Below are 57044 nucleotides of genomic sequence, written 5' to 3'. Positions count from 1 at the left end.
CGTACGGCGACATCACGACGACCCACACCTACGCCGATCGCGTCGCCACCGTGCGCAAGGCGCACGCGGCCGGGCTGTCCGCCTGCTCCGGTCTGATCGCGGGCATGGGCGAGAGCGACGAGGATCTGGTCGACGTCGTCTTCTCGCTGCGCGCTCTCGACCCCGACTCGGTGCCGGTGAACTTCCTGATCCCGATGGAGGGCACCCCGCTCGCGCGGGAGTGGAACCTCACCCCGCGGCGGTGTCTGCGCATCCTCGCGATGGTGCGGTTCGTGTGCCCTGACGCCGAGGTCCGTATCGCGGGCGGCCGGGAGGTCCATCTGCGCTCGATGCAGCCCCTGGCCCTGAACATCGCCAACTCGATCTTCCTCGGCGACTACCTCACCAGCGAGGGACAGGCGGGCCGGGCCGACCTGGAGATGATCACGGACGCGGGCTTCGAGGTGGAGGCCCCGGGCGAGGACACACTGCCGGGACACCGGGACCGGACCACGGCGGACGACCGCGGGCCCCGCGAGAGCACGGGCACGGGATGCGGCGCGCACGAGAGCACGGGCACGGGATGCGGCGCGCACGAGAGCACCGGCACGGGATGCGGCGCGCAGGAGGGCGGGGTCTGCGGCTCCCAGGAGGGCGCGGGCGTCCGCGGTTCGGCTTCCGCGCCGCGGGCGGACGAGGTGCGCCGGGACCTGGTGGCCGTACGCCGTCGGGGTGCGGGAACGGATATCGTGCCCAATGCCTGACGCGACCTCACTGCCCCTCCCCCAGCTGCGGGAACTGGACCGGCGGCACGTCTGGCATCCCTACGGCCCGATGCCCGGCCGTGCGGAACCGCTCGTCGTCGCGTCGGCGAGCGGCGTACGGCTGCGCCTGGCGGACGGCTTGGGCGAGCTGATCGACGGGATGTCGTCCTGGTGGTCGGCGATCCACGGCTACAACCACCCCGTGCTCAACGAGGCCGCGCGCGAGCAGCTCGGCAGGATGAGTCATGTGATGTTCGGCGGGCTCACGCACGAGCCCGCCGTACGCCTGGCCAAGCTCCTTGCCGACGTGACTCCCGAGGGCCTGGAGCACGTCTTCCTCGCCGACTCCGGCTCGGTGTCGGTCGAGGTCGCCGTGAAGATGTGTCTTCAGTACTGGCGCTCACTCGGCCGCCCGGCGAAGCGGCGCCTGCTGACCTGGCGCGGCGGCTACCACGGCGACACCTGGCAGCCGATGTCGGTGTGCGACCCCGAGGGCGGGATGCACGAGCTGTGGTCGGGAGTGCTGCCGCGCCAGGTGTTCGCCGACGCTCCCCCCGCGGAGTACGAGGAGGGCTACGCCACGCGTCTGCGCGCGCTGATCGGGCGGCACGCGCACGAGCTGGCCGCGGTGATCGTGGAGCCGGTGGTGCAGGGCGCGGGCGGGATGCGGTTCCACTCCCCCGCGTATCTGCGGGTGCTGCGCGAGGCGTGCGACGCCCATGACGTGCTGCTGGTGTTCGACGAGATCGCCACCGGCTTCGGCCGCACGGGGGCGCTGTTCGCCGCGGACCACGCGCGGGTGACACCGGACGTGATGTGCGTGGGCAAGGCGCTGACCGGCGGCTACATGACGATGGCGGCGACACTGTGCACCCCGGGCGTCGCCGAGGGCATCTCGCGCGGCGAGGTGCCCGTCCTGGCCCACGGGCCGACCTTCATGGGCAACCCGCTGGCGGCGGCCGTGGCCTGCGCCTCGCTCGAACTGCTGCTGAGCCAGGACTGGCCGACGGAGGTCAAGCGCATCGAGGAGGGCCTGCGGGACGGCCTGGCCCGCGCGGCGGAGATCCCCGGCGTCCGGGACGTCCGCGTCCTCGGCGCCATCGGCGTGGTCCAGCTCGACCACGACATCGACATGAAGGCCGCCACGGACGCGGCCGTACGCGAGGGCGTGTGGCTGCGGCCGTTCCGCGACCTCATTTACACCATGCCGCCGTACGTCATCGGCAACGCCGACCTGGCGCGGATCACCCGCGCGGTGTGCGCGGCGGCGCGGGAGGGATGACATGACGGTACTGGTGATCACGGGCACGGGCACCGAGGTCGGCAAGACGCTCACCACGGCGGCGGTCGCCGCCGCGGCACTCGCGGCCGGCAGCACGGTGGCCGTCCTCAAGCCCGCCCAGACGGGTCTGCGGCCGGACGAGCGCGGCGACGCCGACGAGGTCGCCCGGCTCGCCGGTGCCGTGACGGTGGCCGAACTCGCCAGGTACCCGGAGCCGCTGGCGCCCGGCACTGCGGCGCGCCGGGCCGGAAGGGCTCCGGTGCGTCCGCACGACGTGGCGGAAGCGGCACAGAAGCTGGCCACCGAGCACGACGTGGTACTGGTCGAGGGCGCGGGCGGGCTGCTCGTGCGGTTCGACGAGGAGGGCACCACCCTGGCGGACGCGGCCCGGCTGCTCGACGCCCCGGTCCTGGTCGTGACGTCGGCGGGCCTGGGCACGCTCAACATCACGGAACTGACGGCCCGTGAACTCCGTTCCCGGGGAATCGCCCTGCTGGGCATGGTGATCGGCAGCTGGCCCGCCGTCCCTGATCTGGCCTCGCGCTGCAACGTGGCCGACCTCCCTGAGGTGGCGGGAGCGCCCCTGCTCGGCGCGCTGCCGGAGGGCGCGGGGGCACTCGCACCTGCCGACTTCCGCGCTGCGGCGCCGAGTTGGCTGTCCGCACGACTGGAAGGGACGTGGGACGCACAGGCGTTCCGGAGCGGGGAGGCCCCGCCCTCCTGGGATGCCGACGCGGACAGGAGCCGTCCGCGCCCCTTGAGGTGAGCCGGGTGCGGCGGTGACGACGCCCCGAGGGGGTGGGGCCCGGCACCGAGGACCGGCCCGGGACCGCGGTGCCGCGTACCTCGCTCGTCAGGGGTGACGAGCGCGACGGGGAAGCCGCCGGGTCGCGTGTCCGCGCACGCGCCGAGGACGAGAACGCCCCGGCGGTCCGATCGGGGAGCGCGGTCCCCGGCTCAGCGGAACTGGAGCAGCGTTCTCGCCCACTCCTCCTCGTCCGCGGCGAGCAGCGCCCGCTGTCGTTCCGGCGGCAGCAGCGGGCCGTGGTCGGCCACGACCGCGAGGGCCGAAGCGGCCGTGAGGTGGCCGAGGCGCAGCGCCCGTACCGGGTCCCGCGTGGCCCCGGGCCCGAACCGCGCCGCGAGGAAACCGGCGGCGAAGGCGTCACCGGCTCCGACGGGTTCCTTCACGCGCACCCGCGGCGCGGGCACCACGCACCGCGTCTCCCCCTCGAAGAGCGTCGCGGCCACGGCGCCGTCCTTGACGACGAGCGTCGCGGGAGCGGGCAGGAGGTCGCGCACCGCGCTCGCGTCGGGAACGGCGCGGGGGCCGCCCCACAGGCCCTGCGCCTCGTCGAGGCCGACGAAGACGAGGTCGGCCCGGTCCGCGAGATCCCGCAGGACCCGCGCCGCCTCCTGGCGCCCCCGCCACAGGGCCGGACGGTGGTTGACGTCGAAGGAGACGAGCCGCCCCCTGTCGCGTCCCTGAGCGAGGGCTTCCTCCACGAGCGCCCGGCAACTCGGAGACAGGGCAGGCGTGATACCGCTCAGGTGAAGCAGCCGGGCCTCGCGCACGGGAGCCTCCGCGAGCAGTTCGGGGCCGAGCCCGGCCGCCGCCGAGGCGCTCCGGTAGTAGTGCACGCGGGTGGCGCCCTCCGCGCCGGGGTCCTTGGCCATGAGCCCCGTGGGCCGGCCGGCGACGGTCCGTACCCCCGAGACGTCCGCCCCCGCGGCGGCCACCCTGCGCAGCACCAGGCGGCCGAAGGGGTCGTCGCCGACGGCGGAGACCCAGCGCGCGGGCGTGCCGAGCGCGGCCAGGTACATCGCGACGTTCGACTCCGAGCCCGCGACCTCCAGGCGCAGCAGGTCAGCGGCGTCGAGCGGGCCCACAGGTTCGGGGGCGAGGGCCGCCATCGTCTCGCCGACGCACACCACGGCCGCGCCGCCCGGCCCCGTCGCGCTCATCGCCCGTCCTCCGCGTTCTCGGTCAACTCGCGGTAAACGCGGGCGCGTTCGCACAGCGCCGCCAGGTCGCCGCCCTCGTCGGCCGCGTCGCCGAGCAGCGGCGAGCCCACCCCGACCGCGAGCGCCCCGGCCGCGAGATGGTCGCGGGCCGCCTCCGTGTCCACGCCGCCCACCGGCACGAACGGCAGCGCGGGGAAGGGGCCGCGCAGCGCGCGCAGGTAGCCCGGCCCGCCCGCGTACGAGGCGGGGAAGACCTTGTAGGCGGTGGCGCCCCGGTCCCGGGCGGCCAGGATGTCCGTGGGGGTCATGACCCCGGCGAGCACGGGAAGACCGAGCGCGGCACCCGCTGCGACGGCCTCGCTCACGCCCGGGGTCACGAGGTAGCCGGCGCCCGCGTCGCGCGCCTCGCGGGCCTCGGCCGCGGTCAGGACCGTGCCCGCGCCGAGCGGGGCGCCGGGGCCGAGCACGGAACGGGCCCGCGCGAGGACGTCCAGGGCCCCGGCCCCCGAAAGGGACACCTCGATGAGCGGGACCCCCTCCCGCGCGAGCGCGAGGACGGCGGCGAGCGAGGCGTCCGGGTCGTTGCCGCGCACGATCGCCAGCAGGCGGTACCGGCGCAGGGCGTCCAGCAGGTCGGTGGGTGTCATGGCGTTGCTCCCAGGATCGATCAGCGAAGAGGGGTGCCCCGCGCGACCGCGCGGGGACGGTACGGGCAGCCGGAAGTGGGCGCGGCGGCGGTACGGGTGGGCGCGGCGACGCGGCACGGAAGCGGTACGGGTAGGCGCGGGGACGCGGTACGGAAGCGGCGCACCGCCCCCGTACCCCGTACCCCGTCCCCCGCGCCCCTACGGCTCGTCGGCCGCCGCCTCCACGGTCAGGCGCCAGCGCACCTCGCCCGACTCCGGTACGCGGGCGGACTCGTGGGCGCCGGCCGCGGCGAGGTCGAAGACCCGGCCGAGCATCGGCTCGACGCCCACGGAGCGGTACGGGGCCTCCTCGGGGAAGCCGCCGAGGTTGCGCCACAGGGCGACGGAGACGGGCTGCCCCTCGGCCTCGACGCGCAGGCGCAGCGCGTGCGGCCCGTCCCGTACCACCACATCGGGCACCTCGACGACGGCGCCGACCGCGGTCCCGTCGTCGGGCCCGAGCCGGTCGACGCGGTGTCCCTGGACGGTGGGCCACTCCCCCGGCAGCCAGCGGTCACCGCCGTCCGGGTACAGCCGCAGCGGCGCCCCGGCCGGAAGGACGATCCGCGCGTCGGCGGAGAGGTCGAGGAGGGCGTGCGCCGCCCACAGGAAGGAGTAGCCGGGCGCGGCCGTCAGGCGGTAGTGCGCCACGAGGACGCGCGGGTCCGGCCCGGGGGCGAGGCGCCGCGAGAGACGGAAGTCCGCCGTCGCGACGGATTCCTCGCCCGCGGATCGTCGCCAGGCCCTGCTCCACACGTCGCCGTGGTCGGGCAGGCCGCGGATCGTGGGCAGGCACTCCTCCAGGCCGCCCGCGTCGGCGAAGGCGTCCCCCGGCCGGACGCCCGCGCGACGGGGTTCCTCGCGGTGCCACAGCCACTCGCGGCCACCGGCCCGCAGCGAGGTCCACCGTCCGCCGTGCGCGGGGTCCGTCGTGGCCCGCGTGCGCGGCTCCTCCTCGCCCACCACCGGCGCCTCCCGCCGATCGCCGCCCTCCCCCTTCCCGCTCACCATTCCGCGAAGGCCCCGTCCTCGTGGCGCCACACGGGGTTGCGCCAGCGATGGCCGTCGCGGTCGGCCGCGCGCACCGCCGCCTCGTCGATCTCGACGCCGAGACCCGGTCGCGTCGTGCGCTCGGCGTGCCCGTCCACGAAGCGGAACGGCTCGGGGTCCAGCACCCAGGACAGCAGGTCGGCCGCCTTGTTGTAGTGGATGCCCCTGCTCTGTTCCTGGATCAGGAAGTTCGGTGTGGAGAAGGCGACCTGGAGGCTGGCCGCGAGTGCCACCGGGCCGAGCGGGCAGTGCGGGGCGAGCAGGGCGCCGTAGGTGTCGGCGAGCGAGGCGATACGGCGCACCTCGGAGATGCCGCCCGCGTGCGAGAGGTCGGGCTGGGCGACGGCGATGCCGGCGTTGAGGGCGGGCAGGAACTCGGTGCGCCCGTAGAGCCGTTCGCCGGTGGCGATGGGCACCGGGCCCGCCGCCGTGACGAGACCGGGGAGCAGGTGCCCCTGTTCCGGCAGCAGCGGTTCCTCCACGAAGAGGGGGTGCAGCGGCGCGATGGCGTGCAGCACGCGCCGCGCGGCCGCCGGGGCGAAGCGGCCGTGGAAGTCCACCGCCACGTCCCGGCCGCTCCCGAGGACCTCGCGCGCGGTGGTCACGCGGGCGACGACCTCGGCGGTCTCCTCCGGGGTGCCGATGGCGCTCGTACGACCGGCCGCGTTCATCTTGACGGCGGTGAAGCCCGCGTCGACCTGCTCCTGGATCTCCTCGGCGAGCCGCCCGGGCTCGTCGCCGCCCACCCACGCGTACACCCGTACCCGGTCCCTGACCGGTCCGCCCAGCAGCGCGTGCACCGGGACGCCGTACGTCTTGCCCGCGATGTCCCACAGTGCCTGGTCGACGCCGGCCACCGCGCTGGAGAGGACCGGGCCGCCCCGGTAGAAGCCGCCCTTGGTCATGACCTGCCAGTGGTCCTCGACGCGCAGCGGGTCCTTGCCGACGAGGTACTCGGCGAGCACGTCGACGGCCGCCCGGACGACTTCCGCCCGCCCCTCGACCACCGGTTCCCCCCACCCGACGATCCCCTCGTCGGTCTCGATCCGGCAGAACAGCCACCGGGGCGGGACGAGGAACGTCTCCAGACGGACTATCTTCACGAGGTTTTCCGGTCCTTCGCAGTAGTACGGTCCACCGGGGCCTGCGGTCCTTCCGGCGGGTTGTGGACCTTGCCGAGGTCGCGCAACGCCTGGTCGAGCAGGGCGCGCATGGCCCGCTCGGCCCCGGCGGCGTCGCCCGCCCGTATCGCGTCCACCACGGCACGGTGGCTGGGCAGCGGGTCCTCGCCGAGCGAGGAGGAGTGCACGATCTCGTCGCGGTGCGCGAGCCCGGACTCGATGACCATCTCCATGCGGTCGAGCAGCTCGTTGTGGGTCGCGGCGAGCAGTGCCCGGTGGAAGGCGAGGTCAGCGGTGACGGCGTGCCGCGCGTCGCCGTCGGCGCCCATCGCCTCCAGCGCGGCGTCGAGCGCGGCGATGTCGGCGTCGGTACGGCGCAGCGCGGCGAGCCGCGCCGCGGCGGGCTCGATGATGCCGCGCACCTCGTTGAGGTCGTGCAGCAGTCCGTCGTCGGCGCCCGAGCCCGCGCTGTCGGTGAACTGCCAGCGCAGGACGTCCGCGTCGAGCAGGTTCCAGTGCGCGCGGGCGCGTACGAAGGTGCCGCGCTTCTGGCGCGCGTCCACCATGCCCTTCGCCGCGAGCACCTTCAGGGACTCGCGCAGCGTGGTCAGGCTCACGTCCAGCTCGGTCTGGAGCCCGACCAGGTCGAGGGTGGCCCCCTCGGGGAACTCTCCGCTGAGCACCCGGCGCGCGAGCGTCTCCACTGTCTGCCCGTGCACTCCGCGACGCGCGTATGGCGTCATGTCGTTCTCCCTCTCAGTTCGTGCGGGCCAGGACCCGGCTGCCGACCACTCAAGCGGACGCCTTGACGACGCTCCAGCCGCCGTCCACCAGAAGACTGGCACCGGTGACGAAGCCGGCTTCGTCGGCCGCGAGGAAGGCGATGGCCGCCGCCACCTCTCCCGGTGTGCCGAAGCGTCCCACCGCGGTCTCGGCGACGCTGCGCGCGCGGTCCTCGGGCGAGACCCTGTCCCACGCGGCGGTGAGGACCGGCCCGGGGAGCACCGTGTTCACGCGGACCTCGGGCCCGTACTCGACGGCGAGCTGACCGCCGAGCGACAGCAGCGCGCCCTTCGTCGCCGCGTAGGCCGGGTGGCCAGGGATGCCCTTGTGGGCGTGGACCGATGAGGTCAGCACGAGCGCGCCGCGCCGCTCCCGCAGGTCGGGCAGGACCGCCTTGACGCCGAGGAAGGTGCCGGTGAGATTGACCGAGAGCTGGCGCTCCCACGAAGCCAGTGTCAGCTCGTGCGCGGGCAGCACCTCGACCGTGTACGCGTTGCTCACGAGCACGTCGACAGGACCGAAGCGGTGCGCGGCCTCCAGGACGCGGTCCCACGCGGCGGCCTCGGAGACGTCGGCGCCGACGAAGGCGGCGCGTCCGCCCCCCTCGCGTATCGCGGCGGCGACGTGCTCACCGGCCGCCTCGGCGACGTCGGCGAGCACCACGGCCGCGCCCTCGTCGGCGAGCCTGCGCGCGGTCGCCGCGCCGATGCCGGACGCGGCACCGGTGACGACGGCCACCTTGTCGGTGAATCGGGCTGCGCTGTTCATGGGCGTGTCTGCTCCTTCGGACGGGCCGCGCGCGAGGCGGCGGGGGTGGCGGCGGTCCTGCGCGCGAGCCGGGACAGGACGACGAGTTCGGCGTCGTGCTCCGCGCTCCAGGCGAAGGGCAGCCCGGCGTGCAGGAGGTGGGCCGCGCCGTACTCGCGGCCCGAGTTCTCGTCCCGGTACCTGTCGGCCGGGTCGAGACCGCGCAGCCGCAGCCGCGCGGGGCGCCCGGGAATCAGCGGGGCGCCGTCCAGGCGCCCGGTGCTGAGGGCGGTGACCACGATCCTGCCGCCGTCGGGGGCGGTGTGCTGGGTCCCGTACGTGGCGTCGTCGGGGGTGCCGAGCAGGTGGACGTCGCCGTGGTGCACGAGGGTGCGCACGTCCTTGTACCGCGCGATCCACTCGGCCGCGCGGGCGCGTCGCGCGGCCGGCCACCGCCGGATGTCCGCGCCGATCCCGAGCACGCCGGACAGGGCGCTGACGAAGCGGAAGTCGAGCGACCGCGGGCGGGGGTCGAAGATGCCGGGCGAGTCGGTCACCCAGGCGCTCATCGTGTGCGGGGCGTGGGCGTGCAGGTAGCCGTACTGGATGGCGAGCCGGTCGAGCGGCGCGGTGTTGTCGCTCGGCCAGACGACGTCGGTCCTGGCCAGGGTCGCGTGCTCGACGCGCCCGCCGCCGCCCGCGCACCCCTCGACCGTGACGTGCGGGTGCCGCTGCCTGAGGTGGTCGAGCACGCGCAGGTACCCCGCGACGTGCTGGGCGTCGAGATCGGTGTCCGCCGGGCGGGTGCCGGGCCGGCCGCGTTCGGTCGGGGGCCGGTTCATGTCCCACTTCAGGTACGAGACGGCGTACTCGTCCAGCAGCTGGTCGAGCGTCGCGAGGACGAACTCCTGCACCTCCTCGCGCCCGAGGTCGAGCAGCAGCTGGTTGCGCACGAGCCGCGAGGGGCGCCCCTCCACGCGGTACACCCACTCCGGGTGCTCCGCGTACAGGCGTGAGCGCGGGCTCACCGCCTCGGGCTCGACCCAGAGGCCGAAGTCCATGCCGAGGGCCCGTACCTCGTCGACGAAGGTGCCGAAGCCCCGGGGGAAGGCCGCGGGGTCGGGGTGCCAGTCGCCGAGTCCGCCGGTGTCGTCGTCGCGGCCGGGGAACCAGCCGTCGTCCACGACGAACAGTTCCACGCCCATGTCGGCGGCGGCGCGGGCCAGTTCCAGCTGCGAGTCGGCGTCCACAGCGAAGGAGGTGGCTTCCCAGGAGTTGTAGAGCACCTTGCGGGTGCGCTCCAGGCGGTCGCCCGACAGGTGCCGCTCGTAGCGGTGCCACACGCGGGAGAGCCCGCCGAGTCCTTCGGGGCTGAACGCGCAGGCCAGGCGCGGAGTGCTGAGCGTCTGTCCGGGGCGGAGCAGCACCGCGCCCTCGTGCGGGACCCGCCCCGCGCGCACCCGCACCACGCCGGGGGGTTCCGCGTCGGCGCTGATGTGCCAGTTGCCCGACCACTCCAGGGCGATCCCGTAGGTCGGGGTGTCGCCCTCCTCGGGCAGGGCCGCGTCCTGGACGGCGAGCCAGGGGGCGTAGGCGTGTCCCGGCACTCCCTGGGTGCTCCCGATCTCGAAGCGGCCCCTGGTCAGTTCGGTACGGGTACGGGTGAACTCCTGCGCCCACTGGCCGCTCAGCGCGGTCAGCCGTGCGCCCCGCGCGCCGACGGGTACGTTCACGGCCGCCGAGTCCAGCCGCTCCAGGCGCAGCGGCTCCGCGCCCGTGCAGCTCAGTTCCGTCCACCGCAGCACGACGTCGGTCCCCGGCACGCACGCGTAGCGCAGCACGACCCGCAGGCCGATGTGCTCGTCGCGGAAGGTGAGGGCGAGGGCGCGGTCCTCGTCCTGCTCCGCGGCCTCGAAGCGCCACCACACCCCGCGTTCCCCGTCGGGCCGGGCCACGACGAGGTCGGCGCCGGTGAAGGGCCGCAGTCCGCTCGGGATGTACTCGGCGGGGGCCGCGTCGGCCGGGGTGAGGAAGTGGGTGCGGCGTGACCAGTCCAGCGGCGAGGGACCGTCCTCGGCCCCGCGGGGTCCCCAGACCGACAGCTCGGGCCACCGCCCGGCGGCGGGCCCCTCGCCGTCCCCGTCGCCGCCGAGGGTGACGGCGTAGACGGTCCGTTCGGTGCGCAGCACCCAGCGCGGTTCCCCGGTGGCGGTCCCGTGCGGCCCGCTCGTGGTCTCGTTCGTGCTCACTTGACGGCTCCCAGGTTGAGTCCGGCGACGAAGTAGCGCTGAAAGCGCAGGAATACCAGGACCGTCGGGGCCGCGGCGATGACGGAACCGGCCGCGATGACGTTCCACATCGAGACGTATTCGCCCTGGAGACCGATGAGCGAGGCGGTGATGGGCATCCTGGTGTCGGTGCGCAGCACGGTGATGGCCCACAGCAGGTCGTTGAAGATCCACGTGAAGGACAGGGCGCTGAGGGCGGCCAGCGCCGGCTTGGCGAGCGGCAGGATGATGCGCCAGTAGATCTGCCCTGGACCCGCTCCGTCGATCACCGCGGCCTGCTGGATCTCCGGGGGGATGGCCCGCATGAAGCCGTGCAGGACGAAGACGTAGAAGCCCACTCCGAAGCCGACCTGGACGCCGATGAGGGCGTACAGCGAGTCGTACAGACCGAGCATCTCGCTCAGCTTGGAGACGGGAATGAGCAGGATCTGCGGGGGCAGCAGGTTGCCGCCGAGCATGAGCAGGAGCAGGCTGCGCCGGCCCGGCACCTCGTAGCGGCTGAGGGCGAAGGCCGCCGCGGAGGCGAGCAGGAGGGAGAGCAGCAGCGTCGGGATCGTCACCAGGAGGCTGTTGATCAGCGCCCGTTGCTGGCCGCCCTCGGTCCACGCCTGGCCGAAGCCGTCGAGGGTGAAGGAGTGGGGCAGGCCCCCGAGTCCGTGCGCGGCGATGTCGTCGAAGGAGCGGGTCGCGGTGACGAGGACCAGGATGATCGGCAGGAGCCACAGCAGGGAGAGGAGTCCGGCGCCGAGGTGGAAGCCCGCGGTCGCTGCTCTGCGGCGCAGGAGGACGCCACCCACGGTGTTCCTCGTGGTTCCCGGGGCGCTCATGCGTCCGCCTCCCTGAAGGCACGCACGAGGTAGGAGGCGATGACCCCGAAGGCGAGGACGAAGATCACCACGGCGAGGGCGGAGCCGTAGCCCAGCCGCAGGGACTGGAAGGCGGTCGAGTACATGTAGGTGCTCAGCAGTTCGGAGGAGTGGTAGGGGCCGCCGCGCGTGAGGGCCCACATCACGTCGAAGGAGCGCAGCGAGTCGATGACGATGACGGAGAGGACCACCGCGTTGACGCTGCTCAGTTGCGGGAGGGTGATGTGCCGGAACTGCTGGAAGCGGGAGGCGCCGTCCACCTTGGCCGCTTCGTACAGCGCCGGGTCGATGCCCTTGAGCCCGGCGAGGTAGAGCACCATCACGTAGCCGATCTGGCGCCACAGGGCGGGCACGATCACCGCGTACAGCGCGGTGTGCTTGTCGGCGAGCCAGGAGCGGGTGAGGTTTCCGAGCCCGACGCTGTCGAGGAGGTTGTTGATCAGTCCGTCAGGCTGGTACATGGCCTGCCACACGAGAGCCGTGGCCACGAGGGAGAAGACGACGGGCAGGAAGAGCGCGGCGCGGTAGAAGCCGACCCCCCTGCGCTCCTGCTGGAGCAGCAGTGCGGCGCCGAGTCCCAGCAGTGCGGACAGGCCGCCGAAGAGCAGCAGCCACAGCAGCGTGTCGATGACGGCCGTGTGGAAGATCGAATCGCTCAGCATCTCGCGGTAGTTGGCGAGGCCGACGAACTGCGGCGCCGAGACGCCGTCCCACTTGGTCAGCGAGAGGTAGAAGCCCTGGAGGGCGGGCCAGAAGACCCAGAACGCCTCGGCGAGCAGCGGCACGAGGACGAAGGCGAGGACCAGGGGCGGGACCCGGGTCCCGCTCCCGCGCCGACGCCGTGCGCGTGCGGGCTTCCGCTCGCCCTTCGCGGGAGCTTGCGCGGTCAGGAGCGCCATGTCACTGGCTCCAGATCTTCTGCGCGTCCCGCTGCCACCGGGTGAGGACGGAGCCGATCTTCTTCGGCTCCGCGAGGTAGTGCAGGAGGGCGGTGTCGGCGGTCGGGGCGAGGGCGTCGCTGGAGTCCCTGTTGAAGAACTGCGTGAGGTCGGAGGCGGATTCGATGAGCGCCCGGCCCTTCTTCACCAGCGGGGTGCCGCTGTCCTTGGCGTCGGGGTGGGTGGGCAGCGAGGTGCCCGACGAACTCTTGAGGTAGGTCTCCTGGGCCTCCGCGGTGGCCAGGTAGCGCAGCAGTTCCTTGGTCTCCTCGACCCGGCCGCCGTGCGCGCTGGCGAAGTACCCGTCCGTCGGGGCCTCTTCGACCAGCGGCAGCTTCGGGTCGATGACGGGGAAGCGGAAGAAGTCGATGTCGTCCAGCTGGTCCTTGGGCGTGGAGTCGGCGAAGAAGGTGCCGATGAGCATCATCCCGGTACGGCCCTGGAGCAGCGCCGTGGTCGCGTCCTGGAAGGGGAGGGCGGTGCCGTTCTTGTCGAAGAAGGGCAGGGCCTCGTCCCAGCGGTCGAAGACCTTGCGGACCTCGGGGTCGTCGAAGCGGTGCTTGCCCGCGAGCAGGGCGCGGTGGTACTCGGCGCCGTTGATACGGACGTTGAGGTAGTCGAACCACGAGGAGGCGACCCAGGCCGTGTTGCCGCCCGCCCCGAGGCCGATGGGGGCGACACCCTTCGACTTGAGCGTGTCGCACAGGTCCAGGAACTCGTCCCAGGTCTTGGGCTCCTTGACGCCCCACTTGGCGAAGTGCGACTTCCGGTAGAAGACGCCCCACCAGTAGTACGTCGAGGGGACGAAGACCTTCTTGCCTGCGGCCGAGGTGCACAGGCTGTGCAACGCCTTGCTGTAGCCGGACAGTTCGGGCTTGGTCCAGATGTCGCTGACGTCGAGGAGCAGGTCCTTGCCGGCGTACGCGTCGGCCACCGAGCCGGGGTACCAGGTGAGCACGTCCGGCGGGTTGGCGGAGGTGAGGTACGTGGGCAGCTGCGTGCGGAAGGTCTCGGAGGCGACGGTGTTGAGCGTGGCCTTCGCGCCCCCACGCTTGCCGAAGGCGTCCACGACCTTCTGCATGGCGGCCTTGGCCTGCGGGGCGGACAGGTTCGACTGGAGGGTGACCGCGCCGCCCTTCTGCTGAGCGCTGCCGCCGCTACTCGAACCGGAGGTGACGCAGCCGCTGAGCAGCGCGGCGGCGCCCATCGCGGTGGCGCCGGTGAGGACGGCACGACGGCTCGGTACGGGGGTGTTCATGGATGAACTCCTAGAGGGCCAGGGAGAGATGGCCGGAGGAGGCGAAGCCCGGGCCCGTCTCTTGGCGGGCGGGTGTTCGCTCGGCGGATACAGAGTGACGAACGCCTGAAACGCTGTCAATATTAATTAGGATTTTATTTCTTATTAACGATCGCGGTCCGACGGTGCCGAGGGCGCGCCGGAGGAGGGCGGCGCCCCCCGCGGGGAGGGGCGCCGCCCGACGCGTTCCGGTAGGCGGACGTCGGGTCAGAGCCGGATGATCCGCACCTCGCCCGTGACGCCGCGGAAGGCGGCCAGCACACCGTCGCCCTCGGCGGCGAGCCCGGGCGCGCCCGAGAGCGCGGCGCTCGCGAACTCCGGACGCCTGGACCAGTCGGACCAGGTGTCCTGCCCGGTGCCGTCGGTCACGAGGGAACGCTGCCAGACCGTGTAGTCGCCCGCCCGCGCGAGCAGCCTGACGGTGTCGCCTCCGGCCGACAGCGCGGGGCTGCCGCTCACGGTGCCGCCGAGCGAGGACCACGCGGACCAGTCGCCGTCCGTACCGCGTACGCGCGTCCACATCGAGTCGTCGGTGGCGCGTACGACGACGTGGGTGCGGCCCAGGGAGTCCACGACCGCGGCCGGGTCGTCGTAGAGGCCGAGCCCGGGCGGCAGGCCGAGCGAGGTCCACCGGCCGTCGGGACGCCGGGTGACGAGTTCTCCCGCGGCGTCCCGGGCGAAGAGCTGCGGGCCGAGCGTGCCGGAGGGCGCGGTCACGGCCGGGGCCGAGGTGATCCTGCCCCCCGCGACCTTGGACCACGCGCCCCAGCGGTGCCCGTCGAAGGTCCTGCGGTACGCGTATCCGTCCGTGCCGCGCACGGCCACGTCGATGCGGCCGCCGGGGGACGCCGCGGCGGCGGGCCGCCCGACGATCCGGCCCCCGACGGGCCCGCCGAGCCGGGCGCCGCCCGTCAGGTGCGCCGCGTCCCTGCCGCTGAACTGCCGGAGCCCGCCGCGCTCGTCACGTACGAAGACGCTGACGCGACCGCCCGCGTCGCGGACCAGTGAGGGGTCCGCTTCGGAGCGGACGCCGAGCGGGGTGCCCGGAGCCGTGTCGCGGCCCGCGAGCGACAGGAAGGCGGTGCCGTGGGCGGGCACCCGCACGGTGTACGAGCCGCGGTGCGCGCCCCGGTCCTTGCGCGCACGCAGGTCGCGTACCCGCACCGTCCCGTCGAGTCCGGTGTCGGCGAAGGAGACCGTGCGCTCGGCCGCCTCGTCCGAGCGGTTCAGGAGCACGACCGCGCGGCGCCCCGAGCCCTTGAGCACCTTGCTGTAGACGTCCCCGGTCGCGTCGCTCGCGACGCGCACGCCCTGGACGGCCAGCGGGTCCTGGTCGACGGCGATGATCTCCGGGTTGCGCAGGGTCTCCGTCATCTCCCGCGACAGGGTGCGCGGGTCGGAGCCGATGACGAGCGGGGAGGCCATCTCGGCCCACATCACGAACTGCGTCGTGGACTCCTCCTGCGTCAGCTCGGTGGTGCCGTCCGGGAGCGGGCGCATGGGGATCAGGTAGTCGGGGTCGTTGTAGTGCCCCGGGCTCTGGGCCTCGGGGTGCCAGGCGTTGCCGTCCATGTTGCGCAGGACGTTGGGCCACTGGCCGGTCGAGGGCTGCCCGTAGGCGACATCCGTGCCGGTGCGCCAGGAGTCGGCCGTCGTGGGCCCGTAGGTGTAGGCGTTGTGGGCGTCCTGGGCGGGCGTGTGCGGCACTCCCCAGTCGTCGGTCAGCGGGTTGCAGAGGTTGAGCAGCATGGGCCGCCCGGTTGCGGCCACGGCCGCGCCGAACTCCCGGAAGGCGGGCTCGGGGTCCGCCTTCTCGGTGATGCCGCACAGGAAGTCCACCTTGATGGCGTCGAACTTCCAGTCGGCGAACCGCTGCGCGTCCTGCTGGTAGTGGCCCCGGCTGCCGAGCCCGCAGGTCTCGCCGCCGTCGTAGGTACCCGCGTCGGTGTAGATGCCCGCCTTGAGGCCGCGCGCGTGCAGATAGCTGACGAGGGAGGGGATACCGGAGGGGAAGCGCCCCGGGTGCGCGACGAGTTCGCCCGCGGAGTTCCTCGGCTCGTCGGCCTGCCAGCCGCCGTCGAGCCAGACGATGTCGTACCCGCTCTTGGCCAGACCACTGGACAGGAGGTGGTCGGCGACGCTCTTCACCTCCTTCTCGGTCGGCGCGCCGAGCCCGAAGTACGTGTTCCAGCCCATGTACGGCGTGGGCGCGAGCGGACGTTCCGCCTTCGGTACGGCCGGGGACGCGGCGGGCGCGGAGGCGGGAGTGCCGGCCGGTGCGGAGGCCTGTGCGGCGGGGGTGAGGGCGCCGACGAGTGCCGCGGCGAGCAGCGCGGCAGAGGCCGTTGTGGCACGTGAGGGTGTCACTGGTGTCTCCTGACGGGTTGGCTGCCCCAGACAGTGCGGGCACCGGAAGACCCTGTCAACGTTTCTTACTAATAAACTAAAAAACGAGGAACAGCGCCCGGAGTCGGCGGGGAAGCAGTGCCGTCAGAGGTGTTGATTACGTTAATTATTAGATTTACGGTGCACGGCGCAGCGCCCCCACCTCACCCCCACCCCCACTCCCCGCACTGGAGCCGCGCCCATGCCGAGCCCCAAGACGCCGCCCGCGCCCGCGGGTTCGTACCCGAGCCGCCGCGGCCTGCTCGCTGCCGGCGCGGGCGCGTTCGCCGCGATGTTCGCCCTGCCCGCCTTCACCGCGCGCGCCGCCGAGCCACCACGCCCCGGCAGCACCCCCGCCGCTCCCGAGCCGCCCGCACCACGGCTGTGGTACTCCTCCCCCGCCGACGACGCCCGGATGATCAAGGAAGGGCTGCCCCTCGGCAACGGCCGCCTCGGCGCCCTCGTCGGCTCCGCACCCGCCCGGGAACTCCTCCACGTCACCGACGGCACGCTGTGGACGGGCGGCCGCAACGACGTCCTCGATCAGGACGGGCAATTCCCCTACGGACGCGAGGACTTCGGGTCGTTCACCCAGCTCGCGCTGCTCACCGTGACGCTCGAAGGGCACGCGGCGGGTTCCGTCTCCGGCTACCGGCGCGAACTGGACCTCGGCGACGGCGTGGTGCGCACGCGGTACACGAAGGACGGCACCACCTACGCGCGGGAGGTGTACGCCAGCCACCCGGACGACGTGATCGTCCTCCACCTCACGCGCGAGGGGAAGGGCACGCACTCCGGCCGCGTCGAGCTGTCCGGCACCCACGGCGAGACCACCGGCGCCCACCGGGCCGAAGGCTCCTGCTCGTTCACCGGCTCCTTCGCCAACGGACTGCGCTACGCCGCCGCCGTGAGCGCCCGGTCCACGGGCGGCACCGTCACCGTGACGGACGACGCCGTCGTCTTCACGGACTGCCCCGACCTCACCGTCGTGCTCTGCGGCGGCACCGACTACGCGCCCGACGCCGCGCACGGTTTCCGTGACCCGGCGGCCGACCCGCACCGGCTCGCCCGCCGCAAGGTCCTGGACGCCCTGCGGCACGATCCGCGGGTAGTGCGTGACACGCACATCGCCGACCACCGGCGGCTCTTCGGCACCTTCGACGTCTCCCTCGGCACCTCCAGCCGCGCGCAGCGCGGCCTCGACACCTGGGCACGGCTGCGCGCACGAGCGGCCGCGGGCGCCGCGCCGGACCCGGAGCTGGAGGCGACCTACCTCCAGTACGGCCGCTACCTGATGATCGCCGGCTCGCGCGACAGCCTGCCGCTGGGCCTCCAGGGCCTGTGGCTGGACGGCAACGACCCGGACTGGATGGGCGATTACCACACCGACATCAACGTGCAGATGAACTACTGGCCCGCCGACCGCGCGGGACTGCCGGGCTGCTTCGACGCCCTCACCGACTACTGCCTCTCCCAGCTCCCGGTCTGGACCGAGGTGACCGCCCGCACCTTCGACGACCCGCGCAACCGCTTCCGCAACTCCAGCGGAAAGGTGGCCGGCTGGGCCGTCGCCTTCTCCACCAACATCCACGGCGGCTCGGGCTGGTGGTGGCACCCGGCCGCCAACGCCTGGCTGTGCAACACCCTGTTCGCGCACTACGAGTACACGCAGGACCGCGCCACGCTCGCCCGGATCTTCCCCCTCCTCAAGGGCGCCTGCGAGTTCTGGGAGAGCCGGCTCGTCACCACGACCGTCGACGACCCCGCCACCGGGCGCACCCGCGAAGTGCTGGTGGACGACAAGGACTGGTCACCCGAGCACGGCCCGCAGGACACCCGCGGCAACACCTACGCACAGGAACTGGTGCACGCCCTGTTCGGCAACTACGCGCGGGCGTGTGCCGTCCTGCGCCGCGAGAGGCGCCACGCACGGACCGTCACCGACCTGCGGAACCGCCTGTACCTGCCGCGCGTCAGCCCCACCACGGGCTGGCTGGAGGAGTGGATGTCCCCCGACAACCTCGGCGAGACCACGCACCGCCACCTCTCCCCGCTCATCGGCCTCTTCCCCGGCGACCGGGTCCACCCCGCGCACTCCTCCCCCGAACTCATCGCCGGTGTCCGCGCGCTGCTCACCGCGCGGGGCATGGACAGCTACGGCTGGGCCAACGCGTGGCGGGCCCTGTGCTGGGCGCGCCTGGGCGAGGCGGAGACCGCCTACCGGCTCATCGCCACCAATCTCGCCCCGTCGTCCGGGACGAGCAACGGCACGGCCCCGAATCTCTTCGACATCTACCAGGCAGACGCCGAGCGGGGCATCTTCCAGATCGACGCCAACCTCGGCACCCCCACCGCGATGCTGGAGATGCTGCTGTACTCGCGCCCCGGCCGCATCGAACTGCTCCCTGCCCTGCCCGCCGCCTGGGCGGAGGGACACGCACGGGGCCTGGGCGCCCGCGGTGCCTTCAGCGTCGACATGAGCTGGTCCGCGGGAGAGGTGACCCGCGCGGTCGTCCGCAGCACGGGCGGCACAGCGGTCACCGTGGCGGCCGGGCGGCACGAGCGCTCCGTACGACTGCGGCCCGGCCGGTCGGTGACCCTGACGTTCCCCGGCCGGTAGGCACCTGACGCGCCGTCGCCCCGGACGGGCACCCGACGAGGACGAAGCACGAACCCGCTCACGCACGGCCCTTGGAACGGGGGCCGCGTGCCACACGTCGACCGCGACAGGACAACGTCGCCGGACTGGAGAACGCAATGGACCGCACCCCTCCCGAGAGCCCGCTGCACCGACGCGCCTTCCTCACCGGAACGGGAGCGGCCGCCGCGGCGGCGGCGCTCGGGATCGGCGGCACGGCGCACGCGACGTACACCGCGCCCCCGTCCGCGCGCGGGGCGGGGCCCGCCGCGGGGTCGGTGCGCCGCGCGACCGCGCCCGTCGATTGCGTCAATCCGCTCACGGGCGCGCTGACGACCTCGCCCGACACCGCGTGCGGCAAGACCTTCCCGGGCGCCGACACCCCGTTCGGGATGGTGCAGCTGAGCCCCGACACCGTCAGCGGCGGGGACAACGGCAGCGGCTACTCGGCCGACATGACGACGATCGAGGGCTTCAGCTTCCTGCACCTCGGCGGCATCGGCTGTTACGGCGACCTCGGCAACCTCCAGGTCATGCCCCAGACCGGCGAACCCGTCACCGGCAGGGACGCGGCGAAAAGCGCGTTCCGCAAGGAGACCGAGGTGGCGACCGCCGGCTACTACGCGGTCGACCTCGACCGGTACGCGGTGCGCGCCGAGATGACGGCCGCGCCGCGGGCCGGGATGCTCCGCTTCACGTTCGGCACGGCGGGCACGGGCCGGATCAAGGTCGATCTCGCGCGCCGGATCGGCTTCGACGGCTCCCACTCGGTCGCCCAGGAACTGCGGCTCGCCGACCCCTGGACGGTCGAGGGCTCGATGCGCGCCGACCGCTCGGGCGGCGGCTGGATCTGCGGCAACGGGCCTGCGTACACGGTCTACTTCTCGATGCGCTTCGAGCGGCGGATCGCCTCCCTCGGCACCTGGGACGGCGACACGGTCCGCCGTGACGCGACCCGGCAGAGCAGCAGCGGTGACAGCGCGGGCTTCTTCGTGGAGTTCCCCGTACGCGCGGGCCAGCACGTACAGGTCAAGGCGGGCGTGTCCTTCACCAGCGTGGCGGGGGCGCGGAACAACCTCAGGGACTCCCTCCCCCACTGGGACTTCGACCGCGCGCACGCCTCGGCCCGCACGGCGTGGTCGAAGGCGCTCGGCAGGATCGCCGTCAAGGGCGGCTCGGCCGAGCAGCGGGAGATCTTCTACTCGGCGCTCTACCACACCATGATCGACCCGCGGATCTCCAGCGACGCGGACGGCGGCTCGCGCTTCGGCGAGGGCCCCGTGCGCAGGGACCCCTTCACGCAGCGCACCGTCTTCAGCGGCTGGGACGTCTTCCGCGCCCAGTTCCCGCTCCTGACGATCATCGACGAGCAGACCGTGAGCGACGAGGTGAACACCCTGCTCGCGCTGACCGACTCGGGACGCGTGAAGGGCCTGGCCCGCTGGGAACTGCTCGGCACGGACACCGACACGATGGTCGGCGACCCGGCGGTCAACATCATCTCGGAGGCGTACGTCAAGGGGGTGCGCGGCTTCGACGTGGACAAGGCGTACGCGTACTGCCGCGACGTCGCCATCGGCCCCGCCGAGAAGTCCAACCGCAACGACTTCGACAACTGGACGAAGCTCGGGTACTGCGTGGACACGAGCCTGTCGAAGACCCTGGAGAACGCCTACTCGGACTACGCCCTGGCCCGGTTCGCCGAGGCGCGGGGGCGCACGGCGGACGCGCGGCGGCTCGACCGGACCGCGCGGAACTACCGGAACGTGTTCCGCGAGGACGTCGGCTGGTTCCGGGGCAGGAACGCGGACGGTTCCTGGATGGGCGACCAGGACGGCTGCACCGAGTCCAACCCCGAGCAGCAGGGCTGGTTCGTGCCGCACGATGTGCCGGGGCTGATCGAACTGCTCGGCGGCAGGGACGCCTTCGTCTCGCGGCTCGACGACATGTTCCGGCAGACACCGCCGGACAAGATGATGGTGTGGAACGACAAGTACAACCACTCCAACGAGCCGGTGCACCAGATGGCTTTCATGTTCGCGCACGCGGGCGCGCCCTGGCTGACGCAGAAGTGGTCCCGGTACGTGTGCGAGCACGCCTACGCGACGGGCCCTGCCGGGCTCTCGGGCAACGACGACTGCGGCCAGATGTCGGCCTGGTACGTACTGGCGGCGTCCGGCTTCTACCCGGTGGCCCCGGCGAGTGGCGTGTACGCGCTCGGCAGCCCCCTCTTCGACGAGGTGGTGTTCACCACCAGCCGCGGCACCCGCTTCACGATCGAGGCGCGGCACAACTCGGCGAAGAACATGTACGTACGCGCGGCCCGGCTCAACGGGCGGCCCCTGGACCGCGCGTGGATCACCCACGAGGAGATCGTCTCGGGCGGGCACCTCACGCTGGAGATGGGCGCCGAGCCGGACAAGCGCTGGGGCAGCGCCCCCCACCAGGCCCCGCCCTCGCGCACTCGTCCCGTCCCGCCGGCGCCCGAGCACCGCGGCCCCTCCCGGGACTGAACCCTCGGGGTCGCCGCCGGGTCGGCCCGGCGGCGACCCTTCGCGTTCCAGGGCGCGGGGCGTCGTTCGGCGGCGTCGAACGCGGGGCGAGCGCGGCCAGTGCCTCGCGGAGCCGGTCGGACAGTGAGCCGCGGGGCACGACGAGCCCACCGGCGCCGGGACTCCCGGCGGCCGCGGCGTTTTCGGCCGGTCCGAGCCGGCCTTCCCGCGCGATGCGCCCCGCGGCGGCCACATTCGCCCCCAGCACACGGGCCGTGGGCGCCCCGCCGTCACCGGGGCACGCGGCGATCACCGCCGTGAGCGGGGCCTCCCCGAGGAGCGCGTCGCGCACCTGCTGAGCACCCCCCGGGCGGCGGGCCGAGGCGATGCGCGAACCGGGCGCGCGTCAACGGCTTTCCCGGCCGCGCCGCGGCCACGGTCCGCGCGCTCCGGTGCCGACTACTCCATCTCGCGAGTCACGAAAATCTATGTTGGCCAGAGTAGACATTGAGGGATGGTGCGGCTAGGGTTTTCCTCGTGGCCGGGGAGCGGCACGGCACGGCGGAGGTGAACCGCCAGTCGGCTGCACCTGCGGTCGCGATGCGCAGGACGGTGCGGTGGTGGAGTCCCGGAGCCACGTTGTCGCAGGGCGGCGACGGGACTGACGACCGGACCGGGTGGCCCGCGGTGATCAGGGGCCGCCGTGAAGTACCGCGGTTCAGGCAGTAGTCGTATTCCGCAGCGGAGTCAGGTGAGCAGCACCTCGGTGAAGGCGTCGGCTGCGGGCGCGCGCACCGGGAGGTTCGGCAGTGGGGTTCCAAGCCGGAGCAGACGCAGGACGGGCAACGGGGCTGGCTGCCGAAGACGGACACGTATGTGATCCCAGAGGGAAGAACGGAGGAACCAGACGCCATCAGGATCGCCCGGGCGGAGACTGAGCCCGGGTACCGCAGGACATCGATAGTGAGGTGGTCTCCGGTCAAACAACCGCGATCCCCGCACCCCCGACAGTCCTCAGGTCGGGGCAGCGGAAACAAGAGGCCGACGCGGTATCAAGGTCGGCGGATGGTGTAGCAGTTCCTTCGGGGCTCGGGTGCGATACGGCACCCGAGCCCCTCGACGCGTTCCACAGAGAGGTGCAAATGACAGCAGACGACTCGTTCGGCCGTCTCGACGACGACGACTATCCCGCCTACACGATGGGCCGGGCCGCAGCGATGCTCGGCACCACGCCGGGCTTCCTCCGCGCCGTCGGCGAAGCCCGCCTCATCACTCCGCTGCGTTCCGAGGGCGGCCACCGCCGCTACTCCCGCTATCAGCTGCGCATCGCCGCCCGTGCCCGCGAACTCGTCGACCAGGGCACGCCCGTCGAGGCCGCCTGCCGCATCGTCATCCTCGAAGACCAGCTCGAAGAGGCCCGCCGTATCAACGCGGAGTACCGCCGCGCCGCCGCCGAGTCCGATACCGACGCCTGACCTCCGGTCGCGGAAACCCGCCGACGCCCTCCCGCCGCCGATGCGCCGCATGAGCCCATGACAGCCGAGTATCCCTCCGGCGGCAGGAGCGCGACCCCCGTCACCGTCCGGCGCCACACCGCTCTCGACCGGACCGCACCGCGAAAGAAATTTCCCGTCACTCGCCTATCTGTTGCGGCCGGATGAGTTTTTGGCGTGCCGCGTGCAGAGTGTTTCTACCGGCGTAATCAGGGCTCCATAAGAAACCGGGCGTACACCATAGCCGCGTGCTAGTGTCCGTCCCAGTTGCAGTTGTGGTTCCCAAATTTTCGACGCTTACGTCAGCATTGCGCTGCGGGAGGCGTTGTGCGTTTCCGGTTGTTCTCCGGGCAGGGCATCATCACGGCGACCCGGTGTCCGCGATCGCGGGTACCGGCGTACTGCCCACAAGGAGATATGACATGGCGTCCGGCACTGTGAAGTGGTTCAACGCGGCCAAGGGATTCGGTTTCATCGAGCAGGACGGTGGGGGTGCCGACGTGTTCGCCCACTTCTCGAACATCGCCGCCGACGGCTTCCGGGAGCTGCTCGAAGGCCAGAAGGTCTCGTTCGATATCGCGGCGGGCCAGAAGGGCCCGACGGCCGAGAACATCGTTCCGGCCTGACCCGACGCGCACTTCGTAGCCGGGGCCCGCATCCCTCGGGGTGCGGGCCCTCTCCTCGCCCGGCGCGCCCGCTTTTTCCGGGCCGCGCCCGTCCAGGGCTTCGCGCCCCTGTGAAGTGCTCCGTTCAGCACCCGAATCCGCGCGAATTCACTGTCCAGCGGATTCGCCTTCGCATTCCACCCCGGCTCGTTCTCGTACTTCCCTGCGCTGCCTTTTCGTTGCGGGAATTCCTTGATACGTGCCGTATCGAGGAAGGTTCTCATATGAACCCCACACGCACGAACGACCGCACACGCACGAACGACCGCACACGGACGAGCGACCGCACACGCACGAACGACCGGACCTCAAGGGCCCGCCGCGCGGACGGCGCCGGTGCGGGACGCGGCGGTCGCTTCGGCTCGTCGGCCCCGCACCGCTCGGGTGGCCACGGACGGCGGTCCGCCGCGGCCCCGGGCGAGTTCGCCCTGCCGAAGACGATCACTCCCGCACTGCCGGCGGTCGAGTCGTTCGCCGACCTCGACATGCCCGCCCCTCTGCTGGCGACGCTGACCGGGCACGGCGTGCGCGTCCCGTTCCCGATCCAGGGTGCGACCCTGCCCAACACTCTCGCGGGCCGCGACGCCCTGGGACGTGGACGCACGGGGTCAGGGAAGACCCTCGCCTTCGGCCTGGCTCTGCTGGCCCGCACCGCCGGCCAACGCGCCGAGCCCGGCCGGCCGCTGGCCCTGGTCCTCGTCCCGACGCGTGAGCTGGCCCAGCAGGTGGCCGACGCGCTCACCCCCTACGCCCGCTCGGTGAAGTTGCGCCTGGCCACCGTCGTCGGCGGAATGCCGATCGGCAGGCAGGCGGGAGCGCTGCGGGACGGCACCGAAGTGGTCGTCGCCACGCCGGGCCGGCTCAAGGACCTCATCGACCGCGGTGACTGCCGGCTCAACCAGGTCGCGATCACCGTCCTGGACGAGGCCGACCAGATGGCCGACATGGGCTTCATGCCCCAGGTCACGGCACTTCTGGACCAAGTCCGCCCCGAGGGCCAGCGGATGCTGTTCTCGGCCACCCTGGACCGCAACGTGGACCGCCTGGTCCGCCGCTACCTCACGGACCCGGTCGTCCACTCCGTCGACCCGTCCGCGGGCGCGGTCACCGCGATGGAGCACCACGTCCTGCACATCCACGGCGCGGACAAGCACCGTACGACCACCGAGATCGCGGCCCGTGACGGGCGGGTGATCATGTTCCTGGACACCAAGCGCGCGGTGGACAAGCTCACCGCCCACCTGCTGGCCAGCGGGGTCCGGGCCGCCGCCCTGCACGGTGGAAAGGCGCAGTCGCAGCGGACCCGCACCCTGACGCAGTTCAAGACCGGGCACGTCACCGTGCTCGTCGCCACGAACGTCGCCGCCCGCGGTATCCACGTCGACAACCTCGACCTCGTCGTCAACATCGACCCGCCGACCGATCACAAGGATTACCTCCACCGCGGCGGCCGCACCGCGCGGGCCGGCGAGCCGGGGAGCGTCGTCACGCTGGTCACCCCCCAGCAGCGCGGCGACATGAGCCGCCTCATGGCCGCCGCGGGGATCGTGCCCAGGACCACCCGGATTCGGGCGGGCGAGGAGGCGCTGCATCAGATCACCGGTGCGAAGGAACCTTCCGGCATTCCCGTCACGATCGCCGCGCCCGGGGCGGAGCGACGCAAGCGCGGCGCGGCCTCACGCGGACGACGGCGCCGGGCCCCGATCGCCCCGCGCGGCACGGCGCGGCAGACCTCCTTCGACGCGGCGGTGTAGAGACCGCGCACTCAGGAAAGCGACCCGCGACCGCACGAGGTGCCTTGAGATGCGGGTTCGGACACACCCCTCGCGCATACGGATCAGGTCCGACCGGCGACGTCGCGGGTAGCAGTGGGCCGCTCACCTTCCCGCGCCCACGCCCGCCGAAGCCGAGCCCGCATCGCCGACCCGCCGCACCGCGGCGGTGCCATCCCGTTTCTCCCTGTGAGGCATCATGCGCTGTATCATCGCCCGCTTCCCGTTCGACCTCACCAAGAGCGGCGTCCTGGAATCCATGAGGGGCGTCGAGCCCGAAGAGGTCACCGGCGAGTCCGTGATCATCGGCCGCCGCACCTACCCGGTCAAACAGGTCGGGCACGTCATCACACGCCAGGACCGTCGCGACTTCAGCGCCGGTGAAGTCCTCCGGGCCATGACGCGTCTCGGCTTCACCTGCCGCGGCCCCCGCCCGGCGGCCGCGCCCCCGCACACCCCCGGTTCCGTCCAGCAGGCTTCCGCGATGCTCGGCGTCCCCGCGACCCTCTGAGGGGCGGCGAGCCCCGGGCCGCCACCGCGGACAAGGGTGAGGGTCCGACCGGCAGCTCCGGTCGGACCCTCACCGCGTCACCGCGTCACCGCGTCACCGCGTCACCGCGTCACCGCGTCACCCGTCAGCCGGCAACGTCGCGATCTCACTGGTCGGAGTAGCTGAAGTCGCCCACGGTCCAAGCGCTGACGTCATCGATCGCCACGCGGTACATCCCCCCTGTCTCCGGAATCCCCACCGTGCCCTGCAAGATCCGCGCCACATGGAAATGCAGATGCGTCGGCGCCTTCCCCTCACGCCTCGCATCGGTGAAGGCGGCGGAAAATTCCTGGAGGCGGGCCGAGTCCGCCAGTACCTCGCGCACCCGCTGCCTCCAGACGGCTTCGGGAGCCAGACGCCCCGTGATCACAGCGCCACCGGCGACCACGGTCAGGGTCATCTGGTTGCTGCGCCCGGACTCCACCAAGGCAGCTACGTCAACGAGCAGTTCGTCAGGCTTCGACATGAGAGAGAATTCTAGTCAACACCGCCCTGTCCGTTGGAGTGGTGGCGCCGGTGCGACAAACGAGTCGGTGCGCAGGCCCCCCTGAAGCCCGCCGCTGAAGCCCGCCCCTGAAGCCCGCCGCTGGAAAGCACGTGCTCCCGGCGGCCCCTGAGCGGACGAATACGCGCGGGGGGATACGCGCGGGGGGATACGCGCGGGGGGATACGCGCGGGGGGATACGCGCGAGGGAATACGCGCCGACGAACCCGGCTCCGCGCGAAACGACGGCGCCCCGGCAGGCCGGGCGGACGCCTCGCCGTCACTGCCCGACGAGACGCCGGACGGTGTATCGAGGGCGACGCCGCGGGGCCCGCCGGACGACGCGTTGACGCCCGGCACGGCGGTCGGCACGCCTGCCGGTGTGGACGCGGCCGCTCGCGGTGCGACGAGCCCTCGTCCGGGCGAGGTGAGCCGGCGGCGCACGTCCTCCCCGGTCACGGTGGTCCCGTGAGGGAACTCGGCGGGCGGTCCCGCCTCGTCGGCGCCCCCGCCTGCCGCGGGCCGATGCCCTCACCGCGGTTCGCACGGCGAGGGCCGGGCCCGGTCAGCGTCGAGTCGCGGACACCGCCGCGCGCGCCGCGGTCCGCAGGGCTTCGGTGTCGGTCTGCTCGCTCGCCCAGGCGACATGCCCGTCGGGGCGGATGAGCGCGGCACGCACGCGGGACCAGGCGGGTCGCGGATCGGGCCGGGGCGCGGTGTGCGTGATGACGTGAGAGATCGCGGACGGTGCCGCGGTGCCGGTGAAGTGCAACAGGACGTGGCGGCCGGCCCTGAGCAGTGTGAAGAGGTCGGTGCTGTCGGAGAGTTCGATGTTGGGCGCGCGGTGACCGGTCAGGGGGTGGCCGTGTGGGGGTCCCGGGTAGGTGACTGCCAGCGCGGAGAGCCGTTCGGCCAGGTTTCGGGAGAACTCGGGCACGGTCGCGATGAACTGTCCCAGGAGCGCGCGCAGGTCCTGACCCTCCGCCGAGTAGGCGTTCATCAGTGCCGTCTGGGCGCGTGTGCTGCGCAGCAGATCGGCGCCGACCGGGTGGCGTTCGCTGTGGTAGCTGTCCAGGAGCCCGGCGGGGGCGGTGCCTGCCACGGTGGCGGCCAGTTTCCAGCCGAGGTTCGTCGCGTCCTGGATACCGACGTTGAGGCCCACGCCACCGGCCGGGTAGTGCATGTGGGCCGCGTCCCCCGCGAGGAGGACGCGGCCCCTGCGGTACGCGGCGGCCTGGCGGGTGGCGTTGCCGAACCGGGAGAGCCAGCTCGGATCACGCATGCCGAAATCGGTACCGGCGATCCGGGTGACCGTGGCGCGCAGCCCGTCGAGGGTGAGTTCGCCGGGGTAGCCGGTACCTGTGCTGTCCGGGTCGCCGCCGACGATCCGGTGGATGCCGCCCGGCATCGGGACGATCATGAGACCACCGGCGGGGCCCGACACGGTCGGCACCGCTTCTCGTGGCGGGTTGTCCAGGACGACGTCGCCCAGGAAGCCCCAGGTGGTGGCGTCGTTGCCGGGGAAGTCGATACCGGCCGCCTCGCGCACGGTGCTTCGGGTGCCGTCGCAGCCGACGACGTAGTCGGCGCGCAGTGTGTACGGGCCTTCGGGGCCGGTTGCCGCGACACTCACCCCGCTTTCGTCCTGGGCAAGTCCGGTCACTCGGTGCCCGCGCCGGATTCCGGCTCCGGCCGCCCTCCCGTACTCCTCCAGCAGCTCCTCGGTACGGGCCTGCGGCAGGGCGAGTGTGAAGGGGTACGGGGTGTCGAGGACGCTGAAGTCCATCCGCTCGTCGAGCCCGCCGAAGTGGCCGCTCGGGATGCGCCGCCCTTCCGCGAGGAAGGGCTCCAGCGCGCCCCGGGTGGCCAGGATCTCCAGTGTGCGCGGATGGATGGTGAGCGCCTTGGAGTGGGGGTCCCGCTCGCTGCGGGCTTCCAGGACGGTGACCGGCGTTCCGCTCAGCCGCAGTTCGGCGGCCAGCCACAGCCCGGTGGGGCCGCCTCCTGCGATGACGACGTGCGGGTGCTCCATGACAGCTCCTCAAACATGTCTTGGTCGGTGACCAAGGCGGGGTGCTCCCAGTAGACTAGGTCGGTGACCAAGAAGCAAGCGGAGGATCTCGCCCAGCCCCGGCTCGACCCCGGAACGGTGGTGCGCACGGCCCTGGAACTGCTGGAGGAGAAGGGCGCGGACAGGCTCTCGATCCGCGGCATCGCGGACCGGCTCGGCGTCCGGATGAACACCGTGCTCTGGCACGCGAAGACCAAGGCGCGGCTGCTGGAGTTGATGGCGGACGCGATCGTGGCCGGGGCCCCGGTGGACGGGCTGCCCGAGCCCTGGGAACCACGGGTCCGCGAACTGCTCCACCGCTACCGCCGCGCGCTGCTGGCCCACCGGGACGGGGCCAGGATCGTGGCCGGTACGTACGCCGCCGAACCCGCCACGCTCCGCTTCGCCGACCTGATGACCGAGGCGCTGCTGGCCGGAGGACTGACGGAACGCGAGGCGGTCTGGACGGGCTGGAGTCTTGTGTACTTCGCCCTGGGACTGGCCCAGGAGGAGCAGGCGCTTCCCGACGCGATGGGCCCGGCGTTCGCGCGACGGCTGGGCACGGGCGCGTACCCCGCACTGTCCCGGGCCGCCGCGTACTTCGAGGACACCTCCTTCGACGAGCGTTTCGACTACGGGCTCTCCCGCATCCTGGGGGTGTAGAACGGAACGCCCCCCACAGCCGGGCTCTCCGCCCCGCACCACCGGGTCCGGCGTCGAGGAGGACGAGGCCGACGTGGCCGACGTGGCCGGGAGCGACGAGGAAGGGGAGCGATACGACCACGCCCGCGACCTCCGCTCCCCACGTCACGAGCACCGGCGCCGCCCGCACTCCCGCCTGACACGGAGCAACGAGGGCCGGGTCCATGTATCCGCGCTCGGCCACCCGGCGCTCGTGGATCACGGCCCCTTCGAGGACGATCTCGGCCCGCAGCATCGCGTCGCCCAACGGCGCGGCCTCGTCCCCCGTCCGCCGGTGCGGCCGCCCCTTGGGCGCCCTCCTCGGCAGTGCCGCGGCGTCTCGCCCGACAGGCCCTTGGCCGCCGCGCGCCGGTTCGGCCCGTCCTCCTTCGCGGTCTCCCGCAGGCTCATCGCGCCGGACTCGCACAGGCCGCGCAACCGCCTCGGCTCCGACCAGCGATGCGAATCCGGGACCACTTCCGCCGTCCTCCACCGACCCCGAACAGGACGGCGGAAGACTCGCGCGACACCAACCTCACCGCGTCAACAACGGCACCCTTTCATCCGTACGCGGCGGGGCGCCCGTTGTACCGGAGGCGGTTCGGTGTCACGGTGCGCGGCGGACAGCAGGAGCGCCTGCCGACGGATCAACCGGCGAGAATCCGCTCCACTCCCTCCCGGTAGCTCGTGACCTGGAAGTCGGGAAAGCGGGCCGCGAACTTGGAGCTGTCGAAGATGTTGTCGTCCCGGTAGCGGACGAGCAGCTCGTACATCTCGCCGAGCGGCTTGACGAACCGGCGCGCCAGGCGGAAGGCGAGCATCGGCAGCACCGTGTAGCCGATCCTGACGCCGGTGACCTCACCGGCGATCCTGATGAGCTGGGCGTAGGAATGCCGGTCGGGGTCGACCGGCAGGTGCCACGTCTGGCCGTAGGCATCCGGCGTGTTGCCGAGCAGGGCGAGAGCGCGGCTCGCGTCGGGGGTCCAGATCAGGGAACGCTTGGCATGGGCGTCGACCGGGACGAACGGCCGCTTGCCCGCCTTGATCCGGTCGAACACCAACGAGTTCGTGTAGCTCTTCGTCCGGCCGGGACCGTAGAACTCGGGCGCCCGGCCGATCAGGGCGTCGACCCGCCCCGCCCGCATGGCCTCCAGCAGCATGGTGGCGAGCTGGCCGCGGACCCGTCCCTTACGTCCGCCCGGCGCGAACGCCGTCGACTCGGTCTGGGGCGTCGACGTCCCGGGATACATGTAGGTGTTGTCGAAGAAGACGAGCTTCGTGCCGTGTTCGGCGCAGGCGTCGATGACGTTGCGCATGATGACAGGGAACTGCCGCTCCCACAGCTCCGAGTCCAGGGGCAGGCCGACGGTGAGGTAGGCGATGTCGCTGCCCGCGACGGCACGGCTGGTGGCGTCGGCGTCGGTGAGGTCCGCTGCCACGAGTTCATCGGTGTCGTTCACCCTCGACGGCTTGCGGCTGACGAGGCGAATGTCCTTGGTGTGGTCGCGGTGGAGCGCGTTCACGAGCTCGTCGGCGATCGGGCCGCCGGCGCCGAGAACGGTCTGCATGGGATCTCCTTGAGGTGGGTGGTGCGGGTGCCGACGACAGCCCGGCCGCGAGCGGCGTCGTGCCACGACGGACGCGGCCGACCCCCGCGGCCACGGGTGCGGACCCAGCCGATGCGGTCGTTGGCCGAGCCTTCGGCACCGGATCGCCGGTGTGGTGCCAGCGTGTCACCGAGGTGGACAGGAAAAGGCGATCAGCGAGGCCGTCGACCGCCCCGACCGGCGACCACGCCTCGTCGCCCGGGCTGATAGCGACGGCCGGTGTGATATCGGCGGGTCGACCGCGTACGCCGGTCGGCCGGTGAGCGCCGCGTGAGCCCATCCGAGCGCCGTGCGAGCCCCTTCCCGCGGGCCCCGGCTCCTTCGGACGTACACTATGTTTACAGCGCTAACACAGCATAGGAGAGTGAAGTAGACAGTGTCAACTTCGGAGAAGAGTGGCTACCATCACGGCGATCTGCGCGCGGCGCTGCTGTCGGCCGCGATGGAGATGCTGGAGCGCGGCGAGCCCTTCTCCCTGCGCGCCGTCGCGCGCCGGGCCGGCGTGTCGCCGACCGCGCCGTACCGCCACTTCAAGGACCGCGACGCCCTGGAGTCGGCGCTTGCCGTCGAGGGCTTCCGGGATCTGCTGGCCGACCTCGACGGCGAGCGCGACCTGCCCGCCTCGCTCACGGACCTGGCCGAGTTCGCCGTCGCCTACGTCACCTTCGCGCTGCGCCGTCCGGCCCTGTTCCGCGTGATGTTCGGCAAGCCGTGCGACGACGCCGACGACGAGCGGGTCAAGGCGGCCGACGCCCTGCACGAGCTGCTGGCCGACGCACTCCATCGCGTCTTCCCCGACGCGGACGCCTCGGCCCTCGCCTCGGCCGGCTGGGGGCTCGCCCACGGACTGGCCTGCCTGTACCTCGACGGCAAACTGCACGCCACGTCGGGCGAGGAGGTCGCCGACCGGGTACGTGGCGCCTTCCTGGCGATCACGTCGGCCGGCTCCTGAGACGCGCCGCCCGCCCGCGAGCCTCCCGCGCCACCCCTTGTTGACGCTGCTCACATGCCGTGCGATCCTCGATGTTGACGCCGCTCACATCAGAGGAGAGAGTCCATGCCACCAACCGACAAACTGACCGGCCGGACCGTAGAGGTCGATCTCGGAGGGCGTCTCGTCACCGTCCCCGAAGGGGGCCTCTACGACCGGTTCCGCATGGACACCGACCTCGACGAGGTCGAGCGGGACCCGCGGGTCGGCAGCGTCGACTTCTTCCGCCGGATGCCGAAGAACCGCGTGGACTCCCGCATCGGGCCCACGCTGACGCCGAACTTCTACTACCGCATCTCCACGACCCGGCTCACGATGCTCGCGCCGACCAGGGCGATCCGGGCCCGCCTGCCCCAGGAACTCGACCCGCTGGAGATCGCCCCGGGGCTCGGGATCGTCTCCGTGATGGCCTTTCGGTACGACGTCTGCGACATCGACTTCTACACCGAGGCCGCGATCGGCATCGCCGTGAAGCCGGCGCGGCACGGCGGGCTGGGCCTGCTCGACCTGGTCACCGGGCTCAAGAACGACTCCCTGCACTCCTACGTCCTCTCGCTCCCGGTCAACACCGAGATCGCGCAGGTGCGCGGCCACGACGCCTACGGGTTCCCCAAATGGGTCACGGAACTCGACGTCGACATCGACACCGCGCGCACCTCCACCAGGGTCGCCAACGACCAGGGCGGCCTCGACCTCGCCCTGTCGGCACCCACCCCGAAGCAGACCGCCCGGCCCACCGGCGAACACGTCTCGACCCTGACCTCGTACACCACGATCGACGGCGCCTGGCACTCCACGACCAGCCAGATCAACATGCTCCACTCGGGAACCACGCGGTTCCCCCGCGGCCTGGACCTCCGGCTCGGCGAGGGCCGGATGAGTGACGACCTGCGCTCGCTGAAGCCGTTCCGCACGATCCAGCTCGACGTCACCACCGAGGGCCAGCTGGCGCTGCACATGCCCGTGCCCACCTCCCTCAAGGACAGGAGCTGAGACCGCGATGACCACCACGGACACCACCCCCGCCGACACGGACACCACCCCCGCCGAGGCCGCCCTCCCGTCATGGCTGACACCGTCCCGCCTCGCCCGCCTGGCCTCCCTGGTGGCCGCTGGTGCCCGCGGCCGGCGGACCACCACGACCTCGCCGTACACGGGCACGCCGCTCGCGGACCTTCCGGTCTCGACCCCCGACGACGTCGCGGACGCCTTCGCCCGGGCGCGCGCCGCCCAGGCCGGTTGGGCGGCCACCCCGGTGGCCGAGCGCAAGCGCATCATGCTGCGCTTCCACGACCTCGTTCTCCAGCGGCAGGAGGAAGCCCTCGACCTGATGCAGGCCGAGAGCGGCAAGACCCGTCGCGACGCGTTCCTTGAGATCAGCGACATCGCCATCACCGCACGCTATTACGCGCGCAGCGCACGGCGGCTGCTCGCGCCGAAGCGCCGCAAGGGCGCGATCCCTGTCCTGACCCACACCGCCGAACTACGTCACCCCAAGGGCGTCGTCACCGTCATCTCGCCCTGGAACTACCCGCTCAGCATGGCCGCCGGGGACGCCATCCCTGCCCTGATGGCCGGCAACGCCGTCGTGCAGAAGCCCGACACGCAGACCGCCCTGACGGCGCTGTGGGCGCTGGCCCTGATGCGCGAGGCCGGACTGCCTGCCGACGTGTGGCAGATGGTGGTCGGCCGTGGCAGCTCCATCGGGGACGCGCTCATGGCCGGCGCGGACTACATGATGTTCACCGGTTCCACTGCCAGCGGGCGCCGGATCGCGCGCGACGCGGGTCAGCGACTGATCGGCGCGTCCCTGGAACTCGGCGGCAAGAACGCCATGATCGTCCTCGCCGATGCCGACATCGACAAGGCCGCCGCCGGTGCGGTCACCGCCTGTTTCCCCTCGGCCGGGCAACTGTGCGTGTCCATCGAGCGGCTCTACGTCGCCGACGAGATCCACGACGCCTTCGTCACCGCGTTCGTCGAACGCGTCCGGGCCATGCGCCTGGGGGCGGCCTACGACTTCTCGGTGGACATGGGCTCGCTGACCACGCCCTCGCAGCTTGAGACCGTCGGCTCGCACGTCGACGACGCGGTGTCGAAGGGCGCCACGGTGCTGGCCGGAGGCACGGCCCGGCCCGACCTCGGGCCACTGTTCTACGAGCCGACGGTCCTGGCAGACGTGACCCCCGAGATGACGCTGTTCGACCACGAGACGTTCGGCCCGGTGGTGTCGGTCCACCGCTACCGGTCGGTCGACGAGGCGGTGGGAATGGCCAACGCCACGCCGTACGGCCTCAACGCGAGTATCTGGGGCCGCGACGGCGCCCGGGCCCGCAAGGTCGCGGGACGACTGCACGCAGGCACCGTCAACGTCAACGAGGCGTTCGCCGCCGCCTGGGGCAGCATCGACGCCCCGATGGGCGGCATGGGCGACTCGGGCCTCGGCCGCCGTCACGGCGCCGAAGGACTGCTCAAGTACACCGAAGCCCAGACCGTCGCCCACCAGCGCCTCCAGGGCTTCACCCCGCCCACCGGGGTCGAACACGCGCAGTGGGCCGGAATCCTGACCCGGGCATTCAAGACGCTGCGCGCCCTGGGCATCCGCTGACAGCACACTGGCTCCGGCTACGACGGCCCGTCATTTCACGACCCCGGTCCGCATGAAGGAAAATCAGCCATGACCAAGCGACGCGTCCTCAACGTCGTCACGAACGTAGGCCACTACGACGACCCGTCCCGCACCACCGGCCTGTGGCTCTCCGAACTCACGCACGCCTGGCACGTCTTCGAGGAGCACGGATACGAGCAGACGCTCGTCAGTCCGGCCGGCGGCGCGGTGCCTCTCGAACCGCGGGCGCTGAAGTTCCCGAATGACGACAGGACCGCCAAGGCGTGGCGCGCCGACCCCGAAAAGATGGCCCTGCTCGAGCACACGGCGAGCCCGGACCGGATCGACCCCTCCCAGTACGACGCGATCTACTTCACCGGCGGTCACGCGGTGATGTACGACTTCCCCGACAGCGAGGGCCTGCAACGCATCACCCGCGAGATCCATGAGCGCGGCGGCATCGTCTCCTCGGTCTGCCACGGCTACTGCGGTCTGCTCAACACCCGGCTCTCCGACGGCTCCTACCTCATCGCCGGCCGCAGGATGACGGGATTCGCCTGGAGCGAGGAGGTCCTCGCCCGCGTCGACAAGCTGGTCCCGTACAACGCCGAGGAGCAGGCCAAGCGACGCGGCGCGCGCTACGAGAAGGCGACACTGCCGTTCGTCTCCTACGTCGTGACCGACGGCACCCTCGTCACCGGCCAGAACCCTCGCTCGGCCAAGGCCACAGCGAAGAAGGTCGTCGAAGCCGTCGAGGGCAAGGCGTCGAAGGAGCGGGGCTGAGTCGAGACGCGGCCCCGGCCCGGGAACGCCTCAGGGCCGGTGTCGGAATTCTCCGATACCGGCCCTGAGCTGCGACTTCGAAAAGTCGGGACGACAGGATTTGAACCTGCGACCCCTTGACCCCCAGTCAAGTGCGCTACCAAGCTGCGCCACGTCCCGATGCGCGAGTGACCTGGGCTTTCGGTGGGAGGCCCGGGCCGGACGCGCACAGAAAGCTTACCGCATCCCGGGCGGTGGTCGTGCCGATTCACGGGCGGGCGGAGCGTTGACCTCAAGCGTGGTTGAGGTTTTATCGTCGTCCGCATGACGATCTTCACGCCGGCAACGGCCGGTTCTCAGGGGTACGCGGAGCTGCCGGGGCTCATGTCGCGGCTGACCGGGGACGAGAAGCACGGGCCCGCGGCGACCTCGACGCTGGACGCGCTGTGGGTGCTCTACGACCGGGTGCTGCGCGTGACGCCCGAGACCGTGGACGCGCCGGGGCGTGACCGGTTCCTGCTGTCGAAGGGGCACGGGCCTATGGCGTACTACGCCGTGCTCGCGGCGAAGGGCTTCGTGCCCGTCGCGTGGCTCGACGGCTTCGGCGGATTCGGCTCGCCGCTCGGCTTCCACCCGGACCGCACGCTCGTGCCCGGCGTCGAGATCGGCAGCGGTTCACTCGGGCACGGGCTGCCGCTCGGGGTGGGGGTCGCGCTCGGCCTGCGGGCGCGCGGGCTCGGCGACGCGGCCGTGTGGGTGCTCGTCGGGGACGCCGAGCTGGACGAGGGTTCGAACGAGGAGGCCGTCGCCTACGCGGGAGCGGCGGGGCTCGACCGGCTGCACACCGTCGTGATCGACAACGACTCGGCCCGCTGGAGGCGCCCGGGGGCGCTCGCCGCACGCTTCGCGGCGGGCGGCTGGGCGGTCGAGGACGTCGACGGGCGTGATCACGAGGCGCTGTACGGGGCCTTCACCACCCCGCACCCGGGGCGTCCCCTCGCCGTCGTCGCCCACGTCGAAGCCAAGAACTGAACAGGAGGACCACCGTGGAATCCATGCGTGACCGTTTCGGCAGCACCATGACCACTCTGCTCGACGAGGACGAGCGCCTCGCCGTCGTCCTCGCCGTGATCAGCGGCGACCGCTTCACCGAGGCCGGCCGCCGCCACCCCGACCGGGTCATCGACCTCGGCATTCGCGAACAGCTGCTCGTGAGCGCGGGCGGCGGGCTCGCGCTCGCCGGGATGCGGCCCGTCCTGCACACCTTCGCGAGCTTCCTCGTCGAGCGGCCCTTCGAGCAGGTCAAGCTCGACTTCGGGCACCAGGGCGTCGGCGGCGTCCTGGTCAGCTCCGGAGCCTCGTACGACATCGCGTCGGGCGGCTTCACGCACATGTCGCCGGGCGACGTGGCCCTCGTCGGCACGCTCGACGGGTGGACGGTGCACGTCCCCGGGCACCCCGACGAGGCCGAGGCGCTGCTGCGGCACGCCGTGCGGGGCGACGACCGGGTCTACGTACGGCTCTCGGAGCAGACGAACGCGGTGGCGAGGCCCGTCGACGGGAGCGCACCGCTCGTGCTGCGCGAGGGGCGCGCGGGCGTCGTGCTCGCGGTCGGGCCACTGCTCGACGAGGTACTCGCGGCGACCGAGGGCATCGACGTCACCGTCCTGTACGCGACGACGGTGCGCCCCTTCGACGGCGTGGCCCTGCGCGCCGCCGTGGACGCCACCGACGCGGCGGACGTCGTCCTCGTGGAGCCGTACCTCGCGGGGACGTCGACGGCGGCCGTCGCCGAAGCGCTCGTCGACAGGCCGCACCGCGTCCTGGGTCTCGGCGTGGGCCGTGCCGAGCTGCGCCGCTACGGTTCCGCCGCCGAGCACGTCGCGGCGCACGGCCTGGACGCGGCGGGGCTGCGCGAGCGGATCGGGGGCTTCCTGGGGACCGGGCGCTGAGGTCGTACGGGCCCCCGGGGACTCGTACGGAGCGCAGGCCCTTACGGGCGGCGCGTCGCGGCCCGTACCGCGAATGCCCGCGGTCCCGTGCCGCCTCCGTTCAGGCCCTCGCCTGTCGCCGGGGCTCGTCCTGCGCGGGCAGCGCGCCCCCGGTCGCCGCGGGCGCGAGCGCGGGTTCGGCGCGCGGGAGGCGTCGGATGCCGGGGACCAGGAGGAGGACGGTGCCGCAGACGAGGATCACGACGCCGCCCGCGAGGAGGACCGCGTCGGTGCCGAAGAGCGCGGCGGCCGGGCCGGCGAGGGCCTGGCCGACCGGGAGCAGCGCGAGGGAGCCCGCGACGTCGTAGGCGTGGATGCGGTTGAGGACCTCGGGGCGCACCTGGGTCTGCACCGTCGTCGCCCACATGACGCCCCAGAACGCCGTGCCGACGCCCGCGACGAAGGCCCCCGCCGCCATCCCGGCGACGGGGAGACCCGCGCCGACCGCCGCGGGGAAGAGGCTCACCGAGAAGAAGGCGATGGCGCCCGCGCGGAGCATGCGCAGCGGACGCAGGCGCAGCGCGATGAGCCCGCCGAGCACGGTGCCTGCGCCGAGCGCGGTGTTGATGAGCCCGTACGCGCCGGCACCGTGCTCGTCGACGACGCGGGTCGCGACGAGCGGCACGGTCGGGCCCCAGGCGGCGACCATGTACAGGCCCCACACCGAGATGACGCCCCACAGCCACACCCGCGAGCGGAACTCGTGCCAGCCCTCGACGAGATCGGCGCGGAAGCGGCTCGGCGCCTCGGTCTCGGCGCGCGGGGCCGCGGCAGGGAGTCGCAGCGTGAGCAGGCACAACGCGCTCACGAGGTACGTGCCCGCGTGGACGAGGAAGACGGCACCCGGCGAGGCGAGCCCCACGAGCATCCCCGCGAAGGCCGGGCCGAGGAGCGCGGCGACGGACTCGGCGACGCGCACGGCGCCGTTCGCCTTCTGCACATCGGCGGCCAGGCGCGGCACGGTCGAGGCGACGCCCGGCTGGAAGAGGGCCGAAGCGATGCCGTTGAGGCCGCCGATGACGCAGATCTGCCACAGCCGGGCGCTGCCCGTGAAGAAGAGCAGCGCGGCGACGGACTGCGTGAGGACCCGTACGGAGTCGGCGCCGGTCATGAGCTTGCGGGTGTCGAAGCGGTCGGCGATGACGCCGCCGAAGATGACGAGCCCGGCGAAGAGGGCGACCGAGGAGGCCATCGCGAGACCGACGGCGCCCGCCCCGTACCCCTCCTGGAGGAGACCGGCGGCGAGGGCGACGGGAAGCATCGTGTCGCCGAGCTTCGCGACGGCGCGCGCGGTGAAGAAGAGGCCGAAGTCCCTGGTCCACAGGCCGGAGCGGTCGTTCTGGCGCGCCGCTCGCCGCGCCTTCGCGCGCCCCTCGCCGCCCTCCGCGGTCCGCTCCCCCGCCGCTCCCTCTCCCGCCGCCATGACCGCAGTCCCTCCGTACGCGTGCGCGCGGCCGTGATGCCGCCGCCCGAGATCATGCCACCGTGCGCGCGCGGGCGTCGGCGCGTCCCGGGATGCGGAGGGACCGCACACGTGCCCGGCGGGCGGGCAGGGTACGGGGCGGAACCGCTCAGAGCGTGTGCGCGTCCAGCCACCCCGTCAGGTCCTCGTACACCAGGGCACGGTCGGGTTCCGTCTCGTTGAGGATCTCGTGACGCGCGCCTTCGTAGCCCTTCCAGCTGAGGTCGCTCACGCCGTGGTAGCGGTAGTCGTCGAGGAGTTCGTTGACGAGGGTCATGCGCTGGTTGCACGGGTCGAGCGTGCCCGCGGCGAGGTGCACGGGCAGGTCGCGGGGCATCCGGGCCAGGCGGGCCGGGTCGTTGACGCGGTACGCGGCGCGCACCCAGTCGTACGCGAGCCCCGCCGAGAAGGGGAAGCCGCACCGCTCGTCGGCGACGTAGGCGTCGACCTCGGCCTCGTCGCGCGAGAGCCACTCGAAGCCGGTCCTGTGCGGGAAGCCGTCGTTGAAGGAGGCGAAGAGGCGGGGAACGAAGTCGCTGACGAAGGCGCGCCCGCGGGCGGCGATCTCCTCCTCCAGGCGGGCCGTGCTCGACGCGTACTCGGCGCCGGGCAGGGAGCGGAAGACGCCGGTGAGGACGAGTCCCGCGAGGTCGTCGGGGTACTCCTGGGCGTACTCGCGGGCGAGCATGGAGCCGAGGCTGTGGCCGAGCATCAGGACCGGCACCTCGGGGTACAGGGCGCGGACCTGGTCGCCGACGGCCTTGAGGTCGGAGAGGATCGCGAGCCAGCCGTCCGCCTCGGGCCCCTCGTCGGTGCCGGTGACGCCGTAGCCGCCGGTCGAGGGGGCGGTGGCGCCGTGGCCGCGGTGGTCGGAGGCGAGGACGCCGTACCCGCGCGCGGTGAGGTGGTCGGCGAAGCGCTCGTAGCGGCGGGCGTGCTCGGCAGCGCCGTGGACGAGCTGGAGGAAGGCGCGCGGCCTGCGGCCCTCCGGGGGCAGCCAGGTGTACGTGGCGACGGCGGCTCCGTCGCCGCTCTGGAGCACGCCGGGCGTTGCTGCGGTCATGGGGGTCCTGCTCCTTCGGGTGGGGGCTTCGTGGCTTCGTGGGAAGTCCCCTCCCCCGCGGCGGGCCGCTCATGCGCCGCGTGCCCCCGACGGCGGTCCCCTCAGGCGCCTCCGCCCCGCCGCTCCGCGCCTCCCTCGCGCACGAGCGGGGCGAGTTCGGCCGCGAGGGTCTTCACGAGGGCCAGGGCCTCGCGGCCCCAGTCGCGCGGTTCGCGCGCGGCGGCCCACAGAGTGCCGAGGACGAAGCCGTCGTGGTCGGTGAGCGGGGCGCCGAGGTAGGCGTGGACGCCGGAGAGGTCGACGGCCTCGTTGGGCGAGAAGCGCGGGTAGTCGCGTACGTCGTCGAGGACGAGTGCCTTGCGGCGGACGACGACGTACGGGCAGAAGCCGTGGGCGCGCGGGAGGCGGCGTGCCGCGGCGGGGACGCCTCGCGGGTGGAGTCCCGCGAGGTACTGGTGGTCGGTGTGCACGAAGTTGACGCCGGCGAAGGGGGCGCCCGCGCCCGCCGCGAGGCGTGCCGCGTGGGCGTCGAGCGCGGGCACGGGCGCGGCGCCGAGGCCGAGCGCGGCGAGGCGGCGCTCGCGCTCGGGGGCCTCGGGGTCGTCGGGGAGCAGCAGGAGACGCCCGGTGTTCAGGCGCGCGGTGGTCATGCGCTGGCCCTGTCGCCGGGGACGGCTGCCGGGGCGGGGGCCGGACGTGCGGCCGTCAGCAGGTGCTTGACGAGGGTGAGGAGGGTCTGGATGCCCGAGCTGGAGATGCGGGCGTCGCAGTGCACGACGGGGACCTGCGGCGGCAGGCACAGCGCGGTACGCACCTCGTCGGCCTCGTAGCGGTGCGCGCCGTCGAACTCGTTGACGGCGACGACGAAGCCGAGCCCGCGTTCCTCGAAGAAGTCGACGGCGGCGAAGCAGTCCGCGAGGCGGCGCGTGTCGGCGAGGACCACGGCGCCGAGCGCGCCCTCGGAGAGTTCGTCCCACATGAACCAGAAGCGCTCCTGGCCCGGGGTGCCGAAGAGGTAGAGGACGTGGTCGCGGTCGAGCGTGATGCGGCCGAAGTCCATCGCGACCGTGGTGGTCGTCTTGCGTTCGACGCCTTCGAGGCTGTCGGTCCCGGCGCTGGCGCTGGTGAGCAGTTCCTCCGTGCTGAGCGGGGCGATCTCGCTCACCGCCCCCACGAAGGTCGTCTTGCCCACTCCGAAACCACCGGCGACCAGGATCTTCAGGGCGGCGGGGAAGGTCTCAGAGCCGTCGTCGTAGTCCATCGAGCAGTGCCTCCAGTAGGGACCGGTCCGTGGGGTGGGGGGAAGTGTCCGGCTGTTTGCTGACGAGGGAGCCGCAGTCCACGAGGTCGGAGAGCAGCACCTTGGTGACCACGACGGGCAGCCGCAGCCGCCCGGCGAGTTCGGCGACGGATGCCGGTACGGAGCACAGGCCGAGCACTTCGCTGTGCTCGGGCCCGAGGTGCGCGGGAGCCGGGGTGCCGGTGGCGCGCACCTGCGAGAGCAGGCCGAAGGCGGTGCGGGGCGTGGTGCGCCCGCCGCTGACGGTGTAGGGCCTCACGAGGCGCCCGGCCTCGCCGTCGTACCAGGCCCTGCCCTCCTTGCGACGGCGGCGGCCGCCCGCGGGCTGGAGTGTCACGGGGGCCGCCGCTCAGCTCGTCCGCGCCGCGCGCGCGGGGCGCCGGGCGGGCGTGACGAGGAAGGGGCGCACGCTCTTCACGAGCATCGCCATCTCGTAGCCGAGCACGCCCGGGTCGGCCTCGGGCCCCGCGAGGACGGCGAGACAGGTCCCCGAGCCCGCGGCCGAGACGAAGAGCAGCGCGGTGGACAGCTCGATGACGACCTGGCGCACCTCGCCGCCGTCCGCGAAGCGGACGCCCGCGCCGCGGGCGAGGGAGTGGATGCCCGAGGCGAGTGCGGCGAGGTGGTCGGCGCTGTCCTTGTCGAGCCCGTGCACGGACTTGACGAGTCCGTCCGCGGAGAGGAGTACGGCGCTGCGGCTGTGCGCGACGCGCTGCACGAGGCCGCTGAGCAGCCAGTCGAGGTCGGACACGCTGCCCGCTCGGGGGGCTTCGCTCGCCATGAGGGTGTCGCTCCTTGCATACGGGTACGGGCGGTGGGCCGTGCGGCCTGGGGTGCGCCTTCCGGCGGGGCGGCGGCTCAGTCGGCCCGTGCGGGCGGTTCGGCGGGGGCGCGCTCGCTGAACTCCTCGTGCGGCGGCACCACTTGGGGCACGGATTGCGCGCGGTCGTAGCCCTGCCTGAAGGCGGCCATGAGGTCGGGCGTGTGCAAGGTGTCGTCCCCGTCGGGCTCGTCCGTGCGCGCCTCCGTGACATCGCCGTTGTCCCTGCGCAGTTGCGGAACCATGTGGGTCTGCGCCTGGCGCTTGGGCAGCCCGGGCGCGGGACCCTCGGGGTCGTTGACCGGGCTGCCGTCGCGGCGGGTGAGCGCGACGATGGCGCCCGCGTCGGCGAACGAGACGCGGGGCGCGCCCGGCTGGGTGCCGGGACGGGCTTCGGCCGGGGTGGCGCGGGGCACGCCGGTCGCGCCGCGCTTGGGGAGCGGGACGGTGGGGCGCGGCGGCTCGCGGTCGGGGGACCCGTCGGGAGTGTCGCGCGGCGCGGGGGGTTCGGGCGCGGGTGCGGGCCCTGGCTTCTCGGGGACGCGGGGGTGGGGGGTGCGGCGGGAGGGGAGCGAGTCGACGGCACCGCGGACGGGGAGCGGGGGGTGTCCGGCGGCGGGGGTGGACGGGGGCCCTGGGGCAGGGGGTTCGGGGGCGGGGGGTTCGGGGGCGGGGGGTTCGGGGGTACGCGGCGCGGCGGGCGCCTCGCGTGAGGCCGGCGAACCCGGCGCGGAGGTCTCCCCCCGCGCGGCCGCGGGTTCCGGCTCGCCCGGCGGGCGCGTCCCTTCCGTACCGCCCGGCAGCGGCGTCTCGCCCGTACGGGAGGACTCGTCCTCGGGGGCGGACGCCGCGTCCGGCCCGGTTCCGGCCTCGTCGGCGGGTTCTTCGTCCTCGACGACCTCCGCGTCGACCGGCTCCGTCCCCACCTCCGCCGCACCGGCGCCCGCGCCGACCTCCGCGGGGGCGGCCGGTACCTCGCCCAGGAGGGCGGTGGGCAGGACGACGACGGCCTGGACCCCGCCGTAGATGTTGCTCTGGAGGCGCACGGCGATGCCGTGCCGGCGGGCGAGCGTGGCGACGACGTAGAGGCCGATGCGGCCGTCCTGGAGGAGCCCGGCGAGGTTCACCTGGTCGGGGTCGGCGAGCACCGTGTTCATGCGGTGGCGCTCGGCGGGATCGAGGCCGAGGCCCCGGTCCTCGATCTCGACGGCGAGCCCCGCGGCGACCCTGCCCGCGCGGAGCAGCACGGGGGTGTGCGGCGCGGAGAAGAGCGTGGCGTTCTCGACGAGTTCCGCGATGAGGTGGACGATGTCGGCGACGTTCTGCCCGTGCACCGCGCCGTCCACCGGCGGGACGAGCCTGACCCGCGGGTACTGCTCGACCTCGGCGACCGCCGAGCGCAGCACCTGCTGGAGCGGGATGGGGGTGCTCCACTGACGGCGCGGCACGGAACCACCGAGCACCGCGAGGTTCTCGGCGTGCCTGCGGGTGCGGGTCGCGAGGTGGTCGATGTGGAAGAGGCCCTTGAGGAGCGCGGGGTCCTCGGTGCCGCTCTCCAGTTCGTCGAGCACCTGGATCTGCCGGTGCACGAGGGACTGGAGCCGCCGCGAGAGGTTGACGAAGACCTCGACCTTCTGTTCGTGGCCCGCGTGGCTGGAGAGCTGCGAGGCCCGTACGACGGAGGACATCGCGACGTCGTGGAAGCGGTGGAGTTCGTCGGCGAGCAGATCGAGACCGTCGCCGCCGCGGTCGGGGCGCGCGGGCGCCTCGCGCACAGGGGGCAGCTCGCCGCGCCGCAAGCGGTCGACGAGGCCGCGCAGTTCGGTCTGGCGGCGGGCGCTCGTCGTGCGCAGGGCGCCGACGCGGTCGAGGACCGTACGGCTCGCGCGGCGCGCGGCGAGCACGGCGCCGCACAGCGCGGCGAGGGCGACCCCGGCCGCGAGGCCGACGCCGAGCCGTACCGCGCCCCCGAGGTCGTCCTCGGCGCCGAGGAGCAGCAGCACGGCGGCGAGGCCGCTGAGCGCGACAGCGAGCGCGGGCAGGACCGCGGTGCGCAGCAGCAGTGTCCGTATGTGCGACTCGGGCAGCAGGCTGCCCGGTCTGCCGTGGCGGGCCCCGCCGTCGCGGCGGTCCGCTCGCCCGGCGGAGGCGCGGAGGTGTGTCATCGACGTCCTCGGTACGGGGGGATTTCATGCTGCGGGCACAGATCTCGCGCCACTCCCGCGCGACGGTGCGGCGGGGGGCGATGGCAGCCCACGGTAGTGACCAACTGAACAACGGAAGGGGCCTGTTGACAAACCCGTACGGCCGAGGTCCCGCTCCAGCGGGAGGTGCCGAACGGGCGTACGGATTTCCTTGCGAACACACGTACGCACACCTCCGTCTTCTCGCCCGCATGTACGGGAACGCACGTGCGATCCGCGTGCGGGGCATTCCCCGCCGGTCCCGTAGCCTCGGCCTGCCGCCACCGGACGGGGCACGAAAGGGGAGAGGGATGCCGCACGGCACGCACGAGGGGACGCACGGGGGCACGCCGGAGGAAGCGCGCGAGGAAGCGCACGGGGGAAGTTGTTGCGCGCCGGGGGCGGGCGAGGCGTTGTTCTCGCTCGCGGTGCCGGTACGGGACGCTGCGGCGCCCACCGTCCCCGCGCTCCCCCAGGAGCTGGGCCCCGATGGGCCGGGCCCCGAACCCTCCGTCGCGCTCGACGGCGGCACCTTCCTCATGGGCACGCAGGACGCGGAGGGGTTCGCGGCCGACGGCGAGGGCCCCGTGCGCGAGGTGCGCCTCTCGCCGTTCCGTATCGGGACGCTCGCCGTGACCAACGCGCGCTTCGCCGCCTTCGTCGCCGCGACGGGGCACGTCACCGAGGCCGAGCGCTTCGGCTGGTCCTTCGTGTTCGCCGGCTTCCTGCCGGCCGCCCTGCGCCGCGTCTCGCCGCGCCCGGAAGCAACGCCGTGGTGGTGCGGCGTCAGCGGAGCGACGTGGCGGGCGCCCGAGGGCCCTGGAAGCGACCTCGCCGCGCGCGGGGACCACCCAGTCGTGCACGTCGGCTGGTCCGACGCCGCGGCCTACTGCCGGTGGGCGGGCGGGCGGCTCCCGACCGAGGCCGAGTGGGAGTACGCGGCGCGCGGGGGCCTCCCGCAGCGCCGCTACCCGTGGGGCGACGAACTGACGCCCGGCGGGGAGCACCGCTGCAACATCTGGCAGGGCCGCTTCCCCACCCAGAACACCGCCGCCGACGGCTATCGCGGCACGGCGCCCGCCGACGCCTTCCCGCCCAACGGCTACGGGCTGCACAACGTCGCCGGCAACGTCTGGGAGTGGTGCGCCGACCGCTGGACCACGGAGCACTCCGCGCGCCCCGCGTCCGACCCGCGCGGCCCGCGCCGGGGCACCTCGCGGGTCATGCGCGGCGGCTCGTACCTGTGCCACCACTCGTACTGCAACCGCTACCGCGTCGCGGCGCGCACCTCCAACACGCCCGACAGCACCGCGGGGAACCTCGGCTTCCGGTGCGCCTGGGACGCCTGAGCCCGCCGCCCTGTTGCGGCACATTGCGGGCTCGTGAAAACCCCTCAGGAGTCGGGCCCGCGGGGGACACCGCTGACCTGCGGGAACACCGAGCGGAACGGGGGCGGGGATTTTTTCCGGGGCGTTGACCTAAAGGGGGCCGCCGCGCACCCTGGCCCGCATGCCGACCGACCCCGAGGGCGGACCGCTGGCGCGGCTGCGCCGCGGTCACGAGGAACTCGTCCTGTCCCTGCTGCGCACCCACGGCCCGCTCCCCCGGGCCGAGCTGACGCGGCTCAGCGGGCTCTCGCGCACGACGCTGTACGACATCGTGGGCGCCCTCGTGGCGCGCGGCGCGCTCGTCGCCGCCGCGCCGCCCGCCGAGGGGCGCCGCCGCGGGCGGCCCGTCGAGACGCTGTCGCTCGACCCCGCGGCGGGGCAGGCGCTCGGCATCGACTTCGCGCGCCGCGCGGTGCACGTCGCCGCCGTCAACGTCGCGCACGAGGTGGTCGGCACAGCGAGCGCGGCGCACGGGGCGGACGTGACGTGGCCCGAGCGCCTGGACCTCGCGACCCGCCTCGTCGGCGAACTCCCGGGCGGTGGCCTGCGGCTCGCCTCGCTGGGCGGGGTGGGGGTGGGGGTCGTCGGGCCGGTCGCGGGCGGGGAGGCCGAGGACGCGGGCCCCGCGGGAGGCGTGGACCCGGTGGGGAGCGGGGGCCCCGTCGAAGGCGCGGGCCCCGCGGAGGACGGGGGTGCCTCGCGGGACGGGGGGTGCGCGGACCCGGCGCCGCGGCTGTCGGCCGTGACCGGCCTCCTGCGCCGCCGGTTCGGCGCCCCCGTCCTCCTCGACACGAACACGCGCCTGGCCGCGCTCGCCGAGGCGACGTGGGGGGCCGCCGCCGGGGTCGCCGACGTGGCGTACCTGCGGCTCTCGTACGGCGTGGGCGGCGGGCTCGTCGTGGCCGGGAACCTGCACAGGGGCCGGGGCGGGCTCGCCGGGGAGTTCGGCCACATCACGGTCGAGCCCGGCGGCGCGCCCTGCTCCTGCGGCAAGCGCGGCTGCCTGGAGTCGGCGGCCTCGCTGGGCGCCGTGCTCGACGCGTACCCGCCCGCGGGGGACCTGGCGGGGCTGCTCGCCGCGCTGCCCGGCGAGCCCGCCGCCGTACGCGCCGTGGCGGCCGCGGGGGAACGGGCCGGGCGGGTGCTCGCCGCCGTGTGCCAGGCCCTCGCCCCGTCCGCCGTCGTGCTCGGCGGGGAACTCGCCGCGGCGGGCGAGCCGCTGTTCGGCGCGGTACGCCGCGCACTCGACGCCCACCTCATGCCCGCGGGGCGGCCCGCGCCCGAGGTGCGTCCCGCGCTGCTCGGGGACGCGGGCGGGGCGCTCGGCGCGCTCGCCCTCGTGCTGCGCGAGTCACCGCCGCCGCTGCGCCCGGTCGTCCCCGTACCCGTATCCGACGCGTGTGCCGCGGGCCGTACGGCGGCCGCCGCGCGGCCCGGGGGAGCACCTGCGCGCGTCCCGTCCCGAGGGAGGCCGTCGTGGCCGTGATCCCCGTCCCCGAGAGCACCGCAGCGCCTGACCGGGGCCCCGCGCCCCGCCGTACGCGGCGGCGACCGCCCGCGCCGCTGCTCAACCTGCTCGCGCTCGGGCTCGGGCTCGGCGTGTGGTGGCTGCTCGCCGCGACCGGCATCGTGGACGTGCCGGGGCCCTGGCCGGTGGCGCGGCGGGCCGCCGAGATGATCGCCGACGGCTCGCTGCTCGCCGACACGCTGGCGAGCCTGCGCCGGGTGCTGATCGGCTTCGTCATCGGCGTCGTGCTCGCCGTACCCGTCGGGTTCCTGATGGGCTGGTACCCGCCGGTGCGGGCGCTGCTCGAACCGTACGTGCAGTTCTTCCGCGCGGTGCCGCCGCTCGCGATCATCCCGCTCGCGATCGTGCTGCTCGGGATCGGCGAGACGCCGAAGGTGTTCGTCATCTTCCTCGCCTCGTTCCTCGCGACCGTCGTGGCGGCGCTCCAGGGCGTCACGGCGACGGACCGCACGCTCATCAACGCGGCGCGCGTGCTCGGGGCCCCCGACCGGGTCATCTTCCTCAAGGTGGTGATCCCCGCGTCGACGCCCTTCCTGCTCGTGGGGGCGCGGATCGGGCTCGGCTCCTCGTGGGCCACGCTCGTCGCGGCCGAACTCATCGCGGCGGACAAGGGGCTCGGCTACGAGATGACGCACGCGCAGACCTACTACGACCTGCCGACGATCTTCGTCGGGCTCCTCACCATCGGGGTCGTCGGACTCGTGATGGACCGCCTGCTGCTGCGGGCGGAGCGGCACCTCACCTCCTGGCAGGAGCGACGATGACACGGCCTTCGTACGAGACGCACGACGCGCGCGGCGGCACGGCCCGCGAGGGGACGGGCGAAGGGACACCCGCGCCGCACGCGCCCCGGCAGACCTCCGCGCCGCACACGACGCGGAAGGGCGAGGTCCCGCGCGCGACCCGGCAGGGCGAGGTGCCGCGCGCGACCCGGCAGGGCGAGGTGCCGCACCCGACCCGGAAGGCCGGGGCCCCGCGGGAGGCGGCCGCCCCCGCTCCGGGCCGCGCGAAGATCTCCTTCCGTGCGGTGAGCCGCCATCACCCGGTCAAGGGCGGGGTGTTCACCGCGCTCGACCGGCTCTCGCTCGACATCGCCGAGGGCGAGTTCGTCGCGGTCGTGGGTCCGTCGGGGTGCGGCAAGTCGACGCTCCTCAATCTCGCCGCGGGACTCGACACGCCGAGCGGCGGCGAGGTCCTCGTGGACGGGGTGCCGGTGCGCGGCCCGGGCCCCGACCGGGGTGTCGTCTTCCAGCAGTACGCGCTGTTCCCGTGGCTCACCGTGCGCGGCAACGTCGAGTTCGGGCTGCGCCTGACCCGGCTGCCGGCCGCCGAGCGCCGCCGCCGCGCCGACCACGCCATCGCCCTCGTCGGGCTGGGCGACTTCGCCGACGCGCTGCCGCGCACGCTCTCGGGCGGGATGAAGCAACGCTGCGCGCTGGCACGGGCGTACGCGGTCGACCCGGCGGTCCTGCTCATGGACGAGCCCTTCGGCGCGCTCGACGCGCTCACCCGGGTGCGCTCGCAGGAGCAGCTGCTGGCGACGTGGACGCGCGAGCGGCGCACCGTCCTGTTCGTGACGCACGACGTGGACGAGGCGGTGTACCTCGCCGAACGGGTCGTCGTGATGGCGGCCCGCCCCGGCAGGGTCCACCGTGTCGTCGACGTGCCGCTGCCCCGGCCGCGTACCGAGGAGCTGCGGCTCTCGCCGGAGTTCGCCGCGGTGCGCAACGAGGTGTGGCACGCGGTGTACCACCAGGAGCCGACACCGCCGGACGCCTGAACCGCCCCTCCGACTCCCCTTCTCCCGACGCTCCACCTCCCTCCGAAAGGCCCCCGCCGCCATGTCCCTCTCCCGCCGCGCCCTGCTCACGGCACTCACCGCGACCCCACTGGCACTCGCCGTGTCCGCCTGCTCCGACGACGCGCCGGAAGGCGGTTCGGGCGGCGGTACGCACCACGTCCGCTTCGGCTACATCGCCGACTACAACGGCGCGAGTCTCCTCGCCATCGCGCGGGAGCGCGGGCTGTGGAAGAAGCACGGCCTCACGGCCTCGTACAGCGTCTTCGTCAACGGCCCCGTGCAGATCCAGGCGCTCGGCACCGGGGATCTCGACTACGGGTACATAGGTCCCGGCGCGATGTGGCTGCCCGCCTCGGGCAAGGCGAGGATCGTCGCGATCGACACGCTCACCTACGCGGACCGCGTCATCGCGAAGCCGGGCATCACCTCGCTCCGGGGGCTCAAGGGCCGCAAGGTCGGTGTGCCCGAGGGGACTTCGGGCGAGATGGTGCTGCGGCTCGCGCTCAAGAAGGCCGGGATGACGATGGACGACATCCAGAAGGTCGTCATGGACGCGCCGACGATCGTCGCCGCGTTCTCGGCGGGCCGCATCGACGGAGCCGGGATCAACTACCCGCTCATCGACACCATCAAGGAGAAGGTGCCGAAGCTCGTGGAGGTGGCGAGCACCGAGGACATCGGCGGGAGCTTCCCCACCGCCTTCGTCGCGGGGCCGAAGACGGACGAGGCGGCGGAGGCGAAGGTCGTGGCCGTCCTCAAGGAGGCGAACGACTGGCGCGCCGCGCACCCCGAGGAGTCGGTGGCGCTGAGCGCGAAGCTGCTCAAGGTGGACGAGGCGAAGGTGAAGGCCGACGCGAGCCACGTCAAGACGCTCACGACGAAGGAACTCGTGGCGCGCACCGAGGACGGCACGGTGGACGGCTGGCTCGACGCGATGAGCGAATTCTTCGTCAGCACGGGCCAGTTGAAGGAGGCGCCGAAGGCCTCGTCCTTCTACGCGGGCGAGCGGTTCGGGAAGGCGGGCAAGTGAACCTCCTGTTCCTCATGACCGATCAGCACCGCGTCGACACTCTCGGCGCGTACGGGAATCCGCACGTGGCGACGCCCCACCTGGACCGGCTCGCGGCGAGCGGCACGCGCTTCGACCGCTTCTACACGCCGACCGCGATCTGCACCCCCGCCCGCGCGAGCCTCCTCACCGGGCAGGCCCCCTTCCGGCACCGCCTGCTCGCCAACCAGGAGCGGAACGTGGGGTACTCGGAGGATCTGGCGGAGGACGCCTTCACCTTCCCCGCGGCGCTCGCGGCGCGCGGCTACCGGCTCGGGCTCATCGGCAAGTGGCACGCCGGAACGCGGCGCGACGCGGCCTCGTACGGTTTCGAAGGGCCCGATCTGCCGGGCTGGCACAACCCCGTCGACCACCCCGACTACCTCTCCTATCTCGCGGAGCGCGGGCTGCCCCCGTACCGCATCAGCGAGCCCGTGCGCGGCACCGCGCCCAACGGCAGTCCCGGCAACCTGCTCGCCGCGCGCCTCGACCAGCCCGTCGAGGCGACCTTCGAGTACTACCTCGCGACACGCGCCATCGAGCACCTGGAGCGCTACGCGGCCGAGGGGGCGAAGGACGGCAGGCCCTTCTTCCTCGCGACGCACTTCTTCGGCCCGCACCTGCCGTACCTGCTGCCCGACGCCTCCTACGACCGCTACGATCCCGCCCTCGTCGAGCTGCCTCCCTCGGTCGCGGAGACCTTCGAGGGCAAGCCGCCCGTGCAGCGCAACTACAGCGCGCACTGGGCCTTCGACACGATGCCCGAGGAGGTGAGCCGCAAGCTCGTCGCCGTCTACTGGGGGTACGTGAGCCTCATCGACGAGCAGATCGGGCGCATCCTGACGCGTATGGAGGAGCTGGGGCTCGCCGACGACACGTCCGTCTTCTTCACCGCGGATCACGGCGAGTTCACGGGCGCGCACCGGCTGCACGACAAGGGCCCGGCGATGTACGAGGACATCTACCGCATCCCGGGGATCATCCGCGTGCCCGGTCAACCCGCCCAGGTGCGCGAGGAGTTCGTCACGCTCACCGACTGCACGGCGACCCTGCTCGACCTCGCGGGCTGCGACACGGCTCCGGCGACCGACAGCCGCAGCCTGCTCCCGCTGCTGCGCGGCGAGCACCCGCAGTGGCCCGCCGAGGTGCTCGCCGAGTTCCACGGCCACCACTTCCCCTACCCGCAGCGCATGATCCGCGAGGAGCGCTTCAAACTCGTCGTCAACCCGGACTCGGTCAACGAGCTGTACGACTTGGAGACGGACCCGCACGAGCTGGTCAACCGCTACGCGGACCCCGAACTTGCCTCCGTGCGAGGGAGGTTGTCGCGGCGCCTGTACGAGCTGCTGCGTGGGCGCGGCGACAACTTCCACCACTGGATGACCTCGATGGCGGACATCGGGGACCCCGACCACGACCCGACCCTCAGCGCCTTCGAGCGCGGCTGAACTCCCCCGTCCCGGCCCGTACCCCCTTTCACAGGAAGGTCCCCCCGCCGTGCGGCCCAGACCCGCCCTCATACGGCACCACCTCCTCGTGGCACTCCTCGCCGCGCTCCTGCTCGGCACCCTGCTCCCGGCGACCCCGGCGCACGCGGCACCGGCAGCCGCACCGGCCTCCGCACCGGCCTCCCCACCCGGAAGGGCCCCCGCTCCCGCCGCAGCTCCGGCCACGTACACCAACCCCGTCTCCGGGCAGACCGTCGACACCTTTCCCGACCCGGCGATGATCCGGGCCAAGGACGGCTACTGGTACGCGTACGGCACCCAGAACCCCGTCTTCCAGAGCAAGGGCGAGAGCGGCGAGCGCACGCTGCCGATCCTGCGCTCAGCGGACCTGGTCCAGTGGTCGTACGCGGGCGAGGTCTTCACGCCCGCCGACCAGCCCGCCTGGCACGGCGGTTCGCGGTTGTGGGCGCCCGACATCCGTTACGCGGACGGGCTGTACACGCTGTACTACTCGGTGCCCGACCGCGACACGGTCGGTGTCGCCACCGCGCCGACACCGACGGGCCCGTGGACCGACAGGGGCTCCGTGCTGCCGGCCCCGAGCGGCTGCGCGAGCGGCAACATCGATCAGGCGCAGTTCACCGACGTGGGCGGGCAGCCGTACCTCTACTGGGGCAGCTACGACACGATCTGCGTCGCCCGCATGAACGGCGACCGCACGCGGACCGAGGGCCCGGCGACCGAGGTGGCCCAAGGGCGGCGCGTGGAGGGCGGGTTCGTCGTGCGCCGCGAGGGCTGGTACTACCTCTTCTACTCCGATGCCGGGTGCTGCGACGGCGGCGCGAGCGGCTACCAGGTCAAGGTGGGCCGCTCCACGAGCCCGACCGGCCCCTTCACCGACGACCAGGGCGTCCCGCTCCTTTCGGCGAGCAGCAAGGGCACCGTCGTGGTGGGCGGCGACGGGCGGTGGATCGGCCCGGGGCACAACGCGCTCCAGACCGACCTGTCCGGGCAGGACTGGCTCGTCTACCACGCGATTCCCGCCGCCGACCCCGACCTCGTTCGCGTCCCCGGCATCGACCGCACGCTCAGCAGGCGCCCGCTGCTCATCGACCGGCTCGACTGGATCGACGGCTGGCCCGTGGTCCGCGCGGGCGCGGGCCCCTCGCACGACGCGCAAGCGGCGCCCGTCACCACGTGGGACACGGGGAGCACCTTCACGAGCGGCGGGCTCGACGGCTTCCGGGCGCGCGGCGCCGACACCGGCGCGTGGAGCCCCGGGAGCGACAGGGACGCGGGCGGTCTCGTCAGCCGTACGGGCGGTGGAGCGGCGGCCGGTTACCTCGTGTCGCCCGGCACGGCGCCCGCGCGGGTGCGGGCCGAGGCGGACCTGCGGGTGACGGCGGGGGGTGGTTCGGCGGGCCTCGTCCTCGCGCACCGGGGCGCGGGCGACCAGATCATCGCCTGGCTCGACCGGCCCACCCACAGCCTCGTCACGGACGTCCTCGTGCACGGGAGGAGCGCCGGGCGCCGGTCCACGCCGCTGCCGTCCGGCTTCCCGTGGGGCGCCTGGCGCAACGTCGCCGCCGAACTGCGCGGCACCCGCCTCACCGTCGAGGTGAGCGCGGACCGGCTGCACGACGCGGTGGCGACGCAGACCCGGAGCGTGCCGAAGGCCGCCGCCCGTGCGGGACGCGTCGGTGTCGCCGCGCGCGGCACGGGCGCGCAGGCGGACAACGTCGGTGCCACGGGGCTGTACCACCCGGTCACCAGGCGGGTGCCCGACCCGGAGGCGGGCGAGCGACTGAGCGCGTACAGCGACGAGTTCGACGGCTCCGCGCCCGGCCCCGGCTGGAGCTGGGTGCGCGGCCCCGCGGCGGGCGCGGGCACGAGCGGCGGGGATCTCGTCCTCCCCACGCAGGACGCCGAGCTGTACCTCGGGACGAACACGGCGTCCGTTCTCAACAGGCCCGCGCCGAGCGGGGACTTCGTCGTCGAGACGAAGCTCGGCGTCGACAACGGACCCGGCAACCAGCAGGCCGGGCTGGTCCTGTACGGGGACGACGACCGGTACGTGAAACTCGTCCACGCCGTGCTTCCGGTGAGCCACGAGGACGGGCAGGTCACCCACGTCACCGAGTTCGCGCGTGAGGGACCGCTCCCGGCCGCGCGGCCCCCGGCGGCGAACTCGTACGGGCCGATGTTCGGCGGGGCTCCCGCCGCGACCGTGTGGCTGCGCCTCGCGCACCACACCGACGCGGCGCGGGACCTGCACGAGGTGCGGGCCGCGAGCAGTACGGACGGCGTGCACTGGACGTGGACCGGCGCGTGGACGCTCCCGGACGCGTCGGCACCGCTGCGGATCGGCCTGGTCGCGCTCAACACGGCGGGCGCGACGGCGCGGTTCGCGTACGTGCGGACGTACGCGGGCTGAGGGATACGGAAGGAGCGGGGCGGGGCGGGTGCCGGGATGAGGCGCCCGCCCCGCCCTCGTATCCGCACCCGTACCCGCCCCGGACAGGTCGTACCGCACGGCCGCAGGTCGTACCTCACGGCCGATGGTCGTACCGCGCGGCCGCAGGTCGTACCTCACACCCGCTCTCGTCAGATGATCACACTCGGCGGGTTAACATATGAGCGCCGCCTAGCTCGAAAGATGGATCTGTGACTGTCAACGAGGACTCGTTCACCAACTGGAAGACCCGCGAGGAGATCGCGGAATCGATGATCCCCGTCATCGGCAGGCTCCAGCGGCAACGGGACGTCACCGTGCTGCTGCACAGCCGCTCGCTGGTGAACAAGTCGGTGGTCGGGATTCTCAAGACCCACCGCTTCGCCCGGCAGATCGCGGGCGAGGAACTGTCGGTCACCGAGACGATGCCGTTCCTCCAGGCGCTCACGACACTCGACCTCGGGCCCTCGCAGATCGACATCGGGATGCTCGCCGCGACCTACAAGAGCGACGACAGGGGCCTGAGCGTCGCCGAGTTCACCGCCGATGCCGTCGCGGGCGCGACAGGCGAGCGGAAGATCGAGCGCGGCGCCCCGCGCGACGTCGTCCTCTACGGCTTCGGGCGCATCGGACGGCTCCTCGCCCGGCTGCTCATCGAGAAGGCCGGTTCGGGCAACGGCCTGCGCCTGCGCGCCGTCGTGGTCCGCAAGGCCGCAGGTCAGGACCTCGTCAAGCGCGCCTCACTGCTGCGCCGCGACTCCGTGCACGGCCAGTTCCAGGGCACGATCATCGTGGACGAGGAGAACGACACCCTCGTCGCGAACGGCAACGCGATCCGGTTCATCTACTCCGACGACCCGGCGACCGTGGACTACACCGCCTACGGCATCAATGACGCGATCCTCATCGACAACACGGGCCGCTGGCGCGACCGCGCGGGCCTCTCGCAGCACCTGCGCCCGGGCATCGCGAAGGTCGTGCTCACCGCCCCGGGCAAGGGCGACGTACCGAACATCGTGCACGGCGTGAACCACGAGACGATCAAGCCGGACGAGCGGATCATCTCCTGCGCCTCCTGCACGACGAACGCGATCGTGCCGCCGCTCAAGGCGATGGCCGACGCGTTCGGCGTCGAGCGCGGGCACGTCGAGACGGTGCACTCCTTCACCAACGACCAGAACCTGCTGGACAATTACCACAAGTCCGATCGGCGGGGACGGTCCGCGCCGCTCAACATGGTCCTCACCGAGACCGGCGCGGCATCGGCCGTCGCCAAGGCCCTGCCCGACCTCAAGGCGAAGATCAGCGGCAGCTCGATCCGCGTCCCCGTCCCCGACGTCTCGATCGCGATCCTCAACCTCCGGCTGAGCCGCGAGACGAGCCGCGAAGAGGTACTCGGCCACCTGCGCGAAGTCTCCCTCACCTCGCCGCTGCGCCGCCAGATCGACTTCATCACCTCCGCCGACGCCGTCTCCAGCGACTTCGTCGGCTCGCGCCACGCCTCGATCGTCGACGCGGGCGCGACCAAGGTCGACGGCGACAACGCGATCCTCTACCTCTGGTACGACAACGAGTTCGGTTACTCCTGCCAGGTCGTCCGCGTCGTCCAGCACGTCTCGGGCGTCGAGTACCCCACCTTCCCCGCGCCGCTCGGCTGACCGCTCACGAGCGAGGGGCCGCGGGCGGACGCACCGCCCGCGGCCCCTCGGCACGTACGGGTCCGGACGTGGCGAGCGCACGGCCCGGTGCGGCCAGGGCGGCGAGCAGGCCGAGTGCCGCGAGGCCCGCGGCGACGCCGAAGGCGAGCGCGTAGCCGGAGGCGAGGGCGTGGCGGGCGAGGGCGGCGGGGCGCGCGGCACCGGCCATGAGGCTTTCGGTGCGGGAGGAGGCGACGGCGGCGAGGACGGCGAGACCGAGCGCGCCGCCGAGCTGGCGGGTCGCGTTGAGCAGACCCGAGGCGAGGCCCGCGCGCTCCGGGGCGACCCCGGCGACCCCGGCGATCGCCGAGGCCGACATCGCGATGCCCTGCCCGGCGCCGACGACGAGTGTCGGGCCGAGGAGCCCGCCGGCGAAGCCCGAGTCCTCGGTGAGACGTGAGAGCCAGAGCAGGCCCGCCCCCGTGAGCGCCATCGAGACCAGCAGCGTCGTACGGGGACCGAGGGCGCGGACGAGAGCGGCCGAGCACTGCGCCGCGACCATGAGGGCGAGCGCGAGCGGCAGGTAGGCGAAGCCGGTGCGCAGGGGGCTGTAGTCCCGTACTTGGTGCAGGAAGAGGGTCAGGAAGTAGAACATGCCGAACAGCGCGGCACCACTCGTCATCGCGACGACGTTCGCCGCGGCGACCGCGCGGGAGCGGAGGAGGTCGAGCGGCATGAGCGGGCGCGCGGCGACCTTCCCCTCGACGACGAGGAAGACGCCGAGCAGGGCGAGACCGCAAAGGAGCGGGACCAGGGTCGCCGCCGCACCCCAGCCGTGCGGACCGCCCTGCACGATGCCGAGCACGAGCGCGAGCAGCCCGAGCGTCACGGTGAGGGCGCCCGTGACATCGACCCGCCGGTCCTCGCGCGCGCCGCGCCCTTCCGTGATGCCGAGGACGATCCCGGCGAGGAGCAGCACCCCGATCGGCACGTTGACGAAGAGCACCCAGCGCCAGGACAGGGCGTCCGTGAGCGCTCCCCCGGCGAGCGCGCCGAAAGCGCCACCGGCCCCCGAGACCGCGCCCCAGGCACCGAAGGCACGGTGGCGCCGCCGCGGTTCGGTGAAGCTCGTGCCGAGCACGGCGAGCGTCGTGGGCGCGATCACGGCGGCGGCGAGACCCTGGGCGGCCCGCGCGGCGACGAGGGTCCCCGCATTCTGGCTCAGTCCGCCCACCAGGCTCGCGAGGGCGAAGAGGACGACCCCCGCGAGGAAGACCCTGCGCCGCCCGAGGAGATCGGCGATCCGGCCGCCGAGGAGCAGGAAACCGGCGAAGGTCACCGTGTAGGCGTTGACGACCCATTGCAGGCTCTCGGCGCTGAAGCCGAGCCCGCGCTGGATGTCGGGCAGCGCCACATTGACGATGGCCACGCTGAGCGTGACGAGGAACTGCGCGAGGCAGCACACGAGGAGGACGAGGCCGGGTCGCGGGGCGGAAGGACGGGTCAAGGGCATGGGAGTGCTTTCTCGGGAGGAACCAACCGGTGGGAGGAGCGAGGGAGCGGCGCGAAGAGAGCGCGGGCATGCCGGTCGGCGGGAGTACGGCGGGGCGGGGCGGCGGGGCGCGGCACCACGGGCGGGGGGGAACGCGGTGGGGCCCGCCGTTCAGAGTCCGGCGCGGCGCAGGAGCGCGGCGAGGACGGTGGTGGGCTGGGCGCCCGCGAGCGGTGGCTGTCCCGCGATGACGAAGGCGGGCACCCCGCCGACGCCGAGCCGCGCGGCCAGCTCCTCGTCGGCGCGTACGTCCTGCGCGTACGCGCCGCCCGCGAGTACCGCGGCGGCGGGACCGGCGGCGAGGCCCGCCTCCCCGGCGAGGGTCAGGAGCGTCGCGTGGTCGCCCACCGAGGCGCCCTCGGCGGTGTAGGCGCGCATCAGGCGTTCCTGGAAGGGCTCGGCGAGCCCGGCATCCGCCGCGTGGTGG

Annotated in this window: 47 protein-coding genes and 1 tRNA gene (2 of these 48 cut by a window edge); 24 read left to right on the top strand and 24 right to left on the bottom strand. The window is 73.1% G+C overall.

Going from position 1 to position 57044, the window contains the following annotated elements; translation table 11 throughout:
- The 3 genes in view from bioB to bioD are tightly spaced (at most 1 nt apart) and all read left to right on the top strand, a layout consistent with a single transcriptional unit that may run on beyond the window.
- Positions 1-743, top strand: the 3' portion of a protein-coding gene (gene bioB / locus ACQYWQ_RS27310; RefSeq protein ID WP_431038298.1) for a biotin synthase BioB. 520 nt of this gene lie to the left of the window's left edge; the window shows 743 of its 1263 coding nt (coding positions 521-1263); its start codon lies beyond the left edge, outside the window; its stop codon occupies positions 741-743.
- Positions 736-2025 (top strand): adenosylmethionine--8-amino-7-oxononanoate transaminase, encoded by a 1290-nt coding sequence (locus tag ACQYWQ_RS27305; protein WP_431038296.1) that lies wholly within the window; start codon positions 736-738, stop codon positions 2023-2025. Before bioB ends, ACQYWQ_RS27305 begins: the two co-directional genes overlap by 8 nt.
- Before the next feature lies 1 nt (position 2026).
- Positions 2027-2791 carry a dethiobiotin synthase gene (gene bioD / locus ACQYWQ_RS27300; RefSeq protein WP_431038295.1) on the top strand — a complete coding sequence of 255 codons (765 nt, stop codon included), beginning with the start codon at positions 2027-2029 and terminating at the stop codon, positions 2789-2791.
- A gap of 191 nt (positions 2792-2982) precedes the next feature.
- Here bioD and ACQYWQ_RS27295 read toward each other — a convergent pair whose 3' ends face one another.
- The 11 genes from ACQYWQ_RS27295 to ACQYWQ_RS27245 form a co-directional block, all read right to left on the bottom strand.
- Positions 2983-3990 carry a sugar kinase gene (locus ACQYWQ_RS27295; RefSeq protein WP_431038293.1) on the bottom strand — a complete coding sequence of 336 codons (1008 nt, stop codon included), beginning with the start codon at positions 3988-3990 and terminating at the stop codon, positions 2983-2985.
- A complete protein-coding gene (locus ACQYWQ_RS27290) occupies positions 3987-4637 on the bottom strand; it encodes a bifunctional 4-hydroxy-2-oxoglutarate aldolase/2-dehydro-3-deoxy-phosphogluconate aldolase (protein ID WP_431038292.1) in 651 nt (216 codons plus the stop codon). The genes ACQYWQ_RS27295 and ACQYWQ_RS27290 overlap by 4 nt, the downstream gene beginning before the upstream one ends.
- 198 nt (positions 4638-4835) lie before the next feature.
- The gene (locus tag ACQYWQ_RS27285) at positions 4836-5687 is read right to left on the bottom strand and encodes a hypothetical protein (RefSeq protein WP_431038291.1); all 852 of its coding nucleotides are present in this window, start codon (positions 5685-5687) and stop codon (positions 4836-4838) included.
- Positions 5681-6829, bottom strand: a complete 1149-nt coding sequence (dgoD, locus tag ACQYWQ_RS27280; protein WP_431038289.1) for a galactonate dehydratase — start codon at positions 6827-6829, stop codon at positions 5681-5683. The genes ACQYWQ_RS27285 and dgoD overlap by 7 nt, the downstream gene beginning before the upstream one ends.
- Complete coding sequence (locus ACQYWQ_RS27275) at positions 6826-7590, bottom strand: FadR/GntR family transcriptional regulator (RefSeq protein ID WP_431038287.1); 765 nt, start codon at positions 7588-7590, stop codon at positions 6826-6828. Before ACQYWQ_RS27275 ends, dgoD begins: the two co-directional genes overlap by 4 nt.
- A 49-nt stretch (positions 7591-7639) precedes the next feature.
- Positions 7640-8398: an SDR family NAD(P)-dependent oxidoreductase gene (locus ACQYWQ_RS27270; RefSeq protein WP_431038286.1), complete on the bottom strand. Its 759-nt coding sequence runs from the start codon at positions 8396-8398 to the stop codon at positions 7640-7642.
- Positions 8395-10626 carry an alpha-galactosidase gene (locus ACQYWQ_RS27265; protein WP_431038284.1) on the bottom strand — a complete coding sequence of 744 codons (2232 nt, stop codon included), beginning with the start codon at positions 10624-10626 and terminating at the stop codon, positions 8395-8397. Before ACQYWQ_RS27265 ends, ACQYWQ_RS27270 begins: the two co-directional genes overlap by 4 nt.
- Entirely contained in the window at positions 10623-11492 is an 870-nt protein-coding gene (locus ACQYWQ_RS27260; RefSeq protein ID WP_431038283.1) for a carbohydrate ABC transporter permease, read from the bottom strand. The genes ACQYWQ_RS27265 and ACQYWQ_RS27260 overlap by 4 nt, the downstream gene beginning before the upstream one ends.
- Entirely contained in the window at positions 11489-12430 is a 942-nt protein-coding gene (locus ACQYWQ_RS27255) for a carbohydrate ABC transporter permease (protein WP_431038281.1), read from the bottom strand. Before ACQYWQ_RS27255 ends, ACQYWQ_RS27260 begins: the two co-directional genes overlap by 4 nt.
- Before the next feature lies 1 nt (position 12431).
- Entirely contained in the window at positions 12432-13727 is a 1296-nt protein-coding gene (locus ACQYWQ_RS27250; protein ID WP_431038279.1) for an ABC transporter substrate-binding protein, read from the bottom strand.
- A gap of 246 nt (positions 13728-13973) precedes the next feature.
- Positions 13974-16133 (bottom strand): glycoside hydrolase family 27 protein, encoded by a 2160-nt coding sequence (locus tag ACQYWQ_RS27245; protein WP_431038277.1) that lies wholly within the window; start codon positions 16131-16133, stop codon positions 13974-13976.
- 220 nt (positions 16134-16353) lie between these two features.
- Between ACQYWQ_RS27245 and ACQYWQ_RS27240 the strand changes: the two genes are divergently transcribed.
- The 6 genes from ACQYWQ_RS27240 (at position 16354) to ACQYWQ_RS27215 (ending at position 25722) form a co-directional block, all read left to right on the top strand.
- Positions 16354-18771, top strand: coding sequence for a glycoside hydrolase family 95 protein (locus ACQYWQ_RS27240; RefSeq protein WP_431038275.1), 2418 nt, complete (start codon positions 16354-16356; stop codon positions 18769-18771).
- Between the two features lie 137 nt (positions 18772-18908).
- Complete coding sequence (locus ACQYWQ_RS27235) at positions 18909-21302, top strand: GH92 family glycosyl hydrolase (protein WP_431038274.1); 2394 nt, start codon at positions 18909-18911, stop codon at positions 21300-21302.
- 1121 nt (positions 21303-22423) lie between these two features.
- Positions 22424-22756 (top strand): MerR family transcriptional regulator, encoded by a 333-nt coding sequence (locus tag ACQYWQ_RS27230; RefSeq protein WP_431038273.1) that lies wholly within the window; start codon positions 22424-22426, stop codon positions 22754-22756.
- Positions 22757-23196: 440 nt separating this feature from the next.
- Positions 23197-23400, top strand: a complete 204-nt coding sequence (locus tag ACQYWQ_RS27225) for a cold-shock protein (RefSeq protein WP_431038271.1) — start codon at positions 23197-23199, stop codon at positions 23398-23400.
- Between the two features lie 263 nt (positions 23401-23663).
- A complete protein-coding gene (locus ACQYWQ_RS27220; protein WP_431038269.1) occupies positions 23664-25193 on the top strand; it encodes a DEAD/DEAH box helicase in 1530 nt (509 codons plus the stop codon).
- Between the two features lie 217 nt (positions 25194-25410).
- The gene (locus tag ACQYWQ_RS27215; RefSeq protein ID WP_431038268.1) at positions 25411-25722 is read left to right on the top strand and encodes an SCO5918 family protein; all 312 of its coding nucleotides are present in this window, start codon (positions 25411-25413) and stop codon (positions 25720-25722) included.
- 145 nt (positions 25723-25867) lie between these two features.
- Here ACQYWQ_RS27215 and ACQYWQ_RS27210 read toward each other — a convergent pair whose 3' ends face one another.
- Together ACQYWQ_RS27210 and ACQYWQ_RS27205 are read right to left on the bottom strand one after the other, a co-directional pair.
- Entirely contained in the window at positions 25868-26227 is a 360-nt protein-coding gene (locus tag ACQYWQ_RS27210; protein WP_431038266.1) for a hypothetical protein, read from the bottom strand.
- Between the two features lie 583 nt (positions 26228-26810).
- Entirely contained in the window at positions 26811-28277 is a 1467-nt protein-coding gene (locus ACQYWQ_RS27205) for an FAD-dependent monooxygenase (protein WP_431038264.1), read from the bottom strand.
- Between the two features lie 63 nt (positions 28278-28340).
- Between ACQYWQ_RS27205 and ACQYWQ_RS27200 the strand changes: the two genes are divergently transcribed.
- Positions 28341-28958, top strand: a complete 618-nt coding sequence (locus ACQYWQ_RS27200; protein ID WP_431038262.1) for a TetR/AcrR family transcriptional regulator C-terminal domain-containing protein — start codon at positions 28341-28343, stop codon at positions 28956-28958.
- 665 nt (positions 28959-29623) lie between these two features.
- Here the strand turns inward: ACQYWQ_RS27200 and ACQYWQ_RS27195 are convergent.
- Positions 29624-30544, bottom strand: a complete 921-nt coding sequence (locus ACQYWQ_RS27195; protein WP_431038261.1) for an NAD-dependent epimerase/dehydratase family protein — start codon at positions 30542-30544, stop codon at positions 29624-29626.
- Positions 30545-30959: 415 nt separating this feature from the next.
- Here ACQYWQ_RS27195 and ACQYWQ_RS27190 point away from each other — a divergent pair, with 415 nt between their 5' ends.
- The 4 genes from ACQYWQ_RS27190 to ACQYWQ_RS27175 all read left to right on the top strand — a co-directional run bounded on the left by ACQYWQ_RS27190 (position 30960) and on the right by ACQYWQ_RS27175 (position 34965).
- Positions 30960-31535, top strand: coding sequence for a TetR/AcrR family transcriptional regulator (locus ACQYWQ_RS27190; protein ID WP_431038259.1), 576 nt, complete (start codon positions 30960-30962; stop codon positions 31533-31535).
- A gap of 105 nt (positions 31536-31640) precedes the next feature.
- Positions 31641-32567, top strand: a complete 927-nt coding sequence (locus tag ACQYWQ_RS27185) for an acetoacetate decarboxylase family protein (RefSeq protein ID WP_431038257.1) — start codon at positions 31641-31643, stop codon at positions 32565-32567.
- Between the two features lie 7 nt (positions 32568-32574).
- Positions 32575-34182 (top strand): succinic semialdehyde dehydrogenase, encoded by a 1608-nt coding sequence (locus ACQYWQ_RS27180; protein ID WP_431038256.1) that lies wholly within the window; start codon positions 32575-32577, stop codon positions 34180-34182.
- A gap of 69 nt (positions 34183-34251) precedes the next feature.
- Positions 34252-34965: a type 1 glutamine amidotransferase domain-containing protein gene (locus ACQYWQ_RS27175; protein ID WP_431038254.1), complete on the top strand. Its 714-nt coding sequence runs from the start codon at positions 34252-34254 to the stop codon at positions 34963-34965.
- Positions 34966-35050: 85 nt separating this feature from the next.
- On the opposite strand, the gene ACQYWQ_RS27170 is transcribed toward ACQYWQ_RS27175, so the two are convergent.
- Positions 35051-35124 (bottom strand) — tRNA-Pro (locus ACQYWQ_RS27170).
- A 144-nt stretch (positions 35125-35268) separates the two neighbouring features.
- Between ACQYWQ_RS27170 and ACQYWQ_RS27165 the strand changes: the two genes are divergently transcribed.
- Together ACQYWQ_RS27165 and ACQYWQ_RS27160 are read left to right on the top strand one after the other, a co-directional pair.
- Positions 35269-35976, top strand: coding sequence for a transketolase (locus ACQYWQ_RS27165; protein ID WP_431038252.1), 708 nt, complete (start codon positions 35269-35271; stop codon positions 35974-35976).
- Positions 35977-35990: 14 nt separating this feature from the next.
- Positions 35991-36896: a transketolase family protein gene (locus ACQYWQ_RS27160; protein ID WP_431038250.1), complete on the top strand. Its 906-nt coding sequence runs from the start codon at positions 35991-35993 to the stop codon at positions 36894-36896.
- A gap of 100 nt (positions 36897-36996) precedes the next feature.
- On the opposite strand, the gene ACQYWQ_RS27155 is transcribed toward ACQYWQ_RS27160, so the two are convergent.
- The 7 genes from ACQYWQ_RS27155 to ACQYWQ_RS27125 all read right to left on the bottom strand — a co-directional run bounded on the left by ACQYWQ_RS27155 (position 36997) and on the right by ACQYWQ_RS27125 (position 43745).
- On the bottom strand, positions 36997-38358 hold the full coding sequence (locus ACQYWQ_RS27155; protein WP_431038249.1) for an MFS transporter: 1362 nt from the start codon (positions 38356-38358) through the stop codon (positions 36997-36999).
- A 148-nt stretch (positions 38359-38506) separates the two neighbouring features.
- Entirely contained in the window at positions 38507-39460 is a 954-nt protein-coding gene (locus ACQYWQ_RS27150) for an alpha/beta fold hydrolase (protein WP_431038248.1), read from the bottom strand.
- 101 nt (positions 39461-39561) lie between these two features.
- Positions 39562-40095 carry a GAF domain-containing protein gene (locus ACQYWQ_RS27145; protein WP_431039373.1) on the bottom strand — a complete coding sequence of 178 codons (534 nt, stop codon included), beginning with the start codon at positions 40093-40095 and terminating at the stop codon, positions 39562-39564.
- A gap of 11 nt (positions 40096-40106) precedes the next feature.
- A complete protein-coding gene (locus tag ACQYWQ_RS27140) occupies positions 40107-40721 on the bottom strand; it encodes a GTP-binding protein (RefSeq protein ID WP_431038246.1) in 615 nt (204 codons plus the stop codon).
- A complete protein-coding gene (locus ACQYWQ_RS27135) occupies positions 40699-41097 on the bottom strand; it encodes a DUF742 domain-containing protein (RefSeq protein WP_007819784.1) in 399 nt (132 codons plus the stop codon). The genes ACQYWQ_RS27140 and ACQYWQ_RS27135 overlap by 23 nt, the downstream gene beginning before the upstream one ends.
- Positions 41098-41109: 12 nt before the next feature.
- On the bottom strand, positions 41110-41541 hold the full coding sequence (locus ACQYWQ_RS27130) for a roadblock/LC7 domain-containing protein (RefSeq protein WP_431038244.1): 432 nt from the start codon (positions 41539-41541) through the stop codon (positions 41110-41112).
- Positions 41542-41618: 77 nt separating this feature from the next.
- Positions 41619-43745 carry an ATP-binding protein gene (locus ACQYWQ_RS27125; protein WP_431038243.1) on the bottom strand — a complete coding sequence of 709 codons (2127 nt, stop codon included), beginning with the start codon at positions 43743-43745 and terminating at the stop codon, positions 41619-41621.
- 431 nt (positions 43746-44176) lie between these two features.
- On the opposite strand from ACQYWQ_RS27125, the gene ACQYWQ_RS27120 reads away from it, so the two are divergent.
- From ACQYWQ_RS27120 to ACQYWQ_RS27085, 8 genes are all read left to right on the top strand, one after another.
- The gene (locus tag ACQYWQ_RS27120) at positions 44177-45112 is read left to right on the top strand and encodes a formylglycine-generating enzyme family protein (protein ID WP_431039372.1); all 936 of its coding nucleotides are present in this window, start codon (positions 44177-44179) and stop codon (positions 45110-45112) included.
- Between the two features lie 160 nt (positions 45113-45272).
- A complete protein-coding gene (locus ACQYWQ_RS27115) occupies positions 45273-46637 on the top strand; it encodes an ROK family protein (protein ID WP_431038241.1) in 1365 nt (454 codons plus the stop codon).
- Positions 46628-47443: an ABC transporter permease gene (locus tag ACQYWQ_RS27110; RefSeq protein WP_431038239.1), complete on the top strand. Its 816-nt coding sequence runs from the start codon at positions 46628-46630 to the stop codon at positions 47441-47443. The genes ACQYWQ_RS27115 and ACQYWQ_RS27110 overlap by 10 nt, the downstream gene beginning before the upstream one ends.
- 248 nt (positions 47444-47691) lie before the next feature.
- Positions 47692-48459, top strand: a complete 768-nt coding sequence (locus ACQYWQ_RS27105) for an ABC transporter ATP-binding protein (protein WP_431039371.1) — start codon at positions 47692-47694, stop codon at positions 48457-48459.
- 61 nt (positions 48460-48520) lie between these two features.
- Positions 48521-49510 (top strand): aliphatic sulfonate ABC transporter substrate-binding protein, encoded by a 990-nt coding sequence (locus ACQYWQ_RS27100; protein ID WP_431038237.1) that lies wholly within the window; start codon positions 48521-48523, stop codon positions 49508-49510.
- Complete coding sequence (locus ACQYWQ_RS27095; protein ID WP_431038236.1) at positions 49507-50976, top strand: sulfatase-like hydrolase/transferase; 1470 nt, start codon at positions 49507-49509, stop codon at positions 50974-50976. The genes ACQYWQ_RS27100 and ACQYWQ_RS27095 overlap by 4 nt, the downstream gene beginning before the upstream one ends.
- Before the next feature lie 49 nt (positions 50977-51025).
- On the top strand, positions 51026-53410 hold the full coding sequence (locus ACQYWQ_RS27090; protein WP_431038235.1) for a family 43 glycosylhydrolase: 2385 nt from the start codon (positions 51026-51028) through the stop codon (positions 53408-53410).
- 230 nt (positions 53411-53640) lie between these two features.
- Positions 53641-55086, top strand: a complete 1446-nt coding sequence (locus ACQYWQ_RS27085) for a glyceraldehyde-3-phosphate dehydrogenase (protein WP_431038233.1) — start codon at positions 53641-53643, stop codon at positions 55084-55086.
- Positions 55087-55090: 4 nt separating this feature from the next.
- Here the strand turns inward: ACQYWQ_RS27085 and ACQYWQ_RS27080 are convergent, their stop codons facing one another.
- Positions 55091-56578, bottom strand: a complete 1488-nt coding sequence (locus ACQYWQ_RS27080; RefSeq protein WP_431038232.1) for an MFS transporter — start codon at positions 56576-56578, stop codon at positions 55091-55093.
- A 150-nt stretch (positions 56579-56728) separates the two neighbouring features.
- Positions 56729-57044, bottom strand: partial view of a DsbA family oxidoreductase gene (locus ACQYWQ_RS27075; protein ID WP_431038231.1) — the final stretch only. The gene runs 323 nt beyond the window's last position; the window shows 316 of its 639 coding nt (coding positions 324-639); its start codon lies off the right edge, out of view; its stop codon occupies positions 56729-56731.

This window comes from Streptomyces sp. P6-2-1, assembly GCF_050613165.1.
GTDB lineage: Bacteria > Actinomycetota > Actinomycetes > Streptomycetales > Streptomycetaceae > Streptomyces.
The sequence above is the reverse complement of the archived record's forward strand: the minus strand, read 5'-3'. Positions and strand labels throughout refer to the sequence as shown.

What these genes read in the sequence shown, in the direction of transcription:
- ACQYWQ_RS27305 (WP_431038296.1), top strand. Translation starts at nt 736, where the DNA reads ATGCCTGACGCGACCTCACTGCCCCTCCCCCAGCTGCGGGAACTGGAC.
- bioD (WP_431038295.1), top strand. Translation starts at nt 2,027, where the DNA reads ATGACGGTACTGGTGATCACGGGCACGGGCACCGAGGTCGGCAAGACG.
- ACQYWQ_RS27295 (WP_431038293.1), bottom strand. Translation starts at nt 3,990, where the DNA reads ATGAGCGCGACGGGGCCGGGCGGCGCGGCCGTGGTGTGCGTCGGCGAG.
- ACQYWQ_RS27290 (WP_431038292.1), bottom strand. Translation starts at nt 4,637, where the DNA reads ATGACACCCACCGACCTGCTGGACGCCCTGCGCCGGTACCGCCTGCTG.
- ACQYWQ_RS27285 (WP_431038291.1), bottom strand. Translation starts at nt 5,687, where the DNA reads ATGGTGAGCGGGAAGGGGGAGGGCGGCGATCGGCGGGAGGCGCCGGTG.
- ACQYWQ_RS27275 (WP_431038287.1), bottom strand. Translation starts at nt 7,590, where the DNA reads ATGACGCCATACGCGCGTCGCGGAGTGCACGGGCAGACAGTGGAGACG.
- ACQYWQ_RS27270 (WP_431038286.1), bottom strand. Translation starts at nt 8,398, where the DNA reads ATGAACAGCGCAGCCCGATTCACCGACAAGGTGGCCGTCGTCACCGGT.
- ACQYWQ_RS27260 (WP_431038283.1), bottom strand. Translation starts at nt 11,492, where the DNA reads ATGAGCGCCCCGGGAACCACGAGGAACACCGTGGGTGGCGTCCTCCTG.
- ACQYWQ_RS27255 (WP_431038281.1), bottom strand. Translation starts at nt 12,430, where the DNA reads ATGGCGCTCCTGACCGCGCAAGCTCCCGCGAAGGGCGAGCGGAAGCCC.
- ACQYWQ_RS27250 (WP_431038279.1), bottom strand. Translation starts at nt 13,727, where the DNA reads ATGAACACCCCCGTACCGAGCCGTCGTGCCGTCCTCACCGGCGCCACC.
- ACQYWQ_RS27240 (WP_431038275.1), top strand. Translation starts at nt 16,354, where the DNA reads ATGCCGAGCCCCAAGACGCCGCCCGCGCCCGCGGGTTCGTACCCGAGC.
- ACQYWQ_RS27235 (WP_431038274.1), top strand. Translation starts at nt 18,909, where the DNA reads ATGGACCGCACCCCTCCCGAGAGCCCGCTGCACCGACGCGCCTTCCTC.
- ACQYWQ_RS27230 (WP_431038273.1), top strand. Translation starts at nt 22,424, where the DNA reads ATGACAGCAGACGACTCGTTCGGCCGTCTCGACGACGACGACTATCCC.
- ACQYWQ_RS27225 (WP_431038271.1), top strand. Translation starts at nt 23,197, where the DNA reads ATGGCGTCCGGCACTGTGAAGTGGTTCAACGCGGCCAAGGGATTCGGT.
- ACQYWQ_RS27220 (WP_431038269.1), top strand. Translation starts at nt 23,664, where the DNA reads ATGAACCCCACACGCACGAACGACCGCACACGCACGAACGACCGCACA.
- ACQYWQ_RS27215 (WP_431038268.1), top strand. Translation starts at nt 25,411, where the DNA reads ATGCGCTGTATCATCGCCCGCTTCCCGTTCGACCTCACCAAGAGCGGC.
- ACQYWQ_RS27210 (WP_431038266.1), bottom strand. Translation starts at nt 26,227, where the DNA reads ATGTCGAAGCCTGACGAACTGCTCGTTGACGTAGCTGCCTTGGTGGAG.
- ACQYWQ_RS27205 (WP_431038264.1), bottom strand. Translation starts at nt 28,277, where the DNA reads ATGGAGCACCCGCACGTCGTCATCGCAGGAGGCGGCCCCACCGGGCTG.
- ACQYWQ_RS27195 (WP_431038261.1), bottom strand. Translation starts at nt 30,544, where the DNA reads ATGCAGACCGTTCTCGGCGCCGGCGGCCCGATCGCCGACGAGCTCGTG.
- ACQYWQ_RS27185 (WP_431038257.1), top strand. Translation starts at nt 31,641, where the DNA reads ATGCCACCAACCGACAAACTGACCGGCCGGACCGTAGAGGTCGATCTC.
- ACQYWQ_RS27180 (WP_431038256.1), top strand. Translation starts at nt 32,575, where the DNA reads ATGACCACCACGGACACCACCCCCGCCGACACGGACACCACCCCCGCC.
- ACQYWQ_RS27175 (WP_431038254.1), top strand. Translation starts at nt 34,252, where the DNA reads ATGACCAAGCGACGCGTCCTCAACGTCGTCACGAACGTAGGCCACTAC.
- ACQYWQ_RS27165 (WP_431038252.1), top strand. Translation starts at nt 35,269, where the DNA reads ATGACGATCTTCACGCCGGCAACGGCCGGTTCTCAGGGGTACGCGGAG.
- ACQYWQ_RS27155 (WP_431038249.1), bottom strand. Translation starts at nt 38,358, where the DNA reads ATGGCGGCGGGAGAGGGAGCGGCGGGGGAGCGGACCGCGGAGGGCGGC.
- ACQYWQ_RS27150 (WP_431038248.1), bottom strand. Translation starts at nt 39,460, where the DNA reads ATGACCGCAGCAACGCCCGGCGTGCTCCAGAGCGGCGACGGAGCCGCC.
- ACQYWQ_RS27140 (WP_431038246.1), bottom strand. Translation starts at nt 40,721, where the DNA reads ATGGACTACGACGACGGCTCTGAGACCTTCCCCGCCGCCCTGAAGATC.
- ACQYWQ_RS27130 (WP_431038244.1), bottom strand. Translation starts at nt 41,541, where the DNA reads ATGGCGAGCGAAGCCCCCCGAGCGGGCAGCGTGTCCGACCTCGACTGG.
- ACQYWQ_RS27125 (WP_431038243.1), bottom strand. Translation starts at nt 43,745, where the DNA reads ATGACACACCTCCGCGCCTCCGCCGGGCGAGCGGACCGCCGCGACGGC.
- ACQYWQ_RS27115 (WP_431038241.1), top strand. Translation starts at nt 45,273, where the DNA reads ATGCCGACCGACCCCGAGGGCGGACCGCTGGCGCGGCTGCGCCGCGGT.
- ACQYWQ_RS27100 (WP_431038237.1), top strand. Translation starts at nt 48,521, where the DNA reads ATGTCCCTCTCCCGCCGCGCCCTGCTCACGGCACTCACCGCGACCCCA.
- ACQYWQ_RS27080 (WP_431038232.1), bottom strand. Translation starts at nt 56,578, where the DNA reads ATGCCCTTGACCCGTCCTTCCGCCCCGCGACCCGGCCTCGTCCTCCTC.